The 57,671-nt window shown below is 44.6% G+C and carries 52 protein-coding genes, 2 pseudogenes and 2 riboswitches (1 of these 56 running past the window's edge); of the genes and pseudogenes, 19 read left to right on the plus strand and 35 right to left on the minus strand.

From position 1 onward, the window contains the following. The 5 genes and pseudogenes from AC6CIF_RS16750 to AC6CIF_RS16770 form a co-directional block, all read right to left on the minus strand. A pseudogene (locus tag AC6CIF_RS16750) lies at positions 1–833 on the minus strand (collagen-like triple helix repeat-containing protein); the annotation flags it as partial. Between the two features lie 166 nt (positions 834–999). After that, positions 1,000–1,932 (minus strand): tyrosine-type recombinase/integrase, encoded by a 933-nt coding sequence (locus AC6CIF_RS16755; protein ID WP_498200579.1) that lies wholly within the window; start codon positions 1,930–1,932, stop codon positions 1,000–1,002. 275 nt (positions 1,933–2,207) lie between these two features. Then, a complete protein-coding gene (locus AC6CIF_RS16760; RefSeq protein WP_498200581.1) occupies positions 2,208–3,287 on the minus strand; it encodes a hypothetical protein in 1,080 nt (359 codons plus the stop codon). 592 nt (positions 3,288–3,879) lie between these two features. Next, positions 3,880–5,250, minus strand: coding sequence for an amidohydrolase family protein (locus tag AC6CIF_RS16765; protein ID WP_498200583.1), 1,371 nt, complete (start codon positions 5,248–5,250; stop codon positions 3,880–3,882). Between the two features lie 120 nt (positions 5,251–5,370). Further along, on the minus strand, positions 5,371–5,922 hold the full coding sequence (locus AC6CIF_RS16770; RefSeq protein WP_498200584.1) for a CGNR zinc finger domain-containing protein: 552 nt from the start codon (positions 5,920–5,922) through the stop codon (positions 5,371–5,373). Positions 5,923–6,065: 143 nt separating this feature from the next. Here AC6CIF_RS16770 and AC6CIF_RS16775 point away from each other — a divergent pair, with 143 nt between their 5' ends. The 7 genes from AC6CIF_RS16775 (at position 6,066) to AC6CIF_RS16805 (ending at position 12,025) form a co-directional block, all read left to right on the plus strand. Next, positions 6,066–6,566, plus strand: a complete 501-nt coding sequence (locus AC6CIF_RS16775) for a DinB family protein (protein WP_498200585.1) — start codon at positions 6,066–6,068, stop codon at positions 6,564–6,566. 84 nt (positions 6,567–6,650) lie between these two features. Next, positions 6,651–6,804: riboswitch (FMN riboswitch) on the plus strand. Positions 6,805–6,948: 144 nt separating this feature from the next. Beyond that, complete coding sequence (locus tag AC6CIF_RS16780) at positions 6,949–7,929, plus strand: DMT family transporter (RefSeq protein WP_498200586.1); 981 nt, start codon at positions 6,949–6,951, stop codon at positions 7,927–7,929. A 319-nt stretch (positions 7,930–8,248) separates the two neighbouring features. After that, entirely contained in the window at positions 8,249–9,745 is a 1,497-nt protein-coding gene (locus AC6CIF_RS16785) for an amidase (RefSeq protein ID WP_498200829.1), read from the plus strand. A 201-nt stretch (positions 9,746–9,946) separates the two neighbouring features. Then, entirely contained in the window at positions 9,947–10,459 is a 513-nt protein-coding gene (locus AC6CIF_RS16790) for a DUF3231 family protein (RefSeq protein ID WP_498200587.1), read from the plus strand. A 175-nt stretch (positions 10,460–10,634) separates the two neighbouring features. Continuing rightward, entirely contained in the window at positions 10,635–11,474 is an 840-nt protein-coding gene (locus AC6CIF_RS16795; protein ID WP_498200588.1) for a manganese catalase, read from the plus strand. Between the two features lie 31 nt (positions 11,475–11,505). After that, positions 11,506–11,700 (plus strand): spore coat protein, encoded by a 195-nt coding sequence (locus tag AC6CIF_RS16800; RefSeq protein WP_498200589.1) that lies wholly within the window; start codon positions 11,506–11,508, stop codon positions 11,698–11,700. A gap of 13 nt (positions 11,701–11,713) precedes the next feature. Then, the gene (locus tag AC6CIF_RS16805) at positions 11,714–12,025 is read left to right on the plus strand and encodes a spore coat protein (RefSeq protein ID WP_083656998.1); all 312 of its coding nucleotides are present in this window, start codon (positions 11,714–11,716) and stop codon (positions 12,023–12,025) included. A gap of 78 nt (positions 12,026–12,103) precedes the next feature. On the opposite strand, the gene AC6CIF_RS16810 is transcribed toward AC6CIF_RS16805, so the two are convergent. Genes AC6CIF_RS16810 through AC6CIF_RS16820 form a run of 3 tightly spaced genes read right to left on the minus strand, consistent with a single transcriptional unit; the run spans position 12,104 to position 16,057 of the window. Further along, positions 12,104–13,210 carry a GerAB/ArcD/ProY family transporter gene (locus AC6CIF_RS16810; RefSeq protein WP_498200590.1) on the minus strand — a complete coding sequence of 369 codons (1,107 nt, stop codon included), beginning with the start codon at positions 13,208–13,210 and terminating at the stop codon, positions 12,104–12,106. Positions 13,211–13,231: 21 nt separating this feature from the next. After that, positions 13,232–14,440 carry a Ger(x)C family spore germination protein gene (locus AC6CIF_RS16815; RefSeq protein ID WP_498200591.1) on the minus strand — a complete coding sequence of 403 codons (1,209 nt, stop codon included), beginning with the start codon at positions 14,438–14,440 and terminating at the stop codon, positions 13,232–13,234. A 12-nt stretch (positions 14,441–14,452) separates the two neighbouring features. Further along, entirely contained in the window at positions 14,453–16,057 is a 1,605-nt protein-coding gene (locus AC6CIF_RS16820) for a spore germination protein (protein WP_498200592.1), read from the minus strand. A gap of 127 nt (positions 16,058–16,184) precedes the next feature. Between AC6CIF_RS16820 and AC6CIF_RS16825 the strand changes: the two genes are divergently transcribed. Next, positions 16,185–16,817 (plus strand): LysE family transporter, encoded by a 633-nt coding sequence (locus AC6CIF_RS16825; RefSeq protein ID WP_498200830.1) that lies wholly within the window; start codon positions 16,185–16,187, stop codon positions 16,815–16,817. Here the strand turns inward: AC6CIF_RS16825 and AC6CIF_RS16830 are convergent. Next, positions 16,810–18,258: an amino acid permease gene (locus AC6CIF_RS16830; RefSeq protein ID WP_498200593.1), complete on the minus strand. Its 1,449-nt coding sequence runs from the start codon at positions 18,256–18,258 to the stop codon at positions 16,810–16,812. The genes AC6CIF_RS16825 and AC6CIF_RS16830 overlap by 8 nt on opposite strands. Positions 18,259–18,434: 176 nt before the next feature. Here AC6CIF_RS16830 and AC6CIF_RS16835 point away from each other — a divergent pair, with 176 nt between their 5' ends. Then, the gene (locus tag AC6CIF_RS16835; protein ID WP_498200595.1) at positions 18,435–18,788 is read left to right on the plus strand and encodes an AMP-dependent synthetase and ligase; all 354 of its coding nucleotides are present in this window, start codon (positions 18,435–18,437) and stop codon (positions 18,786–18,788) included. Between the two features lie 192 nt (positions 18,789–18,980). Here the strand turns inward: AC6CIF_RS16835 and AC6CIF_RS16840 are convergent. Next, a pseudogene (locus AC6CIF_RS16840) lies at positions 18,981–19,314 on the minus strand (manganese catalase family protein); the annotation flags it as partial. Positions 19,315–19,470: 156 nt separating this feature from the next. On the opposite strand from AC6CIF_RS16840, the gene AC6CIF_RS16845 reads away from it, so the two are divergent. Then, entirely contained in the window at positions 19,471–20,214 is a 744-nt protein-coding gene (locus AC6CIF_RS16845; protein ID WP_498200596.1) for a YqcI/YcgG family protein, read from the plus strand. 155 nt (positions 20,215–20,369) lie between these two features. Next, a complete protein-coding gene (locus AC6CIF_RS16850) occupies positions 20,370–21,014 on the plus strand; it encodes a LysE family translocator (protein WP_221821602.1) in 645 nt (214 codons plus the stop codon). Positions 21,015–21,484: 470 nt separating this feature from the next. On the opposite strand, the gene AC6CIF_RS16855 is transcribed toward AC6CIF_RS16850, so the two are convergent. From AC6CIF_RS16855 to AC6CIF_RS16865, 3 genes are all read right to left on the minus strand, one after another. Next, entirely contained in the window at positions 21,485–22,378 is an 894-nt protein-coding gene (locus AC6CIF_RS16855; protein WP_498200597.1) for an aldo/keto reductase, read from the minus strand. Positions 22,379–22,503: 125 nt separating this feature from the next. Beyond that, positions 22,504–23,277 (minus strand): SDR family NAD(P)-dependent oxidoreductase, encoded by a 774-nt coding sequence (locus AC6CIF_RS16860; protein WP_498200598.1) that lies wholly within the window; start codon positions 23,275–23,277, stop codon positions 22,504–22,506. 116 nt (positions 23,278–23,393) lie between these two features. Next, positions 23,394–23,882, minus strand: a complete 489-nt coding sequence (locus AC6CIF_RS16865) for a GNAT family N-acetyltransferase (RefSeq protein ID WP_498200599.1) — start codon at positions 23,880–23,882, stop codon at positions 23,394–23,396. A 178-nt stretch (positions 23,883–24,060) separates the two neighbouring features. Between AC6CIF_RS16865 and xerS the strand changes: the two genes are divergently transcribed. After that, on the plus strand, positions 24,061–25,167 hold the full coding sequence (xerS, locus tag AC6CIF_RS16870) for a tyrosine recombinase XerS (RefSeq protein ID WP_076210138.1): 1,107 nt from the start codon (positions 24,061–24,063) through the stop codon (positions 25,165–25,167). Between the two features lie 219 nt (positions 25,168–25,386). On the opposite strand, the gene mobB is transcribed toward xerS, so the two are convergent. Both mobB and AC6CIF_RS16880 read right to left on the minus strand, forming a co-directional pair. Next, on the minus strand, positions 25,387–25,947 hold the full coding sequence (gene mobB, locus AC6CIF_RS16875; protein ID WP_498200600.1) for a molybdopterin-guanine dinucleotide biosynthesis protein B: 561 nt from the start codon (positions 25,945–25,947) through the stop codon (positions 25,387–25,389). A gap of 6 nt (positions 25,948–25,953) precedes the next feature. Beyond that, entirely contained in the window at positions 25,954–27,243 is a 1,290-nt protein-coding gene (locus tag AC6CIF_RS16880) for a molybdopterin molybdotransferase MoeA (protein WP_498200832.1), read from the minus strand. 204 nt (positions 27,244–27,447) lie between these two features. On the opposite strand from AC6CIF_RS16880, the gene hlpB reads away from it, so the two are divergent. After that, complete coding sequence (gene hlpB / locus AC6CIF_RS16885; protein ID WP_498200602.1) at positions 27,448–27,738, plus strand: HNH nuclease-like protein HlpB; 291 nt, start codon at positions 27,448–27,450, stop codon at positions 27,736–27,738. A 112-nt stretch (positions 27,739–27,850) separates the two neighbouring features. On the opposite strand, the gene AC6CIF_RS16890 is transcribed toward hlpB, so the two are convergent. The 5 genes from AC6CIF_RS16890 to lpdD form a co-directional block, all read right to left on the minus strand. Next, entirely contained in the window at positions 27,851–28,588 is a 738-nt protein-coding gene (locus AC6CIF_RS16890; protein WP_498200604.1) for a DUF4247 domain-containing protein, read from the minus strand. Between the two features lie 12 nt (positions 28,589–28,600). Continuing rightward, on the minus strand, positions 28,601–29,107 hold the full coding sequence (locus AC6CIF_RS16895) for a DUF4178 domain-containing protein (RefSeq protein WP_076210134.1): 507 nt from the start codon (positions 29,105–29,107) through the stop codon (positions 28,601–28,603). Positions 29,108–29,130: 23 nt separating this feature from the next. Beyond that, a complete protein-coding gene (locus AC6CIF_RS16900) occupies positions 29,131–29,532 on the minus strand; it encodes a DUF350 domain-containing protein (protein WP_036613690.1) in 402 nt (133 codons plus the stop codon). Between the two features lie 95 nt (positions 29,533–29,627). Continuing rightward, the gene (locus AC6CIF_RS16905; RefSeq protein WP_076210133.1) at positions 29,628–30,299 is read right to left on the minus strand and encodes a PspA/IM30 family protein; all 672 of its coding nucleotides are present in this window, start codon (positions 30,297–30,299) and stop codon (positions 29,628–29,630) included. Positions 30,300–30,410: 111 nt separating this feature from the next. Next, positions 30,411–30,752 carry a prenylated flavin chaperone LpdD gene (gene lpdD, locus AC6CIF_RS16910; protein ID WP_498200605.1) on the minus strand — a complete coding sequence of 114 codons (342 nt, stop codon included), beginning with the start codon at positions 30,750–30,752 and terminating at the stop codon, positions 30,411–30,413. A gap of 153 nt (positions 30,753–30,905) precedes the next feature. On the opposite strand from lpdD, the gene AC6CIF_RS16915 reads away from it, so the two are divergent. Beyond that, complete coding sequence (locus AC6CIF_RS16915; RefSeq protein WP_498200606.1) at positions 30,906–31,697, plus strand: polysaccharide deacetylase family protein; 792 nt, start codon at positions 30,906–30,908, stop codon at positions 31,695–31,697. A gap of 107 nt (positions 31,698–31,804) precedes the next feature. Here AC6CIF_RS16915 and AC6CIF_RS16920 read toward each other — a convergent pair whose 3' ends face one another. From AC6CIF_RS16920 to AC6CIF_RS16930, 3 genes are all read right to left on the minus strand, one after another. Beyond that, a complete protein-coding gene (locus AC6CIF_RS16920) occupies positions 31,805–32,476 on the minus strand; it encodes a 3D domain-containing protein (RefSeq protein WP_498200608.1) in 672 nt (223 codons plus the stop codon). A 2-nt stretch (positions 32,477–32,478) separates the two neighbouring features. Continuing rightward, positions 32,479–32,675, minus strand: a riboswitch (cyclic di-AMP (ydaO/yuaA leader). A gap of 217 nt (positions 32,676–32,892) precedes the next feature. Beyond that, positions 32,893–33,615 (minus strand): amino acid ABC transporter ATP-binding protein, encoded by a 723-nt coding sequence (locus AC6CIF_RS16925; protein ID WP_498200610.1) that lies wholly within the window; start codon positions 33,613–33,615, stop codon positions 32,893–32,895. Further along, the gene (locus tag AC6CIF_RS16930) at positions 33,602–35,065 is read right to left on the minus strand and encodes an ABC transporter substrate-binding protein/permease (protein ID WP_498200612.1); all 1,464 of its coding nucleotides are present in this window, start codon (positions 35,063–35,065) and stop codon (positions 33,602–33,604) included. The genes AC6CIF_RS16925 and AC6CIF_RS16930 overlap by 14 nt, the downstream gene beginning before the upstream one ends. 182 nt (positions 35,066–35,247) lie before the next feature. On the opposite strand from AC6CIF_RS16930, the gene AC6CIF_RS16935 reads away from it, so the two are divergent. Then, positions 35,248–36,423 carry a M20 family metallopeptidase gene (locus AC6CIF_RS16935; protein ID WP_076210129.1) on the plus strand — a complete coding sequence of 392 codons (1,176 nt, stop codon included), beginning with the start codon at positions 35,248–35,250 and terminating at the stop codon, positions 36,421–36,423. A 419-nt stretch (positions 36,424–36,842) separates the two neighbouring features. Next, positions 36,843–38,609, plus strand: a complete 1,767-nt coding sequence (locus AC6CIF_RS16940; RefSeq protein ID WP_076210128.1) for an alpha-glycosidase — start codon at positions 36,843–36,845, stop codon at positions 38,607–38,609. Between the two features lie 146 nt (positions 38,610–38,755). Here the strand turns inward: AC6CIF_RS16940 and glgA are convergent, their stop codons facing one another. Then, complete coding sequence (glgA, locus tag AC6CIF_RS16945) at positions 38,756–40,198, minus strand: glycogen synthase GlgA (RefSeq protein ID WP_498200614.1); 1,443 nt, start codon at positions 40,196–40,198, stop codon at positions 38,756–38,758. Beyond that, positions 40,195–42,201 (minus strand): 1,4-alpha-glucan branching protein GlgB, encoded by a 2,007-nt coding sequence (glgB, locus tag AC6CIF_RS16950; protein WP_127547716.1) that lies wholly within the window; start codon positions 42,199–42,201, stop codon positions 40,195–40,197. The genes glgA and glgB overlap by 4 nt, the downstream gene beginning before the upstream one ends. 193 nt (positions 42,202–42,394) lie before the next feature. Between glgB and AC6CIF_RS16955 the strand changes: the two genes are divergently transcribed. Further along, positions 42,395–43,621 carry a glucose-1-phosphate adenylyltransferase gene (locus AC6CIF_RS16955; RefSeq protein ID WP_301291394.1) on the plus strand — a complete coding sequence of 409 codons (1,227 nt, stop codon included), beginning with the start codon at positions 42,395–42,397 and terminating at the stop codon, positions 43,619–43,621. 124 nt (positions 43,622–43,745) lie between these two features. On the opposite strand, the gene AC6CIF_RS16960 is transcribed toward AC6CIF_RS16955, so the two are convergent. The 5 genes from AC6CIF_RS16960 to AC6CIF_RS16980 form a co-directional block, all read right to left on the minus strand. Further along, complete coding sequence (locus AC6CIF_RS16960; protein ID WP_498200616.1) at positions 43,746–45,245, minus strand: sensor histidine kinase; 1,500 nt, start codon at positions 45,243–45,245, stop codon at positions 43,746–43,748. Continuing rightward, positions 45,242–45,940 (minus strand): response regulator transcription factor, encoded by a 699-nt coding sequence (locus AC6CIF_RS16965; protein ID WP_017688086.1) that lies wholly within the window; start codon positions 45,938–45,940, stop codon positions 45,242–45,244. The genes AC6CIF_RS16960 and AC6CIF_RS16965 overlap by 4 nt, the downstream gene beginning before the upstream one ends. Next, entirely contained in the window at positions 45,933–47,252 is a 1,320-nt protein-coding gene (locus AC6CIF_RS16970) for a hypothetical protein (RefSeq protein WP_498200617.1), read from the minus strand. Before AC6CIF_RS16970 ends, AC6CIF_RS16965 begins: the two co-directional genes overlap by 8 nt. Positions 47,253–47,274: 22 nt before the next feature. Next, positions 47,275–48,000 (minus strand): phosphonate ABC transporter ATP-binding protein, encoded by a 726-nt coding sequence (locus AC6CIF_RS16975; RefSeq protein WP_091020744.1) that lies wholly within the window; start codon positions 47,998–48,000, stop codon positions 47,275–47,277. A gap of 83 nt (positions 48,001–48,083) precedes the next feature. Beyond that, the gene (locus tag AC6CIF_RS16980; protein ID WP_498200619.1) at positions 48,084–49,274 is read right to left on the minus strand and encodes an MFS transporter; all 1,191 of its coding nucleotides are present in this window, start codon (positions 49,272–49,274) and stop codon (positions 48,084–48,086) included. Between the two features lie 208 nt (positions 49,275–49,482). On the opposite strand from AC6CIF_RS16980, the gene AC6CIF_RS16985 reads away from it, so the two are divergent. Together AC6CIF_RS16985 and AC6CIF_RS16990 are read left to right on the plus strand one after the other, a co-directional pair. Beyond that, positions 49,483–50,403: an ArsR/SmtB family transcription factor gene (locus tag AC6CIF_RS16985; protein WP_498200621.1), complete on the plus strand. Its 921-nt coding sequence runs from the start codon at positions 49,483–49,485 to the stop codon at positions 50,401–50,403. Between the two features lie 49 nt (positions 50,404–50,452). Next, positions 50,453–51,217 carry an HAD family hydrolase gene (locus AC6CIF_RS16990; protein ID WP_076210120.1) on the plus strand — a complete coding sequence of 255 codons (765 nt, stop codon included), beginning with the start codon at positions 50,453–50,455 and terminating at the stop codon, positions 51,215–51,217. A gap of 28 nt (positions 51,218–51,245) precedes the next feature. Here the strand turns inward: AC6CIF_RS16990 and AC6CIF_RS16995 are convergent, their stop codons facing one another. The 5 genes from AC6CIF_RS16995 to thyA form a co-directional block, all read right to left on the minus strand. Beyond that, positions 51,246–53,585: a type IA DNA topoisomerase gene (locus tag AC6CIF_RS16995; RefSeq protein WP_498200623.1), complete on the minus strand. Its 2,340-nt coding sequence runs from the start codon at positions 53,583–53,585 to the stop codon at positions 51,246–51,248. A 125-nt stretch (positions 53,586–53,710) separates the two neighbouring features. Further along, positions 53,711–54,202 carry a ferric iron uptake transcriptional regulator gene (gene fur, locus AC6CIF_RS17000; protein ID WP_036613667.1) on the minus strand — a complete coding sequence of 164 codons (492 nt, stop codon included), beginning with the start codon at positions 54,200–54,202 and terminating at the stop codon, positions 53,711–53,713. Positions 54,203–54,434: 232 nt separating this feature from the next. Continuing rightward, positions 54,435–55,922 carry a glutamate synthase subunit beta gene (locus AC6CIF_RS17005; protein WP_076210118.1) on the minus strand — a complete coding sequence of 496 codons (1,488 nt, stop codon included), beginning with the start codon at positions 55,920–55,922 and terminating at the stop codon, positions 54,435–54,437. A gap of 616 nt (positions 55,923–56,538) precedes the next feature. Continuing rightward, positions 56,539–57,027 carry a dihydrofolate reductase gene (locus tag AC6CIF_RS17010; RefSeq protein ID WP_076210117.1) on the minus strand — a complete coding sequence of 163 codons (489 nt, stop codon included), beginning with the start codon at positions 57,025–57,027 and terminating at the stop codon, positions 56,539–56,541. Positions 57,028–57,077: 50 nt separating this feature from the next. Then, a protein-coding gene (gene thyA, locus AC6CIF_RS17015) for a thymidylate synthase (RefSeq protein ID WP_498200625.1) crosses the window boundary here: on the minus strand, positions 57,078–57,671 show its 3' portion. The gene runs 201 nt beyond the window's last position; only the last 594 of its 795 coding nucleotides appear in the window; its start codon lies beyond the right edge, outside the window; its stop codon occupies positions 57,078–57,080.

Consider the following 57,671-nt stretch of genomic DNA (forward strand, 5'->3'; position numbering starts at 1 on the left):
CCAGTATCTCCGGTTGCTCCAGTTTCACCAGTTCCTCCGGTTGCCCCAGTAGCTCCGGTTACTCCAGTTGCTCCAGTTTCTCCAGTATCTCCGGTTGCTCCTGTTGCCCCAGTAGCTCCGGTTACTCCAGTTGCTCCAGTATCTCCGGTTGCTCCAGTTTCCCCGGTTGCGCCAGTAACTCCAGTTACACCAGTATCTCCAGTTGCCCCAGTAGCTCCGGTTACTCCGGTTACACCAGTCGCACCGGTTACTCCAGTTACACCAGTATCTCCGGTTGCTCCAGTTTCACCGGTTGCTCCAGTTACTCCAGTTACTCCAGTTTCTCCTGTTGCCCCAGTATCTCCGGTTGCTCCAGTTTCTCCTGTTGCTCCAGTCGCACCAATTGCTCCAGTTTCTCCTGTTACTCCAGTGGCCCCAGTCACTCCAGTTACACCAGTACTTCCAGTAGCTCCAGTCAACCCGGTAACTCCCGTGGACTCATTTGCACCTAACAATTCTGAAGATACAATACGATGGGGCGTTACAAGCTGCCCGGCAGAATTTTTTCCCCAAACTGATATTTCTACTTGCTGCTCTGCGAGACCACTTGTTGTAAAGATAAATTCAAATACATCCAGGTTTGCAAAGTAGTTCTTCGTTATTGCTTGATTCGGATTTATACTAATAAGTTCAAGTGCATATAGAGTTCTAATTCCATTCAGATAATATCCTTGAATTAAGATGCTCGCATTATTGACCAGATCTCTATTATCGATCTTAATTGTCAACTGTTGTGTTGGCCTTACGCCACTAACTGGATTATTCTCAATCGGTCCAGTTGATAAAGTAGCCATGTTATCCCCTCCCCTCACATGCAGTTTAATCTTTGGCATCCCCTAACTTCTTTACATAAAGTATTCCAATTCATGCCAGGGGTGAGAAGTATCGCATAATTCAGTATTTGAGAACTCAAAAAGCCTGTCACTTGGACAGGCTTCTCTAAATCTAATTATTCAATAGCTAATTGTTCAACCCAAATGCGGGAAGTTTAACGTCCAGCAGAGCCATAGCCTCTTCTTTCTCCCTACTGGTGACGTGTGTGTACACGGTTGTTGTTTGAATAGATGCGTGACCAAGCAGCTCCTGCACGGTACGCAAGTCGGCTCCACGCCGTAACATCATGGTAGCGAAGGAGTGACGCAGCTTATGACTGGAGTAATTTTGACGTTGATTAGCTGGTGATTCCTGCTGGAAGCGTTCAAAGGTTTCCGTAGATATGAGCTGGATGCTGCGAATCGACAGTCTCTTCCCTTTTTGCGAGACAAATAACGCTTCCTCTTTCGGTCGCCAAGGATCGAGACGCTCAGCCATCGCTTGTGATAAGACTTTTGCCACAGTCTCCGGTACAGGTAGGGAGCGCCATTTACGACCTTTACCAAATACATCCAATGTACGTCGCTCCGCGTTATAGTCTTTGCAATCCAACGCATGCACTTCTCCAACCCGTAATCCCATGTATCCCATCAGTAGAAAAACAGCCAGATTACGTGTGCGATACTTGCCTTCTACCGACTCCAGAAAACGTGTCAGCCCACTTTCATCAAGGAAAACGGGCGCACGGTTTTTCTCGGTTTTGGATTTTTTGATCCCAAACGCCGGATTATTGGTTAACAATTCGAGTTCAATGAGGGACTTGTAAAAACAGTTCACCGCCGCATGTTTGCGATTTCTCGTGGCATCACTAACCCCACGCTCCCGCGCACGGGATAGAAAAGACAACACATGCAGCTTTTTGACCTGCTCCAGTGACTTTCCTTGAATGGAGACCAGGAATTCCACCACGTCACCGGTGTATGATTTTACCGTATGGCCTGTATATCCGGCATCCTTCATCCATATGTGAAAAGCTTCAAGTTCGTCCGCATATTGCTCCTGAATCTCCTCGGTCATCATCTGTCTACGTCACCTCAATTCGGTTCTTTATAAATTGACTAAGATTATTTACACGGGCACTGCGATGACAGAACAACCTTCCAATCGCTGTTATCCCCAGATTTTTCTGATTCCCTTTTCTCAAGGGAAAAATCCGTGGATAAAGGCGAAGCGTATGCTTCCGAAGTAGCTTTCTTGCAGAAAACTTTTAGCTTCACTTTTTCAGGTTCTTTCTGTCCTCTCCGTTTTCGTGTAAATGATTAGTTCAATTTATATATTTATTATAAAGTAGTGCTCTACGCTTCATCCACGATGACAACGTCAATCAGCGGAATGATCGTTTCGGGTTTGCCTTGACTACGGGTAAGTACAAACGATGGCAATGGATTCTCGTGCAGACCATTCACGGATTCGCAGATCTGAGTATACAAATCCATGTGCAACGTCTCGCCTTCACCAGCCACATCAATAACAGGCCAATCGTTCTGAACGCAAGCAGGCCAGTAAGCCAGTTCGTTCGCCGGCACAATGCTTAATTGTTGAATGGACGGATCAATACGGTAGATCCCTTGCCGTTCAGGTTCATCGCCCAGCTTGTCCACGGCAAGTATTCCAGCCGACTGCTCATCTGGTGCAGAATAGAGTGAATAACACCACGGAGTCACGCCCCAGGCGATCGCCATCAGCCCCTCTTCCAGCAAGGTATTTGACAGATTGCCTTCGGCAAATTGCTCGATCAAATTATGGTTACCCGGTCCCATCAGTTCCTCCACACGCTTAGCGAGTCGAGGCAGGTCAGCGAGAATAAATCCCCCTCTGCCATAGGAGTCAAACACATGATGGTTTCTGTTCCACACAGCTTGAGTTGGTGAACTCAACGACGCTGCTTCTGCCGGGAAAAGCGATATATATACGGTGATAACTTGCGCATATTTAACCATTGCGAGTTGTTCAGGTTCGAGTGTACCTTCAGCAATACGAGGTGTTTTCATATGCAGGGAGATTCGAAGTTCGTATTCCCCCTCTTGAAATGCTGCCCAACCAAGATTAACAGACTGTTCAACGCCTTCAATAGAAGCAATGGAGATCGAGCTATCCGGTTTCAGGTTAACAGCATACTGCACGTATGCCAGCTCCTGACCATAGATAATATTGGCATCCTGACGATTGACCGGTGAATCCAACGGTTGTGCAATGACAGATACCTTACGTCCATCCTTCAGAAGACGCTGCGGATCAATATCCAACTGTAAGGTTTGTGAATCCTCTAATTGTGAAACAATTAATTGCGCCTCTGCAAGTACGGATGAGTCAGCTAATGCAAATCCAAAAGCTGCATTTTGATGATCTGAATTCGTATGTAATGGTGTGTTCATGATACATCCCCTCTCTTATGTCTGATGGCATGTCACATCCCCAAATATATTTCATATTTGGATTAGCCGCAACCCCACCCCATGATTAAGTTCGTCACGTCCCTTATTACTTACCCATATATGAAGAAATTTCCAACCTTCCCCTGCTGTTATCTTCCTTTATCTTTCTATAAAAAAAATCCCCATCCCGCTTCGCCTAAGCGATACGAAATGAGGAAGAATAAAGATGTTCTCGGTTAAAGATGTTTGCAACTAGTCTAACACGTTATCGCGTTGCTTGATTAAATTTATTTTTGTAGATCACTTATTTTGTTCTTTTTACGCAAAATTTATCATGATCTGTTGCACGTGATTGAATATGAAAATGGATTTAAAACAAAACTGCGTATAATTTATATTATGCGCAGTTTTTATGAGCCTATTTTCCCGCGGAAAACAACTCTAAATCCTTGTTATCTGAAGTTAAGAAAATGAGAGCTCTTTTCGTCTTTTTCCGCTGTCCCTTCCTCCCTTATCCTGTCTAAATCCACGATATGACGGCATGTAAAAGAGCCACATATCATTATGTGGCCCTTTATTTCTTACTATAGGTTCACGAGAACGCAATTCTCTCTGCATCTGACATCCGGTATTGGGTTAGCAAATAATCTTTGCTCTGCATCGCCGCATGACGAATAGCATCCAGATCAACATTCAAAAGTTTACCCTCTCGCTTCACGAGTCTACCTGCCACAAAGACCGTATCCACATTGGATGGATTGGCAAATTGCACAACAGCGCCGATTGGATCATGAACAGGGAACATATTCAGATCGGTGGTACGAATCATGATCAGATCCGCTTCCTTTCCTGGGGTCAGCGTTCCGACCTTCTGTTCTAATCCCAATGCTTGGGCACCAGCCGAAGTTGCAAATCTCAGTACTTGACTGGACTGCAAGTTCAACTCGCCAGGCATCTCACCCTGCTGCAGAAGTTGTTCATTGGCTCTGGATCGTTCAGCCTGAAGTGCAAACTTCATCTGCGAGAACATATCTCCGCCTGTGGACGTCACCACGTCTACACCAAGTGTAGGGGTTCCCCCGTTTTCAAGAAAATAGCCGGTGGCCGGATAACCATGACCCATCATCATTTCAACTTCAGGTGTGACCGACAAGGAAGCGCCGCTATCTGCCAGCATTTTGTATTCATCCATGCCCATGGTATTACCATGAACGATATTCACCCGTGGACTTAACAGTCCCGCTTCGTACATGTGACTAATCGAGCGATCCACAGATCCCCAACTGCCAAATCCGGCATGCATGGAACAGATCGCATCCAGTTCTTGTGCTAGTTCGATCTCTTTCACGGTTGTATCCCAATGACTGAACTCCGGACCACGAATGGCCAGCCCATAAGTAAGTAATTGATCCCGTGATGAAAAATAACGTTCTTTGACTCTTCTCACATCATTATTCGAATACGTGAGTTGACTATCCCGATTCCAGTAGTCCGTCTCACCAGGTACTCCGTGAGCAAATACCGCCCGAATGCCAGCATCCTGAAGTCCACGAATCAGTTCATCCGTATGGTCAGGGGAATACGGCATGCTCCAATCCATTACTGTCGTCACTCCTGCGTTAAGCGCTTCCAAGGAACCGAGCAGGTTGGCAATATAGCTATCTTGTGGGCGGAGCTTGCTTCCCATCGCACCATAATAGAGATTTTGCAAATAAACTGGTAACGACCAGTTGGTTCCCGCTGTTTTGACAAGTGATTCCCACATATGCCGATGCGTGTCCACCAGCCCAGGCATAATAATCATCGATGAAGCATCAATGATCTCCGCATCCGGAATATCCAGGTCGGGCTGGATCGCCATGATCAGTGAATCCTGAATCAGAACGTCCGCCCTCTTATACTGTCCAATTTTAGCATCCATCGATAACACACAGCCATTTTTCAACAGATAACTTGTCCGCACTAGAAACATCTCCCATCTATTTTGGTTTGAAAGACGATCACATCCTGCTTACGAATCTGTACTGCTTCTGACTATTTTTTCGCTAGTATATATACATTATATAGTTATTGTTAGTATTTATCAATTTTGGGATTTGCGTTTCGCCCGAAATCTTCTAACCTTCATCAGATTTCCACACATCTTATCATCACAGTACTTCTGTGTTCTGCTTCGGGTATCATCATAGAACATCCAGCGACAATCCGAATTATCACAGATCCGAATCCTATGCCCTTCTCCCTCCACCAAAGTCGTGGCAAAATCAGCAGCTACCTCAGCCATAACCTGATGCCAATGTGCTTCTACAGCTACCAGTTGGAGTTTCAGTTCCTGATCAATTGTAGTCAATGTTCTTCTCACATGCCCTGCTTCCATAACGCCATTCAACCATTGTTTTTCTATATCCGTTAATGATGCTCCAGAAGACACGCGGGCTCCAAGAGCCAACAATTCATTCCTGAAGTTTCTCATCGACAACTCATCTTCTGGAGATGCAGGGACAGAAGCGTGAAGTTGCCATCGTTCCAGAAAATCTTGCTGCCAGCTCGCCTTCCCAAGCCTATCCTCCGATCGATCTCCCCCACGCCAGTCGTGATAATCGCTGTTTACAAAATCGGTCCATAACCTGTCCATATATACCTCCGTTTATTGTAACCATCTAATTCGATAAAGAAGGTTACAACTCATCTTTGATGTGTTATATTAAGTGTAACCTCATTAATCAGTTTTAGCTAGTTACATCACCTATCACAATTATACGCAAGGAGGAAAAGGCAATGACGAACACAACAGCACTAGAAGTGTTACTTATTCAAAAGGATGATACTTGGGATCAATGTAATTGGATTGTACCTTTGTCGAAATCCTTGGAGGGTCTTACAGCAGAACAAGCCGCCTGGATTCCACCCTCAGGGGGATTAAGCATCTGGCAGTTGGTTAACCATATGTATTATTACAACCATCGCTTATTATGTCGCATGCAAGGTAAGGAGCCCACCCTTCCTGCTGTAGACTCCAATGAATACACATTTGGGAATTCTGGAGATGCAACGGACGCAGCTGGATGGAATACACTGCTACAGGGTACAACTCGATTAGCCCAACAGTTGCGAGATCAATTGGCTGCACTACAAGAATCAGATCTTGAAGCCGGATATATGGACTCTGAAGATAAATGGGCACACGAACTCGCTCGCTGGGTACTCCATGATGCGTATCACGCAGGTCAGATCGTGCTCCTTCGCAGACAGCAAGGAAGCTGGAAAATCGTTTTCTAAAAAAAATGCTTGAACTGCTAGCGCTTACAGGAATAAGATGAACTTATTAATGTTACAGCTTGTTCAACATACTATATAATTGAATAGGATCTTCGGGGTAGGGTGCAATTCCCAACCGGCGGTGATGTTCTTCGGAACCAGCCCGCGACTCGCTATTTGTTCTTAACGAAGGACATTTAGCGACTGACTTGGTGTGAATCCAAGGCCGACGGTACAGTCCGGATGAGAGAAGATCAACACATTGACATGCCGTTCACGGGAAGGCCTCTTTCCTGACGCATGTCCTTGGATGAGCCCCCGTTTATTTGGTATATACCAAAACGGGGGCTTTTGTCGATTTTGCCAACTGAAGATTCCGTGTTCTGACGAAGGAGTCCTGAATATGGAAAAGACATCAGCAGCATCACCTGTTTACCGCAAGGAACGAAGTAATACCGGATTCTGGCTTGTAGTTCTTGGCGCCGCCTTATGGGGTGTCGACCCACTCTTCCGCATTATTTTGCTAAATACGATGACATCCACGCAGATTGTACTGGTGGAACATATCATCATTAGTCTTATTGCCATTCCCGTGCTGTGGAAATTCCGGTCTGACCTGAAAAACCTGCGCGCTCGCCACTGGATTGCCGTGATTTTTATCTCATGGGGAGGATCAGCACTCGCAACGGTATTGTTCACCATGGCACTAACACATAACGATCCGAATACGGTACTTTTATTGCAAAAAATGCAACCACTCTTCGCTATCGTGCTGGCTAAACTGTTACTGAAAGAAACGTTGCCTCGTCGCTTCGGTGGATTGTTCTTCATAGCATTAGCAGGAACGTACCTGCTTACATTTGGCTTCACATTGCCATTAGGTAACTGGGACAACTGGATTCATGCTGGAAGCTTGTTATCCCTTGGGGCTGCTGCCTTATGGGGAGGTTCAACCGTTATGGGCAGATTGATGCTGGGGCAGGCGCGTTATGAAACGGTCACCTCCCTTCGCTTTGTCGTTGCTCTCCCGCTCCTGATCTTTATGACGTGGAACGAAGGTGCGGCATGGACGTTTCCGTCCGGAACGGGTGAACAGACTGCTGTCATCCTCAACATTCTCGGTCAGGCATTGTTACCAGGTTTGCTAAGTCTTCTGTTGTATTACAAAGGTCTGTCTTCAACCAAAGCCTCTGTTGCAACACTCGCAGAACTTAGCTTCCCGATGGCCGGTGTGTTGGTGAACTGGATTGCTTTCCGTACACTGATTACATGGGAGCAGCTGCTTGGTTTTATTCTGATCTGGGTGGCCCTCTTCGCCATTTCCAGACAGCAGGAAAGATCATCAACTGCGGCCGATGCTGCACCGAAGCTGCGTACAGAGTAAGTGGATATATCTGAAGTTCAAATATAAACAAATAGTCAAATATAAAAATAAAACCATTGCACATCAAATTAGATGAGCAGTGGTTTTTTCATTTCCATTACTCGATATTACTCGATCATTTTCTCGATTAGCAATATGAGCTATTAAACCCTGTGCTTTATTTCTATGTCGCAAATCCTCCCCTCGTTCCCCTCCAACCTCATAACGAATATCCATATCATCGCACTACGTCTCTTCTATGTTTTGTCTTTTGTCTAATCCGGTGGTACGATGACATATGGAATAACAGATGAACTATATTCAGAGAGGAACGATCATGATGTCTTCATTCTCATATACCTCCTACGACGCCGTAGGTTTGGCTGAACTGATCCGATCCCGGGAAGTATCCCCGGTTGAAATGCTGGAAGCGGCGTACGCACGCCTTGAAGAAGTGAATCCGCAACTTAATGCGGTTATTCGTACATATGAAAATCGCGCACGTGAGGAAGCCGGTTTGGTTCGCCCTGGAGAACAACCCTTTGCCGGTGTTCCCCTACTCCTGAAAGATATTTCCCAATCCTTGGAAGGTGAATTTCTGACTTCAGGCTCACGCCTGTTCAGCGAGCATCGTGCATTACGCAATTCCAATTTTGTCACTCGACTTCGTGATGCAGGCTTTATCTTCATAGGACATACCAATACGCCTGAATTTGGTTTGAAAAATATTACAGAGCCCCGTCTTCATGGTCCAACTCGCAATCCGTGGAATATCAACCACTCTCCAGGTGGTTCAAGTGGTGGTGCCGCTGCTGCTGTAGCTTCGGGTATTGTTCCTCTTGCCGGAGCCAGTGACGGAGGAGGTTCGATTCGTATCCCGGCTTCCTTTAGCGGATTGTTTGGCTTGAAACCAACGCGCGGACGTACACCTGTAGGCCCCGGAGTTGGTCGTCAATGGCAAGGCGCATCCATTGATTTTGCCCTCTCACGCTCGGTTCGGGACAGTGCCGCCCTGCTCGATACTTTGCAAGTCATTCAGCCTGAAGCTGCGTTTCATGCACCACTATTCCCAGGCAGTTACTTGGCAGATATGAGCTACCCCCATCAACGCAAACTGAAAATTGCGTACACAACAGATTCACCTGTAGGTACACCCGTCAGCATAGAAGCCAAAGAAGCGGTATATAAACTCGTTCGCTGGTTGGAAGACCAAGGACATCTTGTTGAAGAAAAGCTGAGTCCGGTTAACGGAGTCCGGTTGATGGAGAACTACTATATGATGAACAGTGGAGAAATGGCCGCAATGATCTCTTCCATGGAACGTTCCATGGGCCGAATTCTTACCTCAGATGATATGGAGATTGAATCCTGGGTTCTGGCTGAAGCTGGAAAAAAGGTGTCCGCTGCGGAATTCGTGCATAGTCTGGCTGAATGGGATGTAGCCGCTGCTCAGATGTCCACTTTGTTTGAGCGTTACGACTTCTACGTGACACCCGTTAATGCATTTTCTGCGCCCAAAATTGGAGAGTTAACACCTCATGATGAACAGATCCGTAACCTCATGCGGATCAGCGAACTGGACAAGACCCAGCAGCAGCAACTCATCTATGAAATGTTTGAGCCGAGTCTCACCTATACTCCGTTCACCCAGCTTGCGAATCTGACAGGCCAACCTGCGATTAGTGTGCCTCTTCATATGACACCAGAAGGTTTGCCAATGGGTGTTCAGGTGATGGCAACCAAAGGACGCGAAGATTGGTTATTACATCTGGCTGGACAGCTTGAACAATCAGACCTCTGGATCGGGATGAGTGGTAACCCACTTTTTCCCGTCTAAAAATATATGTTGCACTCCCACCAGCAGACCTGCTCTGCTGGTTTTTCCTATTTGAATAACAAGAGGATATATTTTAGTTTACATAATAATTATGATGTTAATATATATTGCATCCTCCATTCCCTGTTCAGTGCATAATTTTATAGAATATAGGTGATCATAAGTTGGTGATACATTAACCTACTGGAGGGAAATCAAATCATGGGTATTCTAAGTGGCAACCCCAAGAACGAGCCGATGCATTATGGTGAAATCTTTAGTGTATGGCAATGTTCCACATTAGCCAAAGGCACTGTGTCTTGCTATCAAGCTTATATGAGTCATGCAGGAGATAAAGATTTAAAAAAAATCCTGGAAGACCTGCTGGACCAAGCCAAACTAGAAATTAAAGAATGCGATACTCTATTGACTGAAAATGGTATTGCCCCTGCACCACTACTGCCAGAAAGACCACATGTAGAGTTTGAGGATATCCCGGCTGGCGCAAGATTCACAGATCCCGAGATTGCTGCAAAAATAACAGCCGATACATCCATGGGTCTGGTTGCTGCAAGCCAAACGATTGGGCAATCGATCAGAGAAGATATTGGCGCGCTATTTGCTAAATATCATGCGACCAAAACAGCTCTAGGCCTCCGAATTCTTCAAATGAACAAAGAAAAAGGTTGGCTTATTCCCCCACCGCTTCAAGTCAAAAGACCGGATTCAGAATAGAGTTCATTGGAAGACTTCTAACAATATGTTGTAGTGAATTGAAGAGACAAAGCAGGAGAATCCCCCATTCTTCTGCTTTCTCTTTTTGCTATCTTACTGTTTACTTTTCAATGATCAGGTTAATAAAATTTAGAATTCATTCAGAAAATCAAAACATCTTATTGGAGGGAATCATATGTTTCGACATCAGAAAGAGTTGCAATTTGAAGTTAAAGTAGATCGTCCCGATCCCATGCTGGCACGTCAGGTTCAAGAAGTATTGGGAGGACAATTTGGCGAAATGACCGTCATGATGCAGTACCTTTTTCAGGGATTCAATTGCCGAGGTGAAGAGAAATATAAAGATATGCTCATGGATATTGGCACCGAAGAAATTGGACATGTCGAGATGCTCTGCTCATTAATCAGTCAGTTGCTGGATGGTGCTACTCCTCAGGCACAACAACAAGCCGCAGAGGATCCTGTGACAGCTGCAATTATGGGCGGTATCAATCCGCAACATCTGCTCGTCAGTGGTCTGGGTGGCTTACCAACCAACTCAAACGGTGTTCCGTGGAACGGTTCGTATATCGTGGCAAGCGGAAACCTGCTTGCAGACATGCGTTCCAATTTGCATGCCGAGAGTCAGGGTCGCCTTCAGGTAGCAAGACTGTACCATATGACAACAGATGAAGGCGTGCGGGCTACTTTCCGTAAAATGTTAGCACGTGACCGTTATCACCAGTATCAATGGATGGCCGCTATTCAGGAACTGGAAGAAAAGAATGGAGTCGTTGTTCCAGCCTCTTTCCCTCCTGAAGCCGAGCAAGAATCTCAGCCGCAGGCCTATGAATTCTGGAATCTCTCCGAGGGAACTGAATCCGCCGAAGGCTTATGGGCTACAGGAAGTGCACCTGATGGTACCGGAGACTATGTATATATCTCCAATCCTGTTCCAAAGGGACAGATACCTGAGCCCGTCATTCCTGCCACGGAACTTCACCATGACTTGGATATGAGATCAACAGATAAATAAAAAGTTAAATACTATTTTTTGGAGGTGCTTAATGATGGCAACTAAGGAACTTGCATTACATGAGAAACTCGAAGTACATGAACTGCTAACTCTCAAAACTTCGTGTGCCACCAAAGCCGTAACGATGCTGGAACTCGTAAAAGACGACACACTAAAATCCTTAATCGAAGATGATTTGGACAACTCTTCCAAAGCTATTGAAGAATTAAAATCCCTATTAAAATAAGGAGGTTGCTCTTATGACTACAACTAAAACGAAAGAAATGCTCGTTAAAGCCGTTGCTCCCATGGATGATATGGCCATTGCTACCGATATGCTTCTTTCTGCTAAGTCGGCGGTACGCACCTATGCGATAGCCCTTACCGAAACTGCAACCCCTCGCGTTCGGAAAGTCCTTAAGGCTCAATTGGATACTGCAATCGAAACCCACCAAAAGATCGCAGATTATATGATCAAGAATGAGATGTATCATCCCTATAGTATAGAAGAGCAAGTTGAACACGATATGGAAAAATCAGACATGGCGTTAAAATTGTTGGATGATAACTAATGGTTAACGCCTAAAGCGACTCAGTTTACTACTGGGTCGTTTTTTGATTCCGAGAGCATATGACTTTCATATTTCTAGCTAGTTTTTTGCGCTTTTCTGCATACCTTTCTTTCTCAGGAGAATGACAACCAATAGTAGTAGGGGTAAAAAGATCTGAAATACAGGAGAAGTATAATTCAATGTGTATCCTCGCCCGATCTCAATGTGTTCTGTAAATGTCGGTGATAAAAAAGACAACCCATATAGAACAAGCCCTACTGGAAACACCCATTTCCTATAGTTCATCCCAGTTACTCTTTCGAGTCCAATTACGGCTCCATGGAAAAATGCAGCCATTTTAATACCCAATCCGAGGAACAGAAGTAAAGTGAACAAGGCATCCATCCGTTCAAACACTTCAGTCAAATCGATTAACTGTACTGTCTCCAAAAGCGGGAGTGTGCTATAGGCAGCAATCTGAGGACCCAAGACAAAAATGATAAGTTGATTGATAAATGTTAAAGCGAGAGCCGTTAGACTATAGGCGATGATCACCGCTCTATTAAGATTCCTTCCTTTCCGGGCATAGGGATAAAAGACCAGAAATAAGACAACCTGCCCGAATGGAAAAGATATGATCTCTGGAAAAGCAGCTTGAAAAATCGGCTTCCACCCATTCTCCATCACAGGCAGGGCCAGATCGGAGTGAAAAAGACCTGTTGTTGGAATTAAGAAACTGATTAACGCATAACCCAGCGCCATGAGCGGAAACAGAATCATACACATGAGAAACAGTACACGATATCCATATCGTACGGTGTTGGATACAACGATAATGGTGATCATGCTGATAATCCACATGGATGTTCTGTTCAGTAAGGTCAATTCAGTGACTTCACTGATGTCACGTAAATTTCGTGAAGCCTCATAGGCGAAATAAGCTACAAATGAAAGGCTTACGATTGTCCCTAGTACTTTTCCCATGTAGCGGCGACACAATAGAAACAAATCCAGTTCAGGTTCCTGATGATGAATAGCGAGATGAAGGAGTAGTAACACCAAGCCACCAGCAGCCCCAACAAGCATGGCTAACCATGCATCCTGTTTGGCGTCTCCGCCTATAAGAAACAAGGTTGTACTTCCAACTTCAAACAAGGAAAGACAAACAGCCAATTCGGATACGCGAAGCTCCCTAGCCAATTTCATAAATTGAACCTCTCCTTGGTGTTAGTCTTTCTCTTCGCCAAGCAACTTGCTGAAAGAATCTTGAAGCAGGCCTACTCGTTCCAATGTTACGTTTACGTTTATGTTAATATCCATCTGTGCCAATTCGCTAGACCAATTGTCTTTTAGAACTTTCCATTCTTTGGGATGTCTTTGATGTATTTTGTTTGCGATTCCCATCATATCGACATGAAGCCTTTGGTTCCCTCTCCATCCGTCCAATATCTGTGCTTGAATGACTTGTTCCGCCTGTCGCTGCAATTCATGAATCGTATGTGTTCTGGCTATATCCTCTCCGGATGTGCTCTCATCCAGCTCAGCGTCGACCTTTGCATCTACCTGAACAGCATAATGAAGCCCCTTTTTCACAGGAACAACCTTAACTTTTGCTTTGCGCACAAGAAAAGAGTTCACCTCCCCCTTTGCAGCTGTGTAGGTCAAGTTGGTCCAGTTCACCCTGTCTGTTAGCCAAGCGATACCCATACTTTCTTTTTGGTTCAGAACTCCGATCTTTTTGTCTTTGAGAAATACACTTAATCCTTGAAGTCTTAAATTCCCGGGTATGGATGTCTCCTTAAAGATATCAATTGAACTCTGTTTGTTATCGCCCGGTGTATCTGTTGTAACACCAGGAATTCCTGCCGATCCACTGTCTGAAGTGATCTTCAGACCAACCTCATGTATGTTCATCACGGGATAGTACGACCCTTTTTCATTATTCCGTTCCAAAATCTCGGATAAAGCACGGCCAGGCTGTTTCTCTGGCGGAATCAATTTTTCGAGGTACTCTCTTGCTTGACCATCTGCAATAATAAGTTTGGCAGTTTCCCGAGAACCAATATTTCGATAATAGTGATCCATGATCTCTGCAATCCCGTATCTTGCCGCTTCTTCACCAATCAGAACGATATTGGTATGTGCAAAATATAATCTTTTGGGATTTTCCACACTGCTTTGGGCAACAGCTTCCCGAATCGTTTTGCCTTCTGATGAAAATGTGTTCACGGGGGATTGAGATCCAGCAGACGACGACCCGATTGAACTGCTCGCTGGCGGTACAATAATCTGATAGGTTATGATCCACTTTCCGTTTTTCCGATCAAATCCTGTAGCTGTTGTGATGCCCAAATCATTTAATTCTGTGCGATTTCCACAACCAGCAGTGACCAGTCCGACCATGAGTAAGATTAATATGGACCGCAAACGAATCATATAAATCGCTCCTTATTCGTTCTCAGCGTCATTAATACGATCTACAATATTATCCGATCCCGCCGGGTATTGATGTGGGACTTGTCTCGTCTTATTCGTATTTGACTTCTCGTCGGGTCTCGTCTTCATAGCCCACCAGGGTACTCTCAACCATAGATCCTTCATATTTGACTTAAAAAAAGGACTGTATGGCATCAGGTAGTCAACGCCGAAGGACTTCAGCGATACCAAGTGTGCAAGCAAGGGCACTGCTCCGGCCAATATGCCGTATAATCCCAGCGTACCTGCCAGTACCATAAAGGGAAAACGCAATAGCCTTACTGCTGTAGCCATACTGAAATAGGGTATAACAAAATTCGCGATTGCTGTGAAGGAAACCACAATAACCATTGCACCTGAGACCAATCCCGCCTCTACCGCAGCTTGCCCGATGACCAATGCACCAACAATAGAAATTGCAGGTCCAATGGCTCGCGGCATTCTCACTCCAGCTTCACGAATGACCTCAAACGTAATTTCCATAAGCAGGGCTTCAAGTAATGCCGGAAAAGGGACTCCTTCGCGTTGAGCGGCCAGGGTGACCAATAACGTTGTAGGTATCATCTCCTGCTGAAATGTGGTTAGTGCAATGAATGTCGAAGGCAGCAACAAGGATATGAGGAAACAGATTAACCGTATAATCCGCAGAAAGGTAGAAATATCATAACGCTGATAATAATCCTCGGGCGTTTGAAAGAAGTTAAAAAAAGTAACAGGTGCAATCAAGGCAAATGGCGTACCATCTACCATAATGGCTACTTGACCATCCAATAGACTGCCGGCAACCGTATCTGGGCGCTCCGTATTGATCATGGTCGGAAAAGGCGTAAGCGGTGCATCCTGAATAAATTCTTCTATGTAACCACTCTCGAGTATACTATCTGTGTTGATGGCATTTAAACGCCTGGTAACCTCTTCAATGACTTGTGGCTTTGCAATACCCTGGATGTAAGCCAAGGCAACCACTGTCTGGGTGTATTCTCCAATGGTATGCATCTTGAATTTCAAATCAGGAGTCCGAATTTTTCGTCGAACAAGGGCAATGTTGGTCGTAATCTCCTCTGTGAATCCTTCCTTTGGCCCTCTGACCACCGTTTGAGAGGTAGGCTCCTCCACAGATCTTCTCGCCCCTCCGGCGATCGGCACTGCCTGAACATTTTTTATACCATCAACAAGGATAACGACGTGGCCTGTTAATAAAGCTTCATAGATAAGATGCGGTGAATCTATATTTCGGATATTACCGGAGGGTAAGACTCTTTTCACTAACACATCTCTCGGTTGATCTCCCGGCAGAGGATTCGTATTCATCCATTGAATGATATTGTCCATAAGTTCAACCAGTAGCGTAGAATCTGTCAACCCTTCCATATAACATACAGCCAAAGCAGTACCCTTCTCCTCTAACATAGGGAACTCCCGAACTACAAAATCAGGACTATACTCAAATGCCTTGATAATATTGTTAAGTTTATCTTCAAGCGATATATTCAGACTTTGCGAATGTTGTTTTCGTTTATGTAGTGTTTCTCCTTGCTTTTGTGAAGTAAATATCTCCTTTATCCATCGCATCAGCACATCAATCACCCCCTATTTCCGACTAATATGGATTAATCATGCAAAAAGTATACATCGCCCTCGATAATCTAGTCCTACAAAAACACCTTGAAGAATATCCTGTACTGTATGGAAAGGAGGACATCTTATTTATATCATGTTAGGTTATGTGATCCTGGGATTATCACTTTCAGCCCCTATGGGACCCATCAATGCTGCGCAATTGGACAAGGGTATTCGAGGTGGGTTCATGCCCGCCTGGTGTGTTGGACTAGGAGCCATCGCAGCTGATATCATCTACATGCTGTTTGTGTATTTTGGCATCGTACATCTGCTTGAACTTCCGTTTGTAAGGGTATTCCTCTGGATGTTTGGTTGTTTTGTATTGATCTATACGGGTGTGGAAAGTATTAAAAATGCAGGAATCCTTGCCCCTTCTCAAATGAGAGGAGATGATTCGGAGCTTGCCAAGTCATTTACTCAAGGATTCCTGATGTCTCTGTTTAACCCTCTTTCCATCATGTTCTGGCTAGGCATTTATGGCTCTGTTCTAGCCAAGGCTGTAAATGACTCCCCTATGGATCAATTGTTGATATATAGTGGAGCTATCATCTTGGGCGTACTTCTGTGGGATCTATTCATGGCGACTACCGTAAGTTTTTTTCGCAAATACCTCACTTCTACTGTGCTTAAAGGAATTGCTCTCATTTCCGGACTTTTTTTAGTCGGTTTTGGCTGTTACTTCGGATATAAAGCCATTCAATTTCTCTTCTTTATTTGAGTTTGTTTTTTTTGCGTAACCGAATACCCGTGATGTGATAACTGCTTATACCCGTTGAATGCTGCTCATATTCTTCACTTTTGTCTTTCTCAGCGTTTGATGATGTTTGGGACGCAGGTTTCTTCTTGCGAATCCGTTGTACAATAACGTCACTAATGGCAATGAGAGAGACAAGCAATAAGCTAATATAGAACCCCGGTCTGCTGAGTGCGTGAAAAAGTGTTCCAGTGACTGCAGCAGTGATCAACAATAAGCCAATCCAGCGTTTGATCACATCGAACTTGCCTGATTTCAACAATTTACCGGAGGATAACAAAATAAACGACCAGTTGTACAGAAGCATCAGTCCAGCTGCAGTTGTGATGTATTCATATACTTTACCTGGGAGTAAGAGAGACATGATGATCGTACCAACTAACCCACAACCAATGAGGGACAAGGCAAATAACGGATACTTCGTTTTCCACTTTCGAGAAAATAACTGCGGGGCATCTCCCTCCTGAGCGAGGGTAATAATCATAGACGTCACCGCATAGAGCGAAGCTGTCATCGTTGAAAATCCGGCTACAATGAGCACCCCGTTGAACAAATGTGGGACAAAAGCAAGGTGATCACTACTGAGTGCCAGTACAAATGGACTCTCCTTGGGATTGAATGCATTCAAAGGAACCATAATTAACGCGAGTCCAATGGATACAACATATACGGTGGATAGCGCAATAAGCATGACTTTTCCTGCCTTTGGGGCATCCTCCGGTTTTTGAAGCCGATATGACATAATGCCAAGAACTTCAATACCTCCATAAGCATAGAACGCAAAAAGAAACGCAGACCACAATCCGATGCCACCCTTTGGAAAAATCGCTGCCATATCCAGCGGTACTTTGTGTTCATACTTGGTTCCCCCAATCCACCCTGCGAGAAGGGCGATGGCAAGCACCAAGAACATGATGATCGCTGCAATTTTAATGATAGCCAGTACATTTTCAACCCGGTCAAATCCCTTGTTACCGAAGAATACAATACAAAGACCTACAATTCCGAATCCTGCAGCAAAGATCCAGAGCGGAACAGAAGGGAACCAGAACCTGGAGAAAATGGACAATGCGGTTAGCTGACTCCCCATAATGAGCAACTCCGAAAACCAATAGAACCATCCACTCGCAAAGCCTGCCCAACCTCCAAAGGCTTTCTTGGCATATGAACGAAAAGATCCTTGTTCCGGATGGTCCGCTGTCATTCTTGCGAGCGCATCAAAAACTACATATGTACCCAAGGCCGCCAAGATATAGGCCAGCAGCACAGCTGGACCACCAATCGAGATCGCAAGGCTGGAACCCAGAAAATACCCTGTACCAATTGTTCCTGCCACACCTAGCAGACTTAATTGCCACCATTTCAGTTTCTTTTCTTCTGTAGCGTTAGTTGATGCTTTACTCATGTTGTCATTCCTTTTCTGTATCATTTTAGGTCACTAAAGGTAGCCTTCCCAATCGACAGCGAATCATGTTCTCTTATATTAATCCTTATTTGAATGGAACAGGATAGATTGAATATTTCTCAGAACCGTATTACATAATACACAGGTACATCAAAACACACAGGAGGGTTTTACACATGAATCAGTTCTCTCAATCGCAGCAAATTACGCAGTTGGCTCAACAACTTACACAACAAACACAACAGGCTTCGATGCAATATCAACAACTACTTAGACAAGAACAAAGCAACGCTCAACAACTGGAGCAATTGGCACAACGCGAGCAACAAGCTGCACATATGATCCAGACCGCACTGCAAGGACATCAAACCGCCATCCAGCAATTACAACAACTCTCCAATCTTGCACAACAACTTGCACACTCATCTTCACAGCACGTATCTTATCTTGAGCAGCCATACAACACTCCCAATATCTCAACTAATGGTCAATCCTTTGGTTCGTATTCGAATCAAAACCGCCCGCAATAACATTTTCATATAACACAAAAAGGAACCCAGCATTGGGTTCCTTTTTTGTTCTTCTCCGCTTTTCAATCCATTTCCTATGGCATAAACGGTGGTATATCCGCTGAACTTCCTTTTCTTAGAACCTCAGGTGGGGGATCAAAAATATACGGCGGCGCTGGGGGAAGTTTAGGTGCAGGTGCCAAAGGCTGAGTTGGTCATTTCATATAACCTGGCAACCTGAAGTCTGCCTTGAGATTCTGCTGCTAGATTATGTCTGAAATCAGCTAATAAATTACCACTTGCTATTGTGTACTTTGCATTCCAAGGATATCCATTGCTATCGGTTGGAGCTGCTCCAAGTCCGCTTACAATCGCGTGTTGTGGATTACTCCCACCGAGTATCACATTAATAACTGGGTCTTTGGCGGCTTCTTCGAGTGTGGCTAACGGTAATTTCGCCCAATTGTCCTCCCAGTACTTCTTGTAGTTTTCTTGCAAACACGGGATCGGGTCGATCCGGCTTGGCATGATACTGCAATTCCTTGATTAAAAAAACAACATATCACCTCATCCGTTTTAGATAAGTGATATGTATGTGTATTACCTCGATCACTTGCATGTCTCCGTAACAAAAATAAGTTGGACTGTCACCATTTTTCCATTGGGTTATATCCTATAGGTAAAAGGAGGACTATTCATGTCGTTGCTGTTTTCATCTTCTGAGATTGAGAATGAGGAGATCCCTCTCGAAACCTGGAAAAGAGATGCTTACCGTTTATTCTCTTCAAAAATGAGTGACCGGGAGGCTCGATTTCCCTGTATTCCGGCTACACAGGCTTTTGCCCTGGGTCACCTCCGATACGGCTTTGTTTCTAATTTCGGAGACGAGTCTGCAGAACGTAATGTATCAGACATACTCAAGGAATATGGAGAATGCTCTCGTTCATTCGGAGAATATTCTTCGTTGATTTTATTTTTTGATAAGGAAAAACAAGTCCGGGATGTATTGGCCTACGAAAAAGCCTTTTGGGATTTATTAAGCCAGATTAGACACTTGGATAACAAGCCTTGGCCAAAAGATATTCCAGAAGACCCGGAGCATCCCATGTGGGAGTTTTGTTACAATGACGAACGGTATTTTGTCTATTGCGGGACGCCAGCCCATGTATCACGACAAAGTCGCCACTTTCCTTATTTCATGTTAGCTCTAACACCGCGCTGGGTACTCGATATATGGAACGCACAACCTCACAAAGCTGCAGCGATTGCTCCAAGAATCCGCGCACGCTTGGCTGCCTACGATACCATACCGGCACATCCTGAATTAAAGCAATACGGATCACAAGGCAACCTGGAGTATAAACAATATTTTTTGCGAGATGACGATACCGCTCCTTCCAAATGCCCGTTTCTTCGATCCCTTCAGCAAGGCAACGTAAAGGAATAGCTTAAATCGATTCTAAAAATACTCTCCTCCGAATAAACTCTATACCACCCATTTATAGGAGGAGAGCCCTGTGCTCCATACTCGCTACAACTACATAAGCAACTGGACAAGCCCTATCGAAACAAGAATTCATTACAGACGGAAAGGAAATGACAATGGAAATCTATATTAAGTTCGTCCTGATTGGTCTCGCTATTGCCATGCCAGTGGGAGCAATTACTGTAGAGATGACCAAGCAGGGATTGAGAAATGGGTTTATCCATGGCTGGGCCGTCGGTCTTGGAGGCATGACAATTGATGCTGGTTTGATCCTGGCCATGTACTTCGGGTTTGCTTCCGTCTTATCTCTTCCTTATGTACAAATTCCACTATGGCTTGCGGGAGCTGGATTTCTGGCCTTTCTGGGATACGATTCAATCCGGAACTCAGATCTGGATATGGCAACATCAGATAATACAAAAGGAAAAATCAAAAAATCGTTTTGGAGGACATACCGCAATGGCTTATTGGTAGCGGTTTCCCCTGGTAATCTTATTTTTTGGATATCTGTTTTTGGTGTTGTATTGTCCGATTCATACCAATCTACCGGTAAGCTGAGTTTTATCATTGCAGGATTTGGCGTACTATGTGGAATTCTCATTCATGACCTGGGTCTGCTCTCCATTGTATCTGTGACACGAAAAGTAATGAGCAAAAAAATGATACAAGCTGTCTCTGCCATGGCTGGAGTCCTTTTGCTGGGTTTCTCGTTCTACTTTTTATATAAATTTATATTGGCTCTGTGGCTTCTATTTCAGTAGATTATTTCGAGAAATTAAGGTTGTTCCTTCTGAAAAAGGGGCAACCTTTTCTTTTGATTCCTTTTCCATACGCTGCTGTAGGTACTTTCCTAGAATATCTAATTTTTTAATCAGAAATCATTTGACTTTCACAGTGAAGGATGGCAGTTCATTTAGTCGCGGGGCGTGCTGAATCGTATCTAAAAGGTAGGTAGTAACAGCGGTGTGCGTTCTTTTCTATTGTGAATTTTTCATATGTTGAAATATTATATTAGTGGCGAATTAGCTTTTAGTGCCAACACAGTTATCGTTTATCGTTGTCTCAAAATTAAAGTAGTATGCTTAAGATGATTTGGACATTTTTATGAAATAGTTAGATTATTTAGTTGTTGTGAATTTTTCACATGTTGAAAATATAAGGTTGATGACAAAAAGAAAGCTGCCTATAGGCAGCTTCGCAAAATTAAAATCCATTTGGCAAATGCAAAGAATCAGGTCCGGCCAGTCCAGTCTGCTCCGGCGATTTCTTTCCATCGTGCTCTAATCTCATCATACAGTTCCTGCGGAAGTGGCCCTTTAGCCACAAGATCAGCATTTTGCTGCCAGCGATTGGGCTTGGCTGTTCCTACAATAGCTGTGTCTACACCTTCGGTACTTAGCGTAAAACGCAGTGCAGTTTCTACCGCTGCCTGGGCATCTTCACCCAGAAAACCATAGTTAAGTTCGCTTAAGCGCTTCCAGTATATAAAGGGATAAGCCTCTTCCGAAAGTGTTTCATACGTCCAGGCCGCATTGGCAATAGGCCTTTTGGCGATTACACCCATGTTTCTTTTTCTAGCCTCAGGCAACGTAAGTTCAATCGCTTCCTGATCTGCGATATTTAATGAAGTCTCAAGGCTGTCAAATGCTCCGGTCTGAATCGCATATAGCGCATCTGTAGTATCACCACTATATCCGATAAATCTGGTTTTCCCTGCTTCCTTGGCACGTTGCAGTACTTCGATTACTGCTCCTTGTCGGAGTACTTCTTCAGAGCAGCTATGCAAATGGATAACATCCACATATTCCGTTTTCAACCGTTTCAGGCTACGGTCAATCGTTTGCTCCAGTACTTTGGCATCCCAATCCGGACCTTCGATCCCGGCAGCATGTCCACATTTGGTAAACAAATAGTAGTCATCACGCCGATGTGACAGCACCTCACCGATTAATTCCTCGCTGTCCCCGTAACATTCAGCCGTGTCAATTACGTTTAATCCTGCATCGAGGGCACTATTCAGCAATGTCGCTACATCCGTTTTGGATACATCTTTGCCTATTTCCGCTCCGCCAAATCCAAGTGTACTTACGTTCATGCCAGTATTACCATACTTGCGCGTTTCCATGGTTATCTTCCTCCAAGTTCAGTGAATTGGGTACAGATAAATAGAAATGATTAACTATCCCTATGTTATTACCCATGAGTTGGTTATGCCACCCACTTTTCTAGACTGCAACCAACTTCATTTATTTAGAAGCCATAAATGGACATTCCACCGTCAACCAATAACGTCTGACCCGTTATGTATCCCGCTGCATCTGATGCCAGGAATACAACTGGTCCTACCACTTCTTCCAGTTCTCCCACTCGCTGTAGCGGTGTGCGGCTTACAATTTCCTGCAAATACTGGGGATCATCCAGCAGCTTTTCAGTCAAAGGTGTTCGGAAATACCATGGCCCTACTGAATTGACACGGATTCCATACTTGCCCCATTCCAGTGCGAGCACTTTGGTCATATGAATTAACGCAGCTTTGGTCGCGCCGTATACAACCCCTGTCCGCAAAGCCGTATGCCCACCTACCGAAGAGATATTGATGATCTTCCCAGTCCCACGTTCTTTCATATGCTGACCCACCAATTGTGAAGCGAAGAAAGCCGATTTTAAGTTTGTCTGCATGATGGTCTCCCACTGCTCGTCCGTTACTTCAAGTGCTGGCGTCCGTATGTTCATACCTGCGTTATTCACCAGAATGTCCAGTCTGCCCATCTCCGAGATCGCCTCTTGAAATGTCTCTTCCATTTGTTCTTTTGATGTCACATCTGCAGTCAGAGCGAGCGCTTTACGTCCTGTCTGTTCATAGATGTAGGCAGCTGTCTCCTCAATTTCTTTCATCGTTCGGGATACAAGTACAACGTCACTGCCTGATTGGGCAAGTCCAATCGCAATTGCTTTTCCGATCCCTCTCCCTGCACCTGTCACCAGTGCTGTCTGTCCATCGAGATGGAATGTGGGTGCGTTCATGTTACTCACTCCTTCATCAGATTTATAAGTTGAACTAAAGATTATTTACACTGACACTACGATGACAGAATAACCTTCCCATCAATGCTTATATGTAAGTGAAGCCCCGATAGGAATCAGGTTACAAAATACTGGCTTGGATTGCCCAGCTCCGGATGGAACTTCTCCCGAAAGCGTCCTCCCGTATATTCCCCTATAATTTTTCGCCAGAACGCCTGGGCAATGACATTGTTCCGAACCTGGGTTACTTTCCATCTGCCAGGAAAACGTTTAAACAATTCATATGCTGCCCGAGTGCCCACTCCACTGCGCCGATATTTTTGCATCACAAAAAACTCAGTCAAATAGTAGTCATTATCCTTGCTTCCAGGCTCCAGTTTCTCCACCAGAGCAAACCCTGCAGGTGCCCCATCACTTGTAATCAAAAAAGGAAACTTGCGGTCCTCCTCTGTCCAGAATGCCTCCAGACCGGGATATTCCGGAAAAATGCCGTTACTGTCTACATCAATATTCAGATATTTGGTAAAATCATATAGATAAAATTGCATTAAATGCCGTATCACCTGACTGTGTTCCCGGGGAACCAGTTCTATTTTCATATTCATCCGGTTCACCTCCTCTGCTCTACGTATACTGATTACTTTAAAGGTTTACGTGCCGAAGGGCAAGGAAGCATACCCTGCTTACTGCCTGTTTTGGTGAACAAGCTGTGAGCATGTAAATTATGGTACACTAGACCATAGAATACTATTACATTGAATATTCGTTTTATATGTTTTTCACATGGAGGTGTCGAACTTGACCAACGTGCAAAAAGAGATTGATCGACGCAAGCTGGATGACAAACTACCTTCCATGCCTTGGTTCGTTCAGCAATTCATGGACTACAAGCTGCCTGACCTGTCCCCCTCTACCCTGCTCGAATATCTGAGAGATTACGAAGCTTTCTTCGGATGGTTGCGAGCAGAAGGGCTGTCCGAGGCAAGCTCTAATAAAGAAGTTACGTTGACTGAACTGGAAGTCCTTCGCATGGATTCGGTTACCGCCTATCGGTTATTTCTCACAACCAAAAGGGAAGGAACCAATTCCAGAATTACCGTCTCTCGCAAACTCTCTTCCCTTCGCTCCCTTTTTCATTATCTGAGCCAGATTGCGGAAGATGAAGACTTTTATCCTTTGCTGAAGCGGAATATTATGGCCAAAATCGAGATCAAGCGTACCCATAAACCCAAGGACACCGCTGCCAAACTCAAAGGTAAAATCCTGGAGGAAGAGGAACTGCTGGAATTTATCGGCTATATCCTTGAAGGTTACGCTGTTGATATGGAGAAGAACAAGCAGGCACTCTATTCCCATGAGCTCAACAAAGAACGGGACGCCTGCATTGCCAGCCTGATTCTCAATTCAGGTTTACGGGTGTCGGAAGTTGTGAACCTGAACGTTGATGACCTCGATCTGAACAACAAACTCCTGTATGTTTATCGCAAAGGTAACAATGATGAGACGTACAAAACACCCGTTTATTTCAGGGAACAGGCCAAGGACGAACTCGCGACCTATATGAATCTGCGGCAATCACGTTACCGTACGCCCAAGCGGGAGAAAGGTCTGTTCATTGCTTTGCGTAACGGAGATTCAGAAGGAAGTCGAATGACCAAAAGAGCGATCCAGGCCATGATTATGAAATACGCCAAGCGCTTTGGCAAACCATACCTGACTGTGCACAAATTACGCCATTCATTCGCAACGGACTATTATTTGCAAAATGATATTTACAAAACAAAAGAGCAGCTCGGACACGCTTCTACGGAAACGACCGAGATCTATGCTCACCTTACCGACAAAACGATGTCCGAAGCCATCGAACGCCGTACTGACGACGGGATGTAACATCCCGAACATAATAAAAGCAGCAAGCCGTATCAAGGATTTCGATCCGAGAAAGGTCTGCTGCTTGTTTTGTTTTTTGCATCATTCAAAGATAAGAGCATAAGCAGAAATGATTTTAGTTTACATAATAAAAATTACGTTATAAACTAAAGCGATCAATCACGCTCACTGTACATTCAATCATGTATGGAGACCATTATGTCCCGTGCCTTAACATTTCTACGATTCGACTTCACCATTCTGCCTACACTCGCTCTCAACCATCGCTAACAACGCTTTGGCTATATCCTCCGTTTCATGAACCGAGTACCATGTTATATCCCTGCTTACGATGTTTGGCTCCATACACTGCTCTGAAGATAACCATGAGATCATTCCCACTACCCCTTCAAGCTGATCAACCAATATCAAATCTTTCTCTTCTCGAACCATCACGAATTTGGGATAAGAAGCATCCTTGAATCCTTCAATGACAATCCACTCATAACCGGACAGATGACTTAACATATCCTCCAGCTTGGTTGACTGTCGCTCCATAATCGCAGTACGTTTCTCGGACATGACAACCACCGCTGAGGCCCCCGCCTCCCCAAATTGATACGAATCCGTTCCTTCTTGATCCATCTCGAAATGGTCATGTCCATCATGCTTAATCGCTGCTACTTTAAGTCCCAAGGAAGAAAAGTGCCCGATCAGCGCGGCTGTCAGGGTTGTCTTGCCCGTGTTTTTGTATCCAACAATCTGTATGATATGTGGCTTTGTATAACTCATTGTAGTCATCTACCACTACCTCACATGGCCTGAGGGCAGTTTGATAATACGTACCTGCTCACCCGCAGGAATACCTTTTTTCTCAGGTGGAACAACAATCAGGCAATCACTGTCCTTAATGGTAATCATCACACTGGATTCATCTACACGGGCGGCAGCCGGTATCGCGTACACCATGCCATTCCGGATCTCTGTGCGTCCACGTACGAACCGTGTAAAATTATTAACTTTGGTGTATTCTTCTTCCAAGATCGCAGTCCATTCTTCCAAATAAGGATGAGCATCTGCCTGCATGGAACGAATGGTTGGACGAACAAACAGACCAAAACCTACAAAACAAGCCCCCGGGTTACCCGAAAGTGCAAAAAGCAATTTATCTTTATATACAGCAGCTGTGGTCACACTGCCTGGTCGCATCGTCACTTTGTTAAACAACATCTCCACATGTTCTTCCAGCACAAGTTCGCCCATAATATCATAATCCCCGACGGATACACCGCCTGTGGTCACCACGATATCATTATCTTGAATGGCTTCTTCCAGTTTGGCCCTTGCCGTATTCACATCGTCTGCAATAGAACCGTACATCACAGGCTCTCCACCTGCTTCAACAACCAGAGAGCGCAGCATGTAACTGTTACTGTTCCGAATCCGACCTGGTTGTAATGGCTCATCTACATCAAGCAATTCCGTGCCGGTTGCGAATATCGCCACCTTGGGACGTTGAAATACGGGAACTTCTGCTATGCCAAAAGTAGCTAACACGGACTGCTCTCCTGCCTTGATGATCGTTCCTGCTTCGAGCAGTTGCTGTCCCTCTTGGACTTCCAGTCCAATTGGGGTGATGTTAGCACCCGATAATATGTGCCGTTTCAATGCAATCCATTGTTCTCCGCCCTCTACCTTGCTCTCGGTCATCTCCATCATGACTACCGCATCCGCACCTTCCGGTACCTGTGCACCCGTCATGATGCGAGCAGTTGTACCTGAAACAATGGTGTGATCCGAGGTGTAGCCGCAAGGAATTTCATCAATTACTCGAAACCAAACTTGATGATCACTCGATGCATCTATGGTATCTGTACTTATAATCGCGAATCCATCCATACCCGATCTCCGGAAGAATGGATACGGATGAGGAGCCTGAATTGTCTCTGCAAGTGTGCGGCCATGAGCAGATTCAAGGTGAACTTTCTCTATGGAGCCTACAGTAACTCTTGCAGCTATTTTGGCTTGGGCATCCGGTACCTGTACAGCTGTACGATTGAATTTGGCAGTTGTCATATCATGTGAATGTGAGTTCATTTTCAAAAGTATTCTTACCTCCTAGAGACATATCATCTTTTTAAAAAGTGTAGCCCGAATGCTGTAAGATAACAAGTACATCACTTATTGAATCCTGTGACAAACAAAATCTTATTTCTTGCAGGTGTAACATCCTTGACCAATATTCAACATGAAAGGCATCTTGTCTGCTCATAATATAAGTGACAAAGGGAGGCGATAATCATGAGTAATCGATGTGAATTATGCGGAAGAGAACCTGTGAATACAACCGTTCATCATCTGACACCCAAAGAAATGGGCGGAACATTACTGCCAACAGCCAACCTGTGCATCCCCTGTCACAAACAGATTCATTCGCTATACACCAATCGCGACATTGTAACCCTTGGTCTCACGGACCTGCAGTCCTTGAGACAGGATGAACGAATGATTCCATTTATCCGCTGGATTCGTAAACAGCCTGCTTCAACGATTCCCCGTGTACGCAAATCCAATCATGTTCGCCAATCGTAAACCAAAAAGAACAGCTCCAAGGTCATGTGCCGGCGAGGTGAATCCGCCTTCCCTTTTCACTGTTCTTAAATGAACTATGCGATTGGCAGCCATCCTTATGATTAGATGTTTATTATCTTCGCCTCTTAATTCGGCCGCCGCCCACTCTGGTTTTTGGTTTTTTGTAGGATCTCTTAGGTGAATCAAACAACCCACCACTGCTCTTATTGCGGTCAATGGTTCCCTTGCTCTGATCCTTGTTGCGGTTGAATAATCCTCCGCCAGATCCCACGCTTGAATCTTTATCGCTTCCGCGCCTTGTAATCGTACCTTTCCGATCAACAGTAATAGGTGGAGCAAGCTTCTTGTCATTACTTGTTGGTGCACGATAAGATCCTGCACTCGGTTTATACGTATCTTTATTGGTATATCCTCGATAGTTGCCATAACCTCGCCCGCCAAAAGAATCGAACAGATTACCAATTAATGTAGCGGTGAGGTAACCTTGTAAAAAAGATGAATCGTAGTTCTGCCGAACATATTCCTTGGAGTCCACCTCAACCAAGGTATCCTCCGGCTTGTTCGGGTCTTGTTGCAGGTGATAATACTCGTCCTGATACACGAGGAACATACGCTCCGTGTTCTCTGCCGAGATCTGATCCGGTTGCCTTTGGTCAGACAATTCCTGGGCCACTTCCGGAACGGTACGGTCAGAAGCCCGGTACACATAGGACGTTGAGTTACCACTGCCGTTAACCGATTCAAGCGGGTATGTGTCCTGAACAGAAGGTGCTCCGCACGCGGACAACAGAGACATCACAAGGCTGAGGACCAGCATTAATTTTAATCCATGTGCCAAGCGTTTTTTCATTGGGAACCTCCCCTAGCTCGAACGAATCACTTTGATATCCGCAGGAAGAATGGACTCACCCTCATACAGTGTAAATCTTCTGTCTTGCCACTCCACCCGAAGAAGCATATTATCATCCGACTGATACTGCCATACCAATTGTTCTCCAGCCTGGCCATATGGAGTTCTACCTGCCGTTGATACCATGCCTCCATACTCTTCCTCCAGATGAAATGCGCGTCCATCCAGGTCCAGCAACGTGGGCACCTCATCAGGTGCATCAAGCCTGCCATCAATTGGTGTATATAGAGCGTAACGTGTGAGTTCCCGTTCTTCGATATGCAAATATCGAAATGCGGTACCATCCTGCAGCGTGAGCACAACTGCATTTCGAGCGCGATTTTGTACCCGACCAACGACTTCATAAGTGACCAGAGAAACCTCACAGATATCACCAGGTGCAAGCTGAAGCATCGTTTTCTCTGCCTGCGGTGGTTCAGGTTTTGTTAGTATTCCTTTAATTCGTTTCCATACACTCATGAGAATTACTCCTGTTCCTTATCTTATAAACAAGCTGCAATAATCAGTGCGCCCACGATATGTAAAGCGCCAGAGAACAACCCGTATCCTGTCTTCCCTTGCTGAATTCCCGTATCCAGATCCAGATTGGCCCATTTGCGAATCATAAAGTGTACAACACTCTCCAGAATCAACAAAATGATAAAGGATACAACGGAGACCAACAATGCTTCTCCAAGATGACCAGCCGTAGAAATGGACGTAGCGAGTACATATCCTTGTGCAAATAATTTCATAACCATACGTGTAGTAACAGCCATATTGCCAGCCTTGACTTCAGCAAAATCCTTATATTTCGTGAACAGTGAATCTACATACATCAAGACAAACAGCAAAACCGAACCAGATCCGGTCCAGACCAGCATCGCCAAAATATTCAAATCCATTTACACAGCCCCCACATATCAACATGAACCGCATTTAAAAGCGAAGGAGAAATACTCTTCTCCTCCGCTGGTTAACCCTGCTGACAACCAAGGTATTAGTTCTTATTATCGTATTGTTTCATCAATGCTGCGAGTTCGTCTTCAACAGCCTGATCTTTACCCAACTTCTCGAACTCTTCATCCAAAGACTTGCCTTTGGAAGACATTTCGTTACTTGCTTCTGCCTGTGCTTCCATCTGCATCATTTTCTCTTCCATACGCTTCATACCAGCACTTGCAGTATCAGAGCCAAACCCATTCAACGCTTTGTTGATTTCCGTTTGGGCTTTTGCTGCATTGTAACGTGCTACCAGTGTTTCGCGTTTGTTCTTCATTTGAGTCAGTTGCTTACGCATCTCGTCGAGCTTGCCACGCAGGTTATCTGCAGAAGCCTTGTTTTGGTCATAGCTGGTTTTGTACTCAGCCATCTTCTCTTCAGCAGCCTTTTTCTCTTCCAGAGCACGTCGAGCCAAATCCAGATTCTGAGCACGTGCCGCCGTATGCGCCTGCTCTTCACGTTTCTTCACAAGAGCTTCCTGCTCTTCGAATAACTGCTTGAATTTCTTCTCAATGGCGATCTGTTGAGCTACTGCTTTCTCCGCATCTTCCAGATCCTCTTGCATGTCACGGATATATTGGTCCGTCATCTTGATTGGATCTTCCGCCTTGTCAATAATAGCGTTGATGTTAGACATGGTTAGATCACGCAAACGTTTGAAAATGGACATTATGTTATTCCTCCTAGTCGATATTACATCGTATATAAACATACATACGTAACAATCTGCAACTCGTTTCAATTTTAGCAAATAAAATCAAAACATTCGATGGCTCTTACGTCAGGAAGATCGTTTATCTTTGTTCAGATGGTCTTCCATTAACCTCTCTGCAGTCTGCACGATTTCGTCGATCTGCATCCGCGTGATGGAATCAAAATGAATCCCCATGATCACCGTAACGGTTACTTTCAGCTGCTGGGCAGCCTTCCGGGCAAGCCGCTCACACAGTTCTTGTTCTTTATGCCCGGGAATATGTACCGTCGTCCCGCATACGCGCTCATGATCCACATAGAATGTGGCTGCGGCGCCAATATGCGCCTTTCCTCCCGTAACGAGAAAAATCTTATCTTCTCCTGCTTCAATCACCTGTAAACGTATGGATTTCAAATCATATGTACTCATACCCATCCACCTATCCTTTTCTATATGTTATATATGGAGGAATTATGGCTTTCATGAGCTACATCGGCAATGAAAATTCTCACACTACGCATAACTTATGGATACCCCGGGCATACCAAAGAGAACGTCATTTTGGAAAAGGAGGCCGTTATTATGCGCGTACGCCTCATTATGCTGATGGTTATCGTTATTTTTCTCGGAGGATATCATGCTCCAGTTTCATCGCGGGATGTTTCAAGCCCGCCAAGTGAATCCGTATCAGGTTCGGATTCTGCGGAAGAAGAACAACTGACATTGGGACAGTTACGTCAAAAATATGCCGATACGTTCAAAACCAATGGTCCTTCAACAAAGAAGGTTGCGCTGACTTTTGATGATGTACCTGATCCACGATTTACTCCACAAGTGCTGGATGTATTGAAGAAATACAATGTCAGAGCTACATTCTTCATCGTGGGTAGTCGTGCTGAGAAACATCCGGATCTGGTGAAACGCATCGTTAAGGAAGGGCATATGGTTGGTAATCACAGCTACAATCATCCTGAATTCAGTAAGCTGTCGATGAATGCTTTTCGCAAACAAATTTTACATACCGGGGATATTATTCGACGTTTGGCGGGATATACGCCCAAGATGATTCGGCCACCTTATGGAGACATTAATGAAGAACAGCTGAGATGGGCTGCCAAACAACACTATAGCATTGTGAACTGGAACGTAGACTCTCTGGACTGGAAAGGCCTTTCAAAGGAACAGGTGAAAGATAACATCCTGTCTGCCGTAAGACCCGGCTCCATCGTTCTGCAACATGCTGGAGGCGGTGTAGGATCAAACCTGAACGGCACGATTGAGGCTTTGCCTGAAATCATTGAGGAATTGCAAAAGCGCGGATATGAACTCGTCACCTTGGACGAAATGCTGGGGTTGCCAAAGGCCATAGATTAAGCTGACCGTGATAGCAAAATAAATGAGAATATTAAAAGGGTGCTGTCCAATCGCAAATTAGCGACTAGCAGACACCCTGTTTGAATTCGTTAGATGTAATTTATTTTCTACTTCAGAATATACAGCTCGATATCCTGGAAACCAAATTTGCTTACGGACTGTTTGCTACCCGGGATAAAGATATCAATCCGGTGACCCTTGATTGCACCGCCCACATCACGCGCGGTGGCTACAAAAGCCTGTTTTGGCAATCCTGGATGGCTGTGGCCAGTTACCAGTACTTTGGTTCCGAGTGGAATTACACTTGGATCAACTGCAATCGTACCCAGTTCAAGGTCATTTCCGAAATAATCGACTGCACCCCAGCCTCCATTTTCAGACGGATCTGCAGAGTATGCCGTTGCTTTCACGTTCACAGCTTTGCTGTAATCGAATGTTTTACCCCAGGCCTGAACCACTTTGTTATCTGCGTTAACGTCCAAACTTGCTGTGGTAACCGTTTTGGCTTGGGTCTTGCTCTCCGTCGCCGCGGCAGCTACATTGTTTGCCTTACCGGGAATCGTAATTTTCAAACCACCATAAATGTTGTAAGGTGAAATGTCGTTGTTTGCTTTAACCAACGTGTTCATTGCTACTCCATATTGTTTTGATAAGGTGTAGAAGGTATCCCCTTCTTTGGCCACATGAACTGAATCAGCGTGAGCCGGAACGGCTTGAATGAGCATTGCTGTTGTCATTAATGCTACTGCTGTTTTGGCTATACGTTTCTTGTTAATCATGGTCTTCCTCCCTCATTGTGCCTGCGAAGTTAGTTGTCGGATTCGGATGAGGAGCCCACCCTATAGGTTCTTCATTACATTTGAAACGTTATGTACCCCTAATTCACCCCAAGCAGTGTGCTGTAGATCTTCCCCCTGCACAATCTGCATCGTTACATCCCCCGCACTCCCTGTCCGGAAGTTTCGGCAGAGTTCAATATATCACAATTTTGTAACCTGAACTTGTAGTAATTCTTACCAAATAGTTTTTAGCATGTCATCAACTGAAGAATACTGGATAATTCAGAAAATTTGGGCGAACCGATTTCTTTATATTTGGTAACAGAAAAGTTACATTTCGCAACCATAAGTGATTAATGCGCATAAAAAAATAGCGTTACCGACTCGAAGTCAGTAACGCTATTTGATCACTTTGTTTAGAGTACTTTGGCAAGAAAATCACGTGTACGTGAATTTTTCGGTGCTCCAAATACCTCATCAAGTGTTCCCTCTTCTACAATAACCCCGCCATCCATGAACAGGATCCGGTCTCCCACTTCACGTGCAAAACCCATCTCATGTGTCACGATGACCATGGTCATCCCGCCTTCTGCAAGACGTTTCATGACATCCAGCACTTCGCCGACCATCTCAGGGTCCAGTGCCGACGTAGGCTCGTCAAACAGCATCACATGCGGCTGCATGGCCAATGCTCTAGCAATGGCGATCCGCTGCTTCTGTCCACCAGACAGCTGATTCGGGAATGTATCTTTTTTATCGTACAAGCCCACGGTGTTAAGCAGATCAGCAGCAATTTTCTCCGCTTCCTGCGTGGATTGTTTCTTCACTTTAATCGGAGCAATCGTGATGTTTTGCTGTACCGTTTTGTGTGGGAACAGGTTAAAATGCTGGAACACCATGCCCATTTTTTCACGAGTTGCATTAATGTTGTGCTTGGGGTCCGTAATTGACACACCTTCAAAATCAATCTCTCCTGAGGTAGGCTGTTCCAACAGGTTCAGACAACGCAAGAAAGTACTTTTACCTGAACCGGAAGGGCCGATGACCACGACAACCTCACCTTTGCCAATCGTCACGTTAATGCCCTTAAGCACATCGTTATTTCCATAAGATTTGTGTAATTGTCTAACGTCTATCACTTGCACTCAACTTCCTTTCCAGTCGTCCCAGCAGCTTGGACAAAATGAACGTTAATACAAAGTAAATGGCTGCCGCAATGACAAACGGACTCATTCCTTGGTACGTAATGTTTTTGACCACACTTGCCTGATACATAATGTCCACCATACCGATAACAGAGATAATGGAGGATTCCTTGATGATCGTTATGAATTCATTACCAATTGCCGGCAATACGGCCTTGAAAGCCTGTGGCAATATGATGTAGCGCATGGCTGCACCTCTGCCCATTCCGAGAGAGCGAGCTGCTTCCAACTGGCCACGATCCACCCCTTGAATACCTGCACGGAAAATCTCCGCAAGATAGGCACCACTATTGATGGAAAGTGTGATAATACCCGCTTGCAGGGGACTAAAATTAATACCAAATGTCAAGGCCAATCCGTAATAGATTATCATCAATTGCACTAACATTGGAGTACCACGAATGACTTCGACATACGCTGTTCCAATCCAACGCAGAATGGCTACATCATGCAGACGGAACAAACAGATGATCAGTCCGATAATAACCCCAAATATTACACCAAGTGCAGATAACAGGAGCGTGTATCCTACACCTGTTGCATAGAAGCTCTTGTATTGCCAGAACACTTCAATTATATTTTGTGATTTGTTCACTTTATCAGCCATCAGGAGACTGGCGTCTGTGACCATTTGTTCGATCTTATTTTCACTTTTCAATCGTTCGAGCGTTCCATTTACCGCACTTAGCAACTCTGTATTACCTTTACGGATTCCAATTGCTGCTTCTACCTGTTCTTCATCAGGAACAGCAGGAGCAAGTGCAATCACATCGTCCAGATATCCCGCAGCAACGGTATCTTCAACGATTGCTGCATTTATACGATTCGTTTGCAACTGCAACACAATATCAGATATTTTATCAAGCGCAGTAAGCTTCGCTCCAGGGATATTCTGTCCAATTGTCTCTTGAATGGAACCCTTCTGCACCCCTATTTTTTCATTTTCCAGTTCTGCCATCGTCGGATATTTGTCTTTATCCGCACTGCGAACCATGATTACTTGTTTAGACTTGTAATAGGTGTCGGAAAAATCAATACTTTGCTTCCGCTCATCGGTTGGTGTCATGCCCGAGATGACCAGATCCACACGGCCACTCTGCAATGCAGGCAGGAGTCCGTCGAAGCCCATATCTTCAATGACAAGCTCAGCGCCAAGGTCTTTGGCAATTTCTTTGGCAATGGCAATATCAAACCCTACGATTTGATCTTTGCCATCGATCACTTTATGGAATTCATAGGGTGCAAAATCGGCACTTGTACCGAGCACCAGCTTTTTACTGCTTGAATTGTCTGAAGTCCCACTTGCAAATGCCACAGGAACGGCAGTCGTCAGCAGAACAACAAAGGTCAACAGCATCATAGTGTAACGACTTATCAATTTCAACCTTGTTCTCTCCCCTTACAATACTTTGTATGCTTCTCATGTTGATGACTGAGTCATTATAAAGTACAATGCATGATTATGCAATGCATTTTGACATTACAAATCTTGACTTGTTTCTGAAAAAATAAAGCAAACATGATATAATCAATAAATTATTTTCATTTTGCATAAGGAGTTTACTAATGACATCTAACAAATCACAGATCCTGACGGTTATTGATCAATATGCTTCCCGTTTTAAAGCCATTTCATCATATATCGGTGCCAACCCCGAACTGGGGAATGAAGAGTATCTTGCTTCTGCTCGTTTGAAAGAAGAACTGGTCTTCCACGGTTTCACTGTAGAGGCTCCAATCCTTGGTCTGGAGACAGCCTTTATCGGAACCTATTCAGCCGCCAAACCCGGCCCTACCATTGCTTTATTGTGCGAATATGACGCCTTGCCGGAGATCGGTCATGCTTGTGGTCACCATCTGATCTGCATGATGAGTCTTGGAGCTGCTGTTGGGCTGAAATCCATTCTGGATGAAGTAGGCGGAACAATTAAAGTGTTTGGTACACCCGCTGAAGAGACACGTGGTGCCAAAGTTCCGATGGCGGAAGCAGGCCTGTTCGATGACTGTGATGTCGCTCTCATGGCGCATCCGTATTATGCCTACGAAAAGTCAGGCAGCTCGCTGGCTATTGATGCTGTGCAATTTGAATTCCATGGCCGATCTTCACATGCTGCTGCAAGTCCGCACGAAGGTATTAATGCTCTTGATGCCGTCATTCAAACGTTCAACGGAATCAACGCATTCCGACAACAAGTAAAAAGCACCGTGCGCATTCATGGTGTGATCAACAACGGAGGTCAGGCAGCAAATATCATTCCTGACTATGCTTCTGCGCAGTTTTATGTACGGGCAGCAACTCGCAAAGAACTGAATATCCTCACAGAACGTGTGATTCAGATCGCTGAAGGCTCTGCTCTCCAGACAGGATGCAAGCTGGTGACATCCAACTATGAAACCTCCTATGACGAGATGGTTACCAATGAAGCATTCTCAGCTGCGTTTAGTCAAAATCTGATGGAACTTGGTATCCCGCAAGAAGAGATCGTGAGTGGTAATGATCACGGATCTATGGACATCGGTAATGTTTCCCTGAAATGTCCTGCGATCCATCCTTACATCCGTGTTGTGGATGAGGTTCATACACTGCACTCCATAGCCTTCCGTGACCTTGCACTACAGGAGCGCGCGCTGGACGGCATGATTCTGGGAGCCAAGGCACTTGCTACAACAGCCTATGACGTACTGAGCCAGCCAGAGCTGCTTCAAACCATCCGCACGGAGTTCGAGCAAGCTATTCGCTAAAATTCACTTTCAACATGTTATATAGGGGTGCCCTGAACAATCTTGGATTTCAAGCTGTTCAGGGCACCCTTTTTCTAAATTATCTGTAAGTATATTCAGCCCGAAGCTGGAAATGCTGTGAAAGAAACCTTTGAAAACGATGAAAATAATACATTTTATTACAGTAAATGTGATTCATTTGCTGGCTAACTTGGTTAATTATAACTATAAGTGCGTGTTCTAAAGACCGGTTTTCAGTACCGAGAAGATGGAATGAAGCTAGAAATGGAGTAGCGGAGCGTAGGCAAAACTACGTGAGCAACGGACATTTCGGCTGAATTCCATATTCGATGCCAATGATGCCGATAGGCATCACTTGTAATCAAAAGCGGGCTATTGAACAACCTTTATAACTTATCCTATATTCAGGAGGTGCTGTCATGCTGCTCGAAGCCATGTATCATGTTCCTCGTGACAAGTGGGCTTATGCCTATAATTCGTCTACCATACATCTGCGCGTACGAACCAAACGTAATGATGTGCAATATGTGACCGCACTGACCGGAGATAAGTACGATTGGAATGGAACGTACAAGGAAATTCAATTGGAGAAGGCTGCTTCGGATAATATGTTTGATTATTGGGAGGCTGCCGTCAAGCCACAATTCAAACGTCTCACTTATATATTTCGGATAACTGCCGGTTCAGAAGATGTTTTTCTAGCGGATAATGGCATTCATTATGAGACCCCCTATCCAACTGGAGGATATTATGAGTTCTCGTATATACATGAAATTGATGTGTTTAAGGTGCCCGAGTGGGCCAAAGAAGCCGTCTTTTATCAGATCATGACGGAACGGTTTGCTAATGGAGATCCCAAGCTGAATCCTAAAGAAACGCATGACTGGGGTGGCAAACCTGAGTTGGACAATTATTTTGGTGGAGATCTGCAAGGTGTACTGGATCATCTGTATGACCTAACTGAACTTGGCGTGAACGCCATTTACTTTACCCCGTTATTCCAGGCCAATTCCTACCACAAATACGACACGATTGATTATAAAAAAGTCGACCCCCATTTCGGTGATAATGCCCTGCTTAAACAATTGACAGAAGAATGTCATCGCCTGGGTATACGTGTCATGCTTGACGCGGTGTTTAACCATTGCAGCGAAGACTTCCCTCCTTTTCAAGACGTTCTCCAGAATGGAAAAAACTCTAAGTATGCCGACTGGTTCCACATCAATGAATATCCGGTTCAGATCAAGGATGGTATACCAACCTACGATACATTTGGGTTCTATGGCAACATGCCCAAGTTCAATACAGCCAACCCTGAGGTTAAGGCATATCTACTCGATGTAGCTGAGTACTGGATCAAGGAAATCAAGCTGGATGGGTGGCGTCTGGATGTAGCAAATGAGGTGGATAACCATTTCTGGCGTGATTTTCGCAAGGTTGTTAAGGCAGCGAATCCGGAAGCCTATATTGTTGGTGAAGTATGGAGCGACTCCTTGACCTGGCTCATGGGGGATCAATTCGATTCCGTCATGAATTATCCATTTGCCGACAAAGTGCTCCAGTTCTTCTGCGGTTCAATGGATGGGTATAACTTTGCCAACGAGATGGGTTCACTGATTATGCGCTATCCGCAACAAACCAACGAAGTGATCTTTAATATGCTGTGCAGCCACGATACCCCACGATTGCTTACCCGGTTAGGAGAAGACAAACGCCGTTTAAAATTGTCGGTTGTATTTCTTTTCACCTATATCGGCACACCTTGTATTTTCTACGGCGATGAGGTGGGAATTAGTGGTGATGCTGACCCGGATTGTCGAAAATGTATGGAATGGGACCCGGCCAAGCAAGACAGAGAATTGTATGATTTCTATCGCCTGATGATCGATTTACGCAAAAGTAATGAAGCCCTGCGCAAAGGACGCTTCCGATTCCTCAAGGCTGACCACAATGATCCCTGTATCGTGTACGAGCGTGCGGATGACAACCTTCACTTTACCGTATGGATGAACAATACACCTCAAGATCGAACGCTTTCTCATCCTATGGAAACCAAAGACTGGAAAGATGCATTAACTGAAGAGCCTGTGTTTCCAGCCGATGGAATGATGAATATTAAGCTTGACCCCTATGGGTACCGCATTTTGTATAGACAGCTTGATCCTACAACCATCCAACACGGCTGAGGTTTAAATTCTGAACAGTCATATAAAAGAAAAGAAAAACACTTCCATCGTCTCAGATGATACTTTATTCTGAACTTTGGAAGTGTTTTGTTTATTGGATTGAAAAAAGCCACAGCATGATATGCTGCGACTTTTTCAGGATTACATCAGTTTACAGGATCAAGTGTGATCCGACGATAAATGTCCATATATTCTTCAGCAGAGACGTTCCAGCTGTATTCTCCACCCATTGCATTCTTCACAATTTTCTTCCAGTGTTCTGGCTGTTTGTAGATCTCCTCAGCACGCCGAATGGTATTCATCATGTCATGTGCATTAAAGCTTGTGAATGAGAAACCATTCCCTTCTCCAGTAAACTCGTTATATGCCTGCACAGTATCGTTCAGACCGCCTGTTTCCCTTACGAGAGGCACACTACCGTACCGCAGAGCCAGCAGCTGACTAATACCACACGGCTCGAATCTGGATGGCATCAGGAAGATATCACTGCCTGCATAGAACCGACGGGATAACCCGTCGTTGAACTTAATCTGTGCAGACATTTTAAGTGGATAACGATTCGCGGCTTCACGGAACCAGTGTTCATACGCCTGCTCTCCTGTCCCCAGTACCGCGAATTGAATGTCATCATAATACAACAATTCATCCAGGATACGACAGACCAGATCAAGTCCTTTGGAATCCACAAGCCTTGTGACCATGACCATAAGGGGTACATCAGGTCGAACAGGCAATCCAAGTTCCTTTTGCAGCTCAATTTTGTTTTCCGTTTTCTTGGACAGACTTGTTCTGTATTTCACCGGGATCTTGCTGTCTGTAGCCGGGTTGTAACTCTTGGTATCAATGCCATTTACAATCCCGCTGAATCGATCTCCAAGTGAACTGAGCAGTCCGTCCAGACCGTATCCGTAATAAGATGTTTTCACTTCCTGTGCGTAAGTTGGACTAACGGTTGTTACATGGTCAGCGTAGACAATTCCAGCCTTCAGGAAGTTGACATTACCGTAATACTCGGCTCCATCCACGGTGAAATATCGATCGTCAAGCTCCAGGATTTCACTGAATAACTCATGCGGGAATACCCCTTGGTACAACAAGTTATGTATGGTGAATACCGTACGAATATCACTGTAGAATGCATCGTGTCTGTAATGGGCTTCAAGCACCAAAGGAATCATTCCTGCATGCCAGTCATGACTGTGCAGTACGTCAGGCTTGAACTCAATCTGTGGCAACACTTCGAGAACTGCACGGTTGAAGAAGGCGAAGCGCTCGCCATCATCCATATATCCGTACACCCCATCACGCCCAAAATAATACTCATTATCCACAAAATACACTGGAATCCCATCATGAACCAGCATTTCTATTCCACAATAAGGTCTCCGCCAGCCAAGAGGCACATCCGTTGTAATTACGGGCTGTAACGCGTCTTTATACTCATCGGGAATCCCCTTGTACTTAGGCATAATCACCCGCACATCTGCCCCGCTCTTCTTCAATGCAAACGGGAGAGCACCGATTACGTCAGCAAGGCCTCCTGTTTTGATAAATGGATGTACTTCAGCAGCAGCAAATAGAATATTCATGCCTTTGTCCTCCTCTTCGGTTTGAGCGTGTTGCTTTCATTTTTATTCTTCGTTTTTGAACTGACGGAAGTTATACTCGCAGGTGATTCATCCGTTTTCCGACGTGTGTTCTTTTTTAGAATCACGATGCTAAGCGGAGGCAATACCAATTCGAGACTATGCGGATGCCCATGAAAAGGAATCTTTTCGGTAGGCAGTTGCATATCATTAGTAATGCCTGAACCGCCGTAAACGGAATGGTCACTGTTCAGTACTTCGGTATACATACCGGGACGCATGACACCAATCCGGTAACGCTCCCGCTTGACCGGCTGAAAGTTAATGAGCACAAGGAGTGTATCCGCAGGTTTTTTTCCTTTGCGTACGTATGAAATGACGCTCTGGTCCTGATCATCCGGAGTGATCCATTCGTAACCGTCCAAGGAATGATCAAGCTCCCACAAAGCTTTTTCACTCAAGTACAGGTTAGACAGCTCACGCTCAAACTTATGCAAATTGCGGTGACTGTCATAATCCAGTAAGAACCAGTCCAGTTGATCCTCATCTTTCCATTCGATGAACTGGCCAAAGTCTCCACCCATAAACAGCAGCTTTTTCCCTGGGAAAGTCATAAAATAGCCCAGAAAAGCACGCATGCCGGCAAATTTCTGCTCATAGGTTCCTGGCATCTTGTCGAGGAGCGACTTTTTGCCATGAACAACTTCGTCATGTGACAGAGGTAGCACATAATTTTCAGCAAAGGAGTATACGACCGGGAAAGTCAGCAAATGATGTTTGGAAGGACGCTCATGAAAATCAGATTCCATGTAATCAAGCGTATCGTTCATCCAGCCCATGTTCCATTTGTAATTGAAGCCCAGACCACCTTCATCTACAGGTAAAGTCACCATTGGCCATGCACTGGATTCTTCAGCCATCATCAATGCATAAGGGAAATACTTGAACACCGTCTCATTCAGCTGCTGCAAAAAAGCTACAGCTTCCTTGTTCTCAAGACCACCTTCATCATTGGTACGATATTGGCCTGGCTGCTTCTCAAAATCAAGCCGAAGCATACTCGTAACCGCATCAACACGGAGTCCGTCAAAATGATACATCTCCATCCAATATAATGCATTGGAGATCAGAAATGAACGAATCTCAGGTTTCGAGTAGTCAAAGCTAAGAGTACCCCAGCCTGGCTTCTCTGCTAACATCGGGTCTGCATACTCATACAAAGGCGTACCATCAAACATACGCAACCCATGAGCGTCTTTGGCAAAATGTGCAGGTACCCAATCCAGCAATACGCCAATCCCTGCCTGATGTAGTGTATCCACTAGATACATCAGATCTTTTGGATGCCCATAACGACTGGTTGGCGCATAAAACCCTGTGTTTTGGTAGCCCCACGAAAGGTCATATGGATGCTCACTGAGGGGCATCATTTCAACATGTGTATATTTCATTTCTAATAAGTAAGGAACAAGCAAATCAGCCATCTCGCGATAACTATAGAGGCTTCCGTCTTCTTTGCGCTTCCAGGTTCCCATGTGCATTTCGTAAATATGTAGAGGTTTGTTATACATGGCACGTTGTTTGCGTCTCCAGGCCCCATCATTCCATTTGTACCCTTCGATTGAACTGGTGACAGAGGCTGTCTGAGGTCGAACCTCTGCTTGAAACGCATATGGGTCCGCTTTGAGCAATTCTGTTCCATCTTCCGTTAATATACGGAACTTGTATAAAGTTCCTTCGCTAATTTCCGGAAAAAAACGACTCCAAAATCCTGATTCGGGTATCTTATATAAAGGTTCCTTTTCGCCTTTCCATTCATTGCGGTCCATAGCCAGTCCTACTTCTACGGCGTTTGGTGCCCACACGGTAAAGCGATACCCCTGAAGGCCATCGCAAGTCTCAGGTTGCGCGCCCAACATTCGATAACTGTGATGAAGGTTACCTTCATGAAATAAATAAATATGCTCCGGCAATATGTCCGGGTGTGCTAACGGTTGAATGGCCAAGAGATCACCTTCTTCTCAAGAAAATAGATATAACAGTAACCATTACCCCAGTCTAGCCAAGTTGAAAAGAAAAATGCGGTGAATTAGAAAATGTTGTTCATTTTCAGAATTTTTACAGTAACAATCGTTTCATCTGCTCTACTTTGCGTTAATGATGTACTACAATGCACAATATTTTGGGAGGGAAACGATTATGTTTAATAAAGATTGCATCGCTATGCTGTTGGCGGGAGGAGAAGGGAAACGATTAGCCCCTTTAACCTCAAGTCTCGCAAAACCCGCTGTACCGTTTGGCGGGCACTACCGGATCATCGATTTTCCTCTCAGTAACTGCGTTAATTCAGGAATTGACACTGTAGGTGTACTGACGCAGTACCAAGCGGAATCTTTACACGATCACATCGGTGGAGGAGAACCATGGGGACATGGCAACTCAAGTGAGGCAGGAATATCCTTGCTTCCATCTTATCATACAGGAAATGACGAATACTTGGGAACGGCGGATGCTATTTATAAAAATATCGACTATATTGATCAACAAAACCCCGAAAATGTTCTAATTTTGTCGGGTGACCATATTTATCATATGAATTATCGCGATATGTTGGAGGCTCATCAAGCCAATAATGCCGCAGCAACGATTTCAGTTATGGAAGTTCCATGGGATGAAGCACATCGCTTTGGGATTATGGCTGCCGATGCTGATTTGCGTGTAACCGAGTTTGCCGAGAAACCGGCTGAACCAAAAAGTAATCTGGCTTCAATGGGCATTTACATGTTCAAATGGGATTATCTGAAACGCCATCTCTTGGAAGATGCCGCTAACCCTGAATCCAGCCATGACTTCGGTAAAGATGTGATTCCTCAAATGTTGAACGAAAATAATCCCCTCTTTGTCTATAACTTTAATGGTTATTGGAAAGACGTAGGTACGGTTAAGAGCCTTTGGGATGCACATATGGATCTGTTACACAACGAGGAAGACTGGAGTCTGCAAAAAGAAAACTGGCCGATGTTTACTCGCGACTGGCGCTCCAAACCAAGTGCTTACAAAGCAAGACATACAAAGATTGAACATGTTACTTCCATGATTCACGACTCTTGTGCAATCGAAGGTCGTTCGGAACGTTCCGTTATCTTCTGCGGCGCAGAAGTAGGTAAAGGCTCTGAGGTTAAAGACAGTGTTGTTATGCCTAACGCACGCATAGGCCGTGGGGTTCACATCGAACGTGCCATCATCGGTGAAGGTGCAATAATCAAGGACGGTGCAATCGTTAAAGGTACGGCAGATGAAATTGTGGTCGTTGGACCTAACGAGATCGTCTCTGCCAAACCGGCTGTCCGTACGCAACCTGTTCGTATGTTGAAAGAAGTATATGAAAAAAGTGGGCGCCTACGCGCTGGTGAACTCTCTTCATAATTAAGCAAATATAATATGAAAAAGGCGAGCCTCCGATGGCTCGCCTTTTTTTGGTGTTGATATGGAAGTTATAAAGCGTACATGCTCGATCATCAGGTAGAAAAATCTCTTATCTTTTAAAACCTTAAGACTTTTCTAGATCCGATTTTGTATCACTTGCTGTTCGCTCATCTGTGACATCAGCATCACCAGACGCGGTTACAGATTCTTCTGGACCCATCTCCTCAGACACAGCCGGTAACGTAACCGTAACGGTTGTACCAGATCCAAGTTCACTCTGCATCGTGATCGTTCCCTCGTGCAGTTCTACCAGTTCTTGTGTAATTGCAAGACCCAGTCCCGTTCCCCCATTTTGATGATTTACCTGGAAGAAGCGGTCCCGTACTTTGATTAGGTGTTCTTCACTAATTCCGATACCGGTGTCCTGAACAGCTGCAATGATCTGACCATTCTCCTCTTTGACCGACAAGAAGATCCAGGAATTCTCATGTGAAAATTTGATCGCATTATCCACAACATTCAGGAAGACTTGTTTCAGTCTGTTACCGTCTCCATGGACATTATAAGCACGAGTCTCGTCCGTTTCCAACTTGAGATGGACCTGTTTTTGTTCCGCTTTGGCCCAAACATTCAACATCGTTTCCTGTACAATTTCACGAATGTTGACGGTTCCTTTGACCAGCTTCATCTGATTCTGCTGCAATTTGGAGAAATCCAGCATCTCTTCAACAAGTCCAATCAGTCGTTCGGTTTCCTTGGAGATAATACCCATACCGATACGGGTTTCTTCGGGATCATAACCGCCTGAATCCAGTGTCTCGCTCCAGCCTTTAATACTGGTCAGAGGTGTCCTTAATTCATGTGAGATCGAGGAGATAAAATCATCCTTGATCTGATTACTGCGCACGATTTCATGTGCCATGAAGTTAAGTGTTGATGCCAATTCGCCCAGTTCGTGCTTATAATTTCCCTTAACCCTGACATCCAGCCGCCCTCTGGCCATTTGAGCAGATACTGCGGTGATGTTGTTAATTGGACGTACAATGGAATTTGCCATACCAATGCTGATGATCAATACAAGAGAAAGCACTGCAACACCTACAGCAGCTGCAAGCAATCCCATCACTAGTAATTTTGAATTAACTAAATCAAGAGATGTCAAGTACCTGACAACGTAAGTATTCTCGCCTCCAAGGTCAAGTTTATGGGATACTGCCATCACTTGTTCTCCTGTAATTGGCTGTCTCCCGACCCAACGACCTACATTCCCGTTCATCGCCTGAGAGATATCACTGGTCTGAAGAACAGCATGTTCTGACTCAAATGCTGTAGAACTGGCCAATACTCTTCCGTTCAAATCGAGAATTTGTAATTCAGTATTATCAAGTTGAAGATTCACAAGCAGATACGATAGATTATTACCATCTTCTGCCCCATTCACTAGAGACAAAGGTTCTTTAAAATCATTTGTCATCGTAATTCGCTGGTTTATAGTGTTATAAATGCTCTCATAATAGTATCTTTGCACTGCAAGCATAAATATGAATTCAACTAACAACAGAGCAAGAAAAACTACGATGAAGTAATGTAATACGATTTGTCTCGTAATGCCTTTTTTAATCATTGCTCCCGGCCCTTCCATTTGTAGCCGTGACCCCATACAGTCTGGAGGTATTCGGGCTCGGAAGGATTGTTCTCAATTTTCTGACGTAGACGACGAATATTAACATCCACAATTTTGGGATCACCCATGTACTCTTTGCCCCATACATGATCTAACAATACATCACGGCTGAGCGGTGTATTTTCTTTTTCAAGGAAAAACTGAATCAAGGAAAACTCCGTTGGAGTCAATTCAATGGCTTCATTCTGTTTCTTGAATTGCTTCGAGATCAGGTCCAGCGAAAATGGCCCAGACTGGAACGTAACCTTTGCCGCAGTTTCCCGATGCACGTTCACACGACGTAATAAAGACTGAATACGCGCAATCAACTCTGTTGGGCTAAAAGGCTTGCTTACATGATCATCTGCGCCAACAGAGAGTGCGTATACTTTATCTTGTTCCTGAACTTTGGCGGTTAAGAAAATGATACCCAGACGTTCATTGGTCTCACGGATCCTGCGGCACACCTCGAAACCATCTATACCAGGTACCATAACATCCAGTAGAGCCAGATCAATGTCAGGTACTGTTTGCAGTATGCGAAGCGCTTCATGCCCATCTCCAGCTTCAAGTACTTCGAATCCGTTTCTCTTCAAATTGATAACAATAAAACTGCGGATGGATTCCTCATCCTCAAGAATAAGCACTTTACTCATTAAGTTCTTCCTTTCTATTTGTCGGCGATAAATTTTCTAAGAGTCCAGGGTTCGCATCAAGTTGAGAACCACGTGAAGCAATAATATGTTCATTGTTTCGTGTGATTTCTTTCCAACTCTTTCCCTTCTCCTGTTCCCACTGCGAAAGTGTGAAATATTTAATTTCACCAACAGTTTCATCAGTGTCAATCATTTTAAAGCGAATATACTTGTTTTTTTCTGATTTAGTATCAATAGTTATTTTCCCATACCAATCCGATTTGAGATTTAAATGGAATGAATTTGCATCGTCTCTATACTGAAAAGAGACAAATTTCTTCCCGTCTTTTCCATCCCACTGGTAAAAAGTATAGAACCACATTCGCTCGTCAAAGACATAATGCTCCCAACCCTTTGGTGTTTCTTTTAATCCATATTCAATAATATCATCATTATTGACATCACTACTTAAAATTTTGTCATCTCTATAAGTTTGATCGGGTGATTTGAAAGCATTTATCAATTTATCTTCTTTTACATATATGATCTGTGAAAAGGTACTTCGATCATCTAACTCAGCATCCAAAACAATACCCATTTTGTTCTCAGCAATCTGTCCGCCGAGTGCGCTATATATTTCTTTCACAGTATAGTCAGTCTGCATGCGATCTACTTCTTTAAAACTACCCTCATTAAATTGATATAAGGCAATTGTGGCAAAACCACTCGTATTTAATGTCACTATCACAAAATCACTTTCGTTGTCTCCATTTAAATCCAGTGCGTTTCCTTGAATATCGTCAATAATAAATTGATTGTAGGGCACACCACCCATTACCTGTTCAAGGGCACCTCCTTTGTAGGAGTAGGCCATTAAGGCTTTCTGGGCTTCAACACTTACCCCCAGAACAATGTCTGGATTTCCGTCATCTGTAATATCCAATAATTTAAATGATTGCAAGCTATTCCCTGGAACGTCAAATGTAAGTTTTTTCACCCATGTATCACCCTGTTCCTCTAAGAGCATTCCATGAATCCGCACATTCTCATTAGGGGTTTCATAGAAAACAATAGCCTCACGAGTACCATCACCATTCAGATCTGCAACACGAATCATGCTCGTATTATTCAGATCTTTGGGCCGGATTAACTTGCTCTCCGATGGTTGCTCCTTCTGTACAATCGTATATAATTTCTCCTTGTCCATGGACATCATAGGTTGCTTCATCAGAAGCTTGGGGTCACTTATGACTGTGCATCCGCTTAGAACAGACCCAAGCATAGTCGCCATAGTTCCTGCTGCTACAAAGCGTCCCCACCGTGAATTAAACAATCTCATCACTCTTTTCAATAGTTTAAATCTGGTTTTTTTCTTGCTGTGTCAATCTCCGTCCACGAATATCAAAAGCAATCTTACCGTCTGCCAATCCCCAGATTCGCGTGGCATGTTTCTCAGCAAGTTCAATAGGCAATACTGCAATGACTGTTGCACGTTCTTCTTCACATAATTTGCGCAACGTTTCCAGCACCGAATCTGCTGTGTGAGGGTCAAGACCAATCACTGGTTCATCGGCCAAAACGACTTTGGCACCATGAGCAAGTGCTCTTGCAATAGCAACACGCTGCTTCTCGCCACCACTGAGCTTCTCTGCTATTTGATGTGCTTTATCAAGTAATCCCAATCCTTCGAGATAATCCATAGCACCCATATAATCATCAGAACGTACCATACCGGTTACCATTCTCCATACAGGAGTCTGACCCGATCGTCCGATTAATACATTTTTAAGAGCCGTACGTCTGGGAAATAGTTCTGGATTCTGTTCCAAGTATGCCCATTCCCGTTTGATTTTCCGTTTTCCGGACCAGCCTTCTTTCAAAATCTCGGCGCCATCCACCGTAAACCGGCCGGAATCCCATTTCTCCATCATAGCCAGACATTTGAGCAGCATGCTTTTTCCGCTACCGCTTGAACCAACTACAGCTATCATCTCTCCTTGTTGCATATCAAATCGAATATCCCGTAGAACGGGAACGCGGTCCACGCCAACGGATTTACTCAAGTTCTCTACTCTGATCATCGCGATGTCTCCTCTTGTCCATGTTTTTCCCTACCACTAGTGTACTCGGAAATGGACATCAATTTCCATGCGAACACCAGCTTCTATTTTAACACAGATTCGAACTCCGGTTTACGACGAAATAATATACCTGCCAAGCCGAAAAGAAGATACATGATTCCGAGCAAGGTAAACATGCTTCCGGGTGAAATCCAGTTGATCATCTGACCACCCAGATTCGGTCCAATAATACTTCCAATCGTGAAATGAAAGGAAGCCACCACGTTGGCTGCAGGCAGCAACACTTTAGGTAAAATATCTGCGGCATAGGCCAGGCCCAACGAGAAAAAGGAGCCGACCAGGCCACCAGCAATCGTTAACAATACAAGCGTCCACCAGAAATGCGTACCTGCGACTGGAACCAGCATGAAGATGATTCCCCCGCTGATGCCCGCAAACATCAATATCTTCTTACGCCCATATCGGTCACTCAACATCCCGAGTGGCAATTGAAGGAACAAACCTCCAATCCCGATAAAAGGAAGCAACGACGAAATCTGATTGGTATCGAATCCAATACGCAGTCCATACACAGGGAAGTTACTATTCATACCTGCTTCCATATATCCGTATAAAAGTGCTGGTAACAGTGCGTACCAAGCCCATGCCAGACTACGACGGAAGCGCCGTTCAGGGAGCTGGCCATGCTCTGCTTTTTCCGGCTTCGTATTCGGAAGCTTCATTAATACCAGTATAAGTACTGCTGCCATACATACGAACAATACCCAGAAAGGGACAGCATCACCGAAGCCAAGTAGCTTAATTCCCAGCGGACCAATACTGAATCCCAGCCCGTAGGACATGCCATATAGCGATATGTAGCGCCCACGTTTCTCAGGTGCCGTAACAAGCAGTACCCAGAGCTGAGCCGCGTAATGCAGTGCGCTGTCTCCTATTCCAACGATCAGGCGCAATATGAACCATATTTTAATATCTGGTAAATACGGAAATAGTACTAAAGGGACCATGACCAATATCAGGCCACCCACAATCAGTTTTTTGAACCCGAGTGCCCCTAATAGTCGTTCCGCAACTAGAGTCATGGCAAAAGAGCCAATGTACAATGCAGCAGCGTTTAATCCGTTTAAACCTGGTGAAACCCCTTTTTGCTCCAAAAAAATCGAAAGCACAGGCAGCAAAAGCCCCTGACTAATTCCAGCTACCACAATAACCGTAATCAAAATCAGATAATTGGCTGTCGAGTGTGATAGTTTGGGGCGAGTAATCGATGACACGAATTCATTCCTCCTGCGAGCACACAAAGAAAAATCGCCATCGCTGACGACTTTTGTATGATATACATATGGTTTTAAACTGCTATTCTTGAATCAGGGCTTTGCCCCGGACTTGAACATTATAGTGGACAACGCCCTGCAAAACAAGCCATAATAGTACTTAAGTCGCTGCGTACATTTAGATGTGACGGGAGGATTCTGCAACAATATGGCTTATCATGTGAAAATTGATGTTTCACCGATATATGAAATGCTCAACAGCTTTCTGGTTTATGTTACGAAAAAATGGATTCAGCATCTGGATATCGGTCCTGAATGGATTCTGGAAGTGGAAGGCAAACTAAGTTCCAATGTACGAGCTGCGCTCGCACCTGCTGCCACTTGGCCTTTTGATGATTTTGATGTCCTGTTTGCATGGGCTGCGTATCAAAATGATACGAAGGAAAATCGTGAATTTCTGGACATACTTGCCGGAATGACAGCGGAAGACCTGTATGCACGTGTGTCTCCTCTTCTGCCCGCTCTTACAATAGAAGAATCTACGCGCATTCGGAACAGTTATGTCCCATTATTGCGACTATGGGATGAACACTACTGTCAGAATATGAGCGAAGATCAGCGTGTATGGCTGGAAGAAGATGCCGAAGAAAAACGCATTTTGCTTGATAAAATGGGTCCTGAACTGCTTATTGAATATGCTACGGCAGGAGTTCTTGTTGAACCGATGCCTGGATTGAACGAAGTTATCCTGTTTCCAACGGTGCACAATCGCCCTATTAATATGTACTGCTTCTATGAGGGTATGATGATCATGCAGTATCCCGTAGATGCACCTGAAGAGAACGAAGACCAGCCGCCAACATGTCTTTTACGTTTCACCCATGCCTTGGCTGATCCCGAAAGACTTCGCCTGCTTCGTTACGTATCGGATGAACCCAAATCCCTCGCTGAGATGTGTGAAGAATTGGGTAAAGACGAAGACACGGTCAAAGACCAGGTTATGGCGCTACGCATCGCAGGTCTGCTACGGACCCATCTGCTCGGAAGTAACCGTAAAGAGAAATATAGTATTCGACCGGATGGCGTATCTGAATTAAATATGTTCCTGGAATCCTATATTCGCATTTAATTTAGTTGAACCATTGTGGATTTACTGGCTACAAGGAGTGAGTTAGATCATGAAAATAATGAAACAACATATTTTGTTTGACCTTGATGATACACTCGTATATTGCAACAAGTACTTCAACCTGGTTTTGGGAGAATTCTTTGAAAATATGCAAGAGTGGTTTGATGGACATTCTCTGACGACACAAGAGATTCGGGAAAAACAGCTGGAGATTGATGTAACCGGAGTGAACAAGCTTGGCTTTGCGAGTCATCATTTCCCGCAATCCCTGATTGATACCTATCGTTATTTCTCCGGCAAGTTCGCCAGATTAACCTCTCCCAGAGAAGAGTCTTATCTGAGCAAGTTGGGTATGAGTGTGTACGATCAGGAGGTTGAACCCTACCCTCATATGGTTGAAACGCTTGAGAACCTCAAAGGTGCTGGACATTCCCTTTACTTATATACCGGCGGCGAAACCGTGATCCAGCAGCGCAAGATTGATCAGATGAAGCTCTCGGCTTATTTTGATGATCGGATCTATATCCGACAACACAAAAACGTTGAGGCACTGGAAGGCATTCTGTCTAACGGTCCGTTTGATCGTCGGGCAACATGGATGATTGGCAACTCACTACGCACAGATATTATGCCTGCGGTAAAAGCCGGAATTCACAGCATTTATATCAAACAACCAAATGAATGGCAATACAACATCGTAGAACTTCAGCCTAATCCGGAAACGTCGATGTATACCATCACTGCACTGGAAGAGGTACCAAAAGTCATACACGAAAATATACAACAGCAGCAACAGAAAAGGACCCTTGGTTAAGGGTCCTTTTGCTTTATGATGACTAACATCAAGCATCATGCTTCTCACCAGATAATTTGCCTGTTACTACGTCCTGCAAAATAATACGTGCCTTCACCGTACTCCCGTCTTTTCGTTTGAACGACAGTACTTGTGTACTGCCCTTCTCTATCAGCGATTTTAACATCGTACTGGTGATTTTCTTTCCTGCATACTCTTTCCAGACCACAAATGAACAGCCTTCCTTGAAACGTGAGCATCCATAACCCTTCTTGCCCTCTATAATCTGACCTGTACAGCCTGGAGAAGGACAAGGTGCCAGTAACTCTCTCACTCCGGTTGGGCTCGCTGTTGAAGATGATGACTTGGTGGTCGTGCTTCTCCCACTGCCCGCTCTGGACGAAGATGCCGTAGTCTGACGGGACGTTTTTACAGCGGAACCACCACTAGCCGTCTTGGCAGATGTCCTTGTATTGCCGGCCTGGGTCCTGGCTCCTTTACCTTTGCCCCTGCCTGCCCGTGAATCTTCCCCAAAAGCATCTGCTGGGGCTGGGGCTTGTACACGCACTTTCTCAATGATGGACAAGGTGAATTTCTTGACGTTCTCCATGAACTTGTCCTGACCCGCCTCACCTTTGGAAATCTGATATAACCTTCTTTCCCATTGCCCGGTCATCTCAGGTGAAGTTAGCAGATCTACACCCGCGCGACGAATCAACTCAATAGCTGTTCTGCCTTTGAGCGTTAACTGCATTTTCTTCCCTTGCAGCGTAATGTAACCTACGTTTTTGAGGCGCTCAATTGTCGCCGCACGTGTAGCCGGAGTACCTAGACCACTATCTTTCATTGCGTCTCGCAGCTCTTCATTCTCGATCTGCTTGCCTGCACTTTCCATCGCTTTCAGCAATGTTCCCTCGGTATAACTTTTGGGAGGCTGGGTCGCTTTCTCCTTGAACTCACTCTTCGTACATTGAACAGGCAATTCAGGTTGTACAGCAAAAGCCTTGTCCGTCCACTCTTCAGCTTCCTCATCCTCATTGCCGTTTTTCTTGCTCTTCTTCTTGCCTGCACCGCCCTGTTCCCGATCTCCAGAACCGAGAACCACTTTCCATCCGAGGGACAGCAGCTCTTTGACAGATGTCTTAAACTGATGTTTCTCCACTTCGGTGAGCACGGTATGTTGCTTATACTCCGCCGGAGGATAAAAGTGAGACAAAAACCGTCTGACAATCAAATCATAGATGTTCTGCTCATCCTTGGATAAGGTACCTGGTCGCTTCAAAGTAGGTAGGATCGCATGGTGATCCTCAACCCTGCTCGGATTACATACCCCTTTATTATTCTTGTGAACAAGCTCTGGCTTGGCCCCTTGTGCAAGCTCACTATAGGTACCATTTTTAAGCAGGTTTAGTGTTTTGTGCATACCTTCAATATTCTGTTCTGTAACATAGTTGGAGTTTGTCCGCGGATACGAAATTACCTTGTGTTTTTCATACAAGGCCTGTGCAATATCCAGTGTTTTTTTGGCTCCATATCCAAACTTGGCATTGGCTTCACGCTGTAAAAGGGTCAGGTCATACAAACGATACGGATACTCCTTCGTCTGCTTTGCTTCGTATTTGGTAATCTGCCCTGTCTTGCCCTTCACAGTGGCTGCAATGGCCTCTGCTGCCTCCGCATCGGTCAACTTATCTCCCTGACGCAGTCCCCGGTACTCAACACCTTCCTGCCGAAACCAGGCGGCTACTTCATAAAAGGTCTGTGACTGGAACGCTTCAATCTCTATTTCCCGATCGTAGATTAGCGCGAGTACCGGCGTCTGCACACGGCCTACAGACAACAATGCATTATGGCGGGTTGTAAACGCCCGCGAGGCATTCATGCCGATCAGCCAATCGGCTTCACTTCTGGCGCGAGCTGCATGGGTCAAATTTTCAAATTCAGAGGCATCCTTCAGACCATCAAATCCACGTCTAATGCTCTCTGCCGTCAAATCCGATATCCATAAACGCTTTACAGGCTGACGCAGCTTCAATTGCTGTTGTATGAGAGCGAAGATGTACTGACCTTCTCTCCCTGCATCGCAAGCATTAACGATCGCTGAAGCCCGTTTTGCCAGTTCTCCAATCATTTTAAGCTGATCTTTAGTCCTCGGATTGGGTACAATCTTGAACTGATCGGGTATGATCGGCAGGTCCGCTATATTCCAGCGTTTGTACTTTGTATCATAGGCATCCGGTTCAGCCAGTCCAAGCAAATGCCCTATCGCCCAAGTGACGATGTAATGCTCACCCTCCAGATATGTGCGATTATTCTTGGCCTTTGGTTCTATGACGGCGGCAATGGTTCGACCCATGTCGGGTTTTTCCGCTATAACCAGTGTCTTCATCCGTCCATCTCTCCTCCTTCACCGTCCGCATGACGGCAAAAAGGGGCATTCCGCCGACGGAAGCCCCTTGCTTCTGAAACTCATTATATCAGATTTTGGATTCGGGAGCACCTTCCCGAAATGAATTATCCTGCTGCCTGTTCCTTTAATACATGTTTTTGTCTGCACTCTTTGCATACACCCTGGAAATCCAGACGATGATCCGTAACAGCAAAGCCATACTGACGCTCGATTTGTTGTTCCAAACGAAGCAGACCATCTTCCATAATCTCTTCCACTTTACCACATTCTGTACAGATCAAATGATGGTGGTGATGGGAACCGTCTGTACTTCGCAGATCAAAACGCGCAGCGCCGTCACCAAAGTTAATCTTTTCAACGACCTGAAGGTCACTCAGCAGTTCAAGAGTTCGGTATACGGTAGCCAATCCAATCTCAGGGAACTGCTCTTTAACCAGGAGAAATACTTCCTCTGCGCTAAAATGATCCTTTTCATGTTCAAGCAATACACGTACAGTAACTTCTCGTTGTTGTGTTAACTTATATCCTTTTTCAACCAATTGATTTTTAATGTGAAAGATTTGTTCTGAAATGGACTTGTCCCGGTTACTTGCCATAGCAGGTCGCACCTCCGGTTTATATTCATTGAATTTTACTTTTATCGTACGGATTCATGGTTTCTGTTAATCCTTATTTATAATCATTATAATATAATAATAAATCTTTATCACATAAAAAGCAATGATATTGCTCACACTTACGTGAAATATGTAGTCTTTTCTTTTCAATAGACAGCAAACAACCCTCGCTGATTCGCGAAGGTTGTCAATGATATCTTGTTCTATACTTTTACACCAGAACCGAAGCACCCATCAAGTATTTGTCCACTTCACGAGCAGCCTCACGGCCTTCATTAATCGCCCATACAACCAAGCTTTGACCACGACGCATGTCACCTGCTGCAAATACTTTATCCACATTGGTGTTGTATTTGCCGTAACGTGCCTTAACGTTTGTGCGACGATCTGTTGCAAGTCCCAGTTGCTCTACCAACGTTTGTTCCGGTCCATCAAAACCAATGGCAATCATGGCCATCTGAGCCGGGAATACACGCTCTGTACCTGGAATCGGCTGATAAATCTTGCGACCAGTCTCATCCACAATACGCTCGATCTGTACTGTATGCAATTCTTTGAGGTTCCCCTCATCGTCTCCGACAAATTTCGTTGTCATGATGGAGAACTCACGCGGATCTTGACCAAACAACGCTTTGGCTTCCTCTTGCGCATAATCAAGTGTGTATACGTTCGGGAATTGTGGCCAAGGATTATTAATGCGATCACGCTCCATAGGCGCTTGTGTATGCGTACCGAATTGAGTGATCGTACGACAACCATGGCGCAGCGATGTAGCCACACAGTCAGATCCTGTATCACCGCCACCAATGACGATAATATCTTTATCTTTAGCGGACAGATATTGACCATCTTCCAGATTGGAGTCCAGATAACTCTTAATGCTGCCATTCAGGAAATCCATTGCGTAATGAACGCCTTTCAAGTCGCTGCCTTCAATATTGAATTCACGCGGCTTCGTTGCACCACCGCACAATACAACAGCGTCATATTCATCCACCAGTTGTTGTGCTGCAATATCTTTACCAATCTCGGTGTTCGTAATGAATTGAATGCCTTCTGCTTCGAGCAGATCAACACGACGTTGAACTACGTTTTTATCCAATTTCATCGTTGGGATACCGTACATCAGCAATCCGCCGACACGGTCCGAACGCTCATATACGGTTACCGAGTGTCCTGCTTTATTCAACTGAGCCGCAGTAGCTAATCCCGCTGGACCTGAGCCTACCACAGCTACACGTTTACCCGTACGTTTTTCAGGAGGTTGGGGAACGACCCATCCTTCTTCGAAACCTTTTTCAATAATTGCTTCTTCAATCGTTTTGATGGTTACAGGCTGACCAATTAAGCCAACTGTACATGATCCTTCGCAAGGAGCTGGACAGATGCGACCTGTAAACTCTGGGAAATTATTCGTTTTGTGAAGGCGCTCAAGTGCTTCTCTCCACAGTCCGCGATATACAAGATTATTCCATTCTGGAATCAGGTTATGCACGGGGCAACCTGACGTGCCGCCAATCATATCTATACCTGTATGGCAATACGGGGTACCACAATCCATGCATCGTGCACCTTGTGTTCTGAGCTCTTCTTCAGCCATGTGTTTATGAAACTCTTCCCAATCCTTAATCCGCTCCGCTGGCTCACGATCTGTTGGCAGTTGACGTTTGTATTCCATAAATCCAGTAGGTGTAGACATCTTACGTTTTCCCCCATCCGTTCTTGTCTTAATCCCTTCATGTGCATGGTTCTATATGAAATGGATTACTCATTACTTGAGTTTTTGTCTATTGTATCACAAAATCTTCTCGAAGATATTTCAATTATAGTAGCATTTACTGTGCTGAATATTAAATGGATTATCCGCATAATTATTTGTATTTTATACATCATATCTTTCAAGTCTACCCATGGTCAATACCCTTATTTTGGTGTTTAATGTGGTTTTGAACTGCAAAATCTGTTGTGTGTTAAAGAAATAAAAGGTCGAAACGTTAAGTGAATGTCAGATAATTTGTCATCAAATCCAACATATTTTACTATAAATCGTTCTCAATTCCGAAGATCAGACTGGTTTTAGGGCTTCACAACGTTAAAACCTCAAAACTTTTACACTTTTTTACTGTTTAATGCTTGGTCGTATGTATAATATATATAAATACCAATTAATCATGTTATATTAATGTTATATGTATTCCAATTTAAACAAGTGACTCATTTTTTTATAAAAGAAAAGACGCTGTTCACGAATATTTCGCAATCAGCGCCTCTCATCATAAAAATACGACCGAAGTCAGGAATTTCTTATGCCAAATTTACCGTTTACGTTCGTAGAATTCGAATGTATACGCATAAACATTTTTTTCATCCTGTTCGCCTTCAATCTGTTCAATCAGTTCCCATTCGGACCAATCCACTTCAGGGAAAAACGTATCTCCCTCAAAATTCTCATGAATTTTGGTCACCACAAGACGATCTGCAAGTGGCAGGAACTCACGATACACTTGGGAACCCCCAATTACACACAGTTCCTCACCTTTGGTTACACTCAGCCCTTCTTCAATCGTATGTACGATTTCAGCCTGTTCCACCTTGTAGTTCAGATCTCTTGTCACTACGATATTACGGCGCTGAGGAAGCGGCTTACCACCAAAAGATTCCCATGTGTTGCGTCCCATGATAATTGTTTTGTTCAGCGTACGTTGTTTGAAAAAGGCCATATCCTTGGGTAAACGCCATGGAATCGAATTATTCAATCCGATCACACCGTTCTCCCCCATTGCCCATACCAGTTCAATACTCAAGGGTAATACACTCCTTCAATCCAAGTCTCTTATCGAGATTGAACACATAATTAGACTGCAATTGGAGCTTTAATGCCCGGATGATGCTGATAGTTCTCAAACTCGAAATCTTCAAACGTATAATCAAAAATAGAATCCGGCTTACGCTTGATTACCAGCTTAGGTAAAGCATAAGGTTCACGCTCCAGCTGAGTTTTAACCTGATCTACGTGGTTGGAGTAGATGTGAACATCCCCTCCAGACCAGATGAAATCACCCACCTCAAGATCACATTGCTGGGCGATCATATGAGTCAAGAGCGCATAACTCGCGATGTTAAACGGCAACCCGAGGAACGTATCCACGGAACGCATCGTAAGCATACATGATAATTTACCCTCTGCAACGTAAAACTGAAACGCAAAATGACAAGGTGGAAGTTTCATATTGTTGATCTCAGCCACATTCCATGCACTGACAAGGTGACGACGCGAATCCGGATTATTTTTAATCGAATCAACGACTGCAGAGATCTGATCAATCTTTTCTCCGTTTGGTGCTTCCCATGTACGCCACTGTGAGCCGTATACCGGACCGAGATCCCCATTTTCGTCCGCCCAGTCGTCCCAGATCTTCACACCGTTTTCTTTCAGATAAGATATATT

The organism is Paenibacillus sp. GQ49 (genome assembly GCF_059759055.1).

Excerpts from the sequence above, each read along its gene's own strand:
- AC6CIF_RS16900 (WP_036613690.1), bottom strand. The coding sequence starts at position 29,532 with ATGGATTTGAATATTTTGGCGATGCTGGTCTGGACCGGATCTGGTTCG.
- AC6CIF_RS16865 (WP_498200599.1), bottom strand. The coding sequence starts at position 23,882 with ATGAATATGAAAATAGAACTGGTTCCCCGGGAACACAGTCAGGTGATA.
- AC6CIF_RS16890 (WP_498200604.1), bottom strand. The coding sequence starts at position 28,588 with ATGAAAAAACGCTTGGCACATGGATTAAAATTAATGCTGGTCCTCAGC.
- AC6CIF_RS16985 (WP_498200621.1), top strand. The coding sequence starts at position 49,483 with ATGGCTTATCATGTGAAAATTGATGTTTCACCGATATATGAAATGCTC.
- AC6CIF_RS16850 (WP_221821602.1), top strand. The coding sequence starts at position 20,370 with ATGGAAATCTATATTAAGTTCGTCCTGATTGGTCTCGCTATTGCCATG.
- AC6CIF_RS16905 (WP_076210133.1), bottom strand. The coding sequence starts at position 30,299 with ATGTCCATTTTCAAACGTTTGCGTGATCTAACCATGTCTAACATCAAC.
- AC6CIF_RS16880 (WP_498200832.1), bottom strand. The coding sequence starts at position 27,243 with ATGAACTCACATTCACATGATATGACAACTGCCAAATTCAATCGTACA.
- AC6CIF_RS16805 (WP_083656998.1), top strand. The coding sequence starts at position 11,714 with ATGACTACAACTAAAACGAAAGAAATGCTCGTTAAAGCCGTTGCTCCC.
- AC6CIF_RS16770 (WP_498200584.1), bottom strand. The coding sequence starts at position 5,922 with ATGGACAGGTTATGGACCGATTTTGTAAACAGCGATTATCACGACTGG.
- AC6CIF_RS16815 (WP_498200591.1), bottom strand. The coding sequence starts at position 14,440 with ATGATTCGTTTGCGGTCCATATTAATCTTACTCATGGTCGGACTGGTC.
- AC6CIF_RS16755 (WP_498200579.1), bottom strand. The coding sequence starts at position 1,932 with ATGATGACCGAGGAGATTCAGGAGCAATATGCGGACGAACTTGAAGCT.
- AC6CIF_RS16860 (WP_498200598.1), bottom strand. The coding sequence starts at position 23,277 with ATGAACGCACCCACATTCCATCTCGATGGACAGACAGCACTGGTGACA.
- AC6CIF_RS16960 (WP_498200616.1), bottom strand. The coding sequence starts at position 45,245 with ATGATTAAAAAAGGCATTACGAGACAAATCGTATTACATTACTTCATC.
- AC6CIF_RS16955 (WP_301291394.1), top strand. The coding sequence starts at position 42,395 with ATGTTTAATAAAGATTGCATCGCTATGCTGTTGGCGGGAGGAGAAGGG.
- AC6CIF_RS16760 (WP_498200581.1), bottom strand. The coding sequence starts at position 3,287 with ATGAACACACCATTACATACGAATTCAGATCATCAAAATGCAGCTTTT.
- xerS (WP_076210138.1), top strand. The coding sequence starts at position 24,061 with ATGGAGGTGTCGAACTTGACCAACGTGCAAAAAGAGATTGATCGACGC.
- hlpB (WP_498200602.1), top strand. The coding sequence starts at position 27,448 with ATGAGTAATCGATGTGAATTATGCGGAAGAGAACCTGTGAATACAACC.
- mobB (WP_498200600.1), bottom strand. The coding sequence starts at position 25,947 with ATGACTACAATGAGTTATACAAAGCCACATATCATACAGATTGTTGGA.
- lpdD (WP_498200605.1), bottom strand. The coding sequence starts at position 30,752 with ATGAGTACATATGATTTGAAATCCATACGTTTACAGGTGATTGAAGCA.
- AC6CIF_RS16795 (WP_498200588.1), top strand. The coding sequence starts at position 10,635 with ATGTTTCGACATCAGAAAGAGTTGCAATTTGAAGTTAAAGTAGATCGT.
- AC6CIF_RS16940 (WP_076210128.1), top strand. The coding sequence starts at position 36,843 with ATGCTGCTCGAAGCCATGTATCATGTTCCTCGTGACAAGTGGGCTTAT.
- AC6CIF_RS16995 (WP_498200623.1), bottom strand. The coding sequence starts at position 53,585 with ATGAAGACACTGGTTATAGCGGAAAAACCCGACATGGGTCGAACCATT.
- AC6CIF_RS16965 (WP_017688086.1), bottom strand. The coding sequence starts at position 45,940 with ATGAGTAAAGTGCTTATTCTTGAGGATGAGGAATCCATCCGCAGTTTT.
- AC6CIF_RS16895 (WP_076210134.1), bottom strand. The coding sequence starts at position 29,107 with ATGAGTGTATGGAAACGAATTAAAGGAATACTAACAAAACCTGAACCA.
- AC6CIF_RS17005 (WP_076210118.1), bottom strand. The coding sequence starts at position 55,922 with ATGTCTACACCTACTGGATTTATGGAATACAAACGTCAACTGCCAACA.
- AC6CIF_RS16990 (WP_076210120.1), top strand. The coding sequence starts at position 50,453 with ATGAAAATAATGAAACAACATATTTTGTTTGACCTTGATGATACACTC.
- fur (WP_036613667.1), bottom strand. The coding sequence starts at position 54,202 with ATGGCAAGTAACCGGGACAAGTCCATTTCAGAACAAATCTTTCACATT.
- AC6CIF_RS16915 (WP_498200606.1), top strand. The coding sequence starts at position 30,906 with ATGCGCGTACGCCTCATTATGCTGATGGTTATCGTTATTTTTCTCGGA.
- AC6CIF_RS16785 (WP_498200829.1), top strand. The coding sequence starts at position 8,249 with ATGTCTTCATTCTCATATACCTCCTACGACGCCGTAGGTTTGGCTGAA.
- AC6CIF_RS16790 (WP_498200587.1), top strand. The coding sequence starts at position 9,947 with ATGGGTATTCTAAGTGGCAACCCCAAGAACGAGCCGATGCATTATGGT.
- AC6CIF_RS16855 (WP_498200597.1), bottom strand. The coding sequence starts at position 22,378 with ATGGAAACGCGCAAGTATGGTAATACTGGCATGAACGTAAGTACACTT.
- AC6CIF_RS16800 (WP_498200589.1), top strand. The coding sequence starts at position 11,506 with ATGATGGCAACTAAGGAACTTGCATTACATGAGAAACTCGAAGTACAT.
- AC6CIF_RS16935 (WP_076210129.1), top strand. The coding sequence starts at position 35,248 with ATGACATCTAACAAATCACAGATCCTGACGGTTATTGATCAATATGCT.
- AC6CIF_RS16835 (WP_498200595.1), top strand. The coding sequence starts at position 18,435 with ATGAATCAGTTCTCTCAATCGCAGCAAATTACGCAGTTGGCTCAACAA.
- AC6CIF_RS16975 (WP_091020744.1), bottom strand. The coding sequence starts at position 48,000 with ATGATCAGAGTAGAGAACTTGAGTAAATCCGTTGGCGTGGACCGCGTT.
- AC6CIF_RS16780 (WP_498200586.1), top strand. The coding sequence starts at position 6,949 with ATGGAAAAGACATCAGCAGCATCACCTGTTTACCGCAAGGAACGAAGT.
- AC6CIF_RS16920 (WP_498200608.1), bottom strand. The coding sequence starts at position 32,476 with ATGATTAACAAGAAACGTATAGCCAAAACAGCAGTAGCATTAATGACA.
- AC6CIF_RS16775 (WP_498200585.1), top strand. The coding sequence starts at position 6,066 with ATGACGAACACAACAGCACTAGAAGTGTTACTTATTCAAAAGGATGAT.
- glgA (WP_498200614.1), bottom strand. The coding sequence starts at position 40,198 with ATGAATATTCTATTTGCTGCTGCTGAAGTACATCCATTTATCAAAACA.
- AC6CIF_RS16830 (WP_498200593.1), bottom strand. The coding sequence starts at position 18,258 with ATGAGTAAAGCATCAACTAACGCTACAGAAGAAAAGAAACTGAAATGG.
- AC6CIF_RS16810 (WP_498200590.1), bottom strand. The coding sequence starts at position 13,210 with ATGAAATTGGCTAGGGAGCTTCGCGTATCCGAATTGGCTGTTTGTCTT.